The 56,425-nt window shown below is 62.2% G+C and carries 50 protein-coding genes, 1 tRNA gene and 10 pseudogenes (2 of these 61 only partly in view); 24 read left to right on the plus strand and 37 right to left on the minus strand.

Translation table 11 applies throughout. From position 1 onward, the window contains the following. Positions 1–561: the 5' portion of a LamB/YcsF family protein gene (locus tag ACZ1HK_RS20965; protein WP_472630327.1), read on the minus strand. It extends 207 nt beyond the left edge of the window; only the first 561 of its 768 coding nucleotides appear in the window; it begins with the start codon at positions 559–561; its stop codon lies off the left edge, out of view. Between the two features lie 125 nt (positions 562–686). After that, a complete protein-coding gene (locus tag ACZ1HK_RS20970; protein WP_472630328.1) occupies positions 687–1,928 on the minus strand; it encodes a urate hydroxylase PuuD in 1,242 nt (413 codons plus the stop codon). 99 nt (positions 1,929–2,027) lie between these two features. Here ACZ1HK_RS20970 and ACZ1HK_RS20975 point away from each other — a divergent pair. Next, positions 2,028–2,967 (plus strand): annotated as a pseudogene (locus tag ACZ1HK_RS20975) (LysR family transcriptional regulator). Here ACZ1HK_RS20975 and uraH read toward each other — a convergent pair. Next, entirely contained in the window at positions 2,943–3,296 is a 354-nt protein-coding gene (uraH, locus tag ACZ1HK_RS20980) for a hydroxyisourate hydrolase (RefSeq protein ID WP_472630329.1), read from the minus strand. The pseudogene ACZ1HK_RS20975 and the gene uraH overlap by 25 nt on opposite strands. Before the next feature lie 148 nt (positions 3,297–3,444). Here uraH and puuE point away from each other — a divergent pair, with 148 nt between their 5' ends. Genes puuE through ACZ1HK_RS20995 form a run of 3 tightly spaced genes read left to right on the plus strand, consistent with a single transcriptional unit; the run spans position 3,445 to position 6,832 of the window. Next, positions 3,445–4,857 (plus strand): allantoinase PuuE, encoded by a 1,413-nt coding sequence (puuE, locus tag ACZ1HK_RS20985; protein WP_472630330.1) that lies wholly within the window; start codon positions 3,445–3,447, stop codon positions 4,855–4,857. After that, the gene (locus ACZ1HK_RS20990) at positions 4,854–5,372 is read left to right on the plus strand and encodes an ureidoglycolate lyase (RefSeq protein WP_472630331.1); all 519 of its coding nucleotides are present in this window, start codon (positions 4,854–4,856) and stop codon (positions 5,370–5,372) included. Before puuE ends, ACZ1HK_RS20990 begins: the two co-directional genes overlap by 4 nt. 23 nt (positions 5,373–5,395) lie before the next feature. After that, positions 5,396–6,832, plus strand: a complete 1,437-nt coding sequence (locus tag ACZ1HK_RS20995; RefSeq protein ID WP_472630332.1) for a uracil-xanthine permease family protein — start codon at positions 5,396–5,398, stop codon at positions 6,830–6,832. Positions 6,833–6,916: 84 nt separating this feature from the next. On the opposite strand, the gene bhcD is transcribed toward ACZ1HK_RS20995, so the two are convergent. The 11 genes and pseudogenes from bhcD to ACZ1HK_RS21050 form a co-directional block, all read right to left on the minus strand. Beyond that, positions 6,917–7,882, minus strand: a complete 966-nt coding sequence (bhcD, locus tag ACZ1HK_RS21000; RefSeq protein ID WP_472630333.1) for an iminosuccinate reductase BhcD — start codon at positions 7,880–7,882, stop codon at positions 6,917–6,919. A 122-nt stretch (positions 7,883–8,004) separates the two neighbouring features. Further along, complete coding sequence (bhcC, locus tag ACZ1HK_RS21005; RefSeq protein ID WP_472630334.1) at positions 8,005–9,168, minus strand: 3-hydroxy-D-aspartate aldolase BhcC; 1,164 nt, start codon at positions 9,166–9,168, stop codon at positions 8,005–8,007. 13 nt (positions 9,169–9,181) lie between these two features. Beyond that, positions 9,182–10,132 carry a beta-hydroxyaspartate dehydratase BhcB gene (gene bhcB / locus ACZ1HK_RS21010; protein WP_472630905.1) on the minus strand — a complete coding sequence of 317 codons (951 nt, stop codon included), beginning with the start codon at positions 10,130–10,132 and terminating at the stop codon, positions 9,182–9,184. Between the two features lie 13 nt (positions 10,133–10,145). Beyond that, positions 10,146–11,335, minus strand: a pseudogene (gene bhcA, locus ACZ1HK_RS21015) (L-aspartate--glyoxylate aminotransferase BhcA). Between the two features lie 220 nt (positions 11,336–11,555). Beyond that, positions 11,556–12,392, minus strand: a complete 837-nt coding sequence (locus ACZ1HK_RS21020) for a bifunctional allantoicase/(S)-ureidoglycine aminohydrolase (RefSeq protein WP_472630335.1) — start codon at positions 12,390–12,392, stop codon at positions 11,556–11,558. A 186-nt stretch (positions 12,393–12,578) separates the two neighbouring features. Continuing rightward, positions 12,579–12,652 (minus strand) — tRNA-Glu (locus tag ACZ1HK_RS21025). Positions 12,653–12,730: 78 nt separating this feature from the next. Beyond that, positions 12,731–14,468: pseudogene (gene recJ / locus ACZ1HK_RS21030) on the minus strand (single-stranded-DNA-specific exonuclease RecJ). Continuing rightward, positions 14,465–15,022: a cysteine hydrolase family protein gene (locus tag ACZ1HK_RS21035; RefSeq protein WP_472630336.1), complete on the minus strand. Its 558-nt coding sequence runs from the start codon at positions 15,020–15,022 to the stop codon at positions 14,465–14,467. The pseudogene recJ and the gene ACZ1HK_RS21035 overlap by 4 nt, the downstream one beginning before the upstream one ends. 11 nt (positions 15,023–15,033) lie before the next feature. Further along, on the minus strand, positions 15,034–15,960 hold the full coding sequence (glpX, locus tag ACZ1HK_RS21040) for a class II fructose-bisphosphatase (protein ID WP_472630906.1): 927 nt from the start codon (positions 15,958–15,960) through the stop codon (positions 15,034–15,036). Between the two features lie 211 nt (positions 15,961–16,171). Then, on the minus strand, positions 16,172–17,539 hold the full coding sequence (locus ACZ1HK_RS21045) for an alkaline phosphatase D family protein (protein WP_472630907.1): 1,368 nt from the start codon (positions 17,537–17,539) through the stop codon (positions 16,172–16,174). 63 nt (positions 17,540–17,602) lie between these two features. Continuing rightward, a pseudogene (locus tag ACZ1HK_RS21050) lies at positions 17,603–18,888 on the minus strand (homoserine dehydrogenase). Positions 18,889–19,290: 402 nt separating this feature from the next. Between ACZ1HK_RS21050 and ACZ1HK_RS21055 the strand changes: the two are divergent. Then, positions 19,291–19,881, plus strand: coding sequence for a TetR/AcrR family transcriptional regulator (locus ACZ1HK_RS21055; RefSeq protein WP_472630337.1), 591 nt, complete (start codon positions 19,291–19,293; stop codon positions 19,879–19,881). On the opposite strand, the gene ACZ1HK_RS21060 is transcribed toward ACZ1HK_RS21055, so the two are convergent. Then, a complete protein-coding gene (locus tag ACZ1HK_RS21060; RefSeq protein WP_472630338.1) occupies positions 19,882–20,925 on the minus strand; it encodes a fatty acid desaturase in 1,044 nt (347 codons plus the stop codon). Positions 20,926–21,174: 249 nt separating this feature from the next. Here ACZ1HK_RS21060 and ACZ1HK_RS21065 point away from each other — a divergent pair, with 249 nt between their 5' ends. From ACZ1HK_RS21065 to ACZ1HK_RS21075, 3 genes are all read left to right on the plus strand, one after another. Next, positions 21,175–21,774, plus strand: coding sequence for a TetR/AcrR family transcriptional regulator (locus tag ACZ1HK_RS21065; RefSeq protein ID WP_472630339.1), 600 nt, complete (start codon positions 21,175–21,177; stop codon positions 21,772–21,774). An 82-nt stretch (positions 21,775–21,856) separates the two neighbouring features. After that, positions 21,857–22,543: a PspA/IM30 family protein gene (locus tag ACZ1HK_RS21070; protein WP_472630340.1), complete on the plus strand. Its 687-nt coding sequence runs from the start codon at positions 21,857–21,859 to the stop codon at positions 22,541–22,543. A gap of 30 nt (positions 22,544–22,573) precedes the next feature. Continuing rightward, a complete protein-coding gene (locus ACZ1HK_RS21075) occupies positions 22,574–22,849 on the plus strand; it encodes a YiaA/YiaB family inner membrane protein (protein ID WP_472630341.1) in 276 nt (91 codons plus the stop codon). Between the two features lie 113 nt (positions 22,850–22,962). On the opposite strand, the gene glyA is transcribed toward ACZ1HK_RS21075, so the two are convergent. Beyond that, on the minus strand, positions 22,963–24,258 hold the full coding sequence (glyA, locus tag ACZ1HK_RS21080; protein ID WP_472630342.1) for a serine hydroxymethyltransferase: 1,296 nt from the start codon (positions 24,256–24,258) through the stop codon (positions 22,963–22,965). A gap of 219 nt (positions 24,259–24,477) precedes the next feature. Between glyA and ACZ1HK_RS21085 the strand changes: the two are divergent. From ACZ1HK_RS21085 to ACZ1HK_RS21125, 9 genes and pseudogenes are all read left to right on the plus strand, one after another. Then, positions 24,478–25,244: pseudogene (locus ACZ1HK_RS21085) on the plus strand (NAD kinase). A gap of 85 nt (positions 25,245–25,329) precedes the next feature. After that, entirely contained in the window at positions 25,330–27,606 is a 2,277-nt protein-coding gene (locus tag ACZ1HK_RS21090; protein WP_472630343.1) for an NADP-dependent malic enzyme, read from the plus strand. A gap of 80 nt (positions 27,607–27,686) precedes the next feature. After that, positions 27,687–29,216 carry an ATP-binding protein gene (locus ACZ1HK_RS21095; protein WP_472630344.1) on the plus strand — a complete coding sequence of 510 codons (1,530 nt, stop codon included), beginning with the start codon at positions 27,687–27,689 and terminating at the stop codon, positions 29,214–29,216. A gap of 69 nt (positions 29,217–29,285) precedes the next feature. Then, positions 29,286–29,687: a cytidine deaminase gene (locus ACZ1HK_RS21100; RefSeq protein WP_472630345.1), complete on the plus strand. Its 402-nt coding sequence runs from the start codon at positions 29,286–29,288 to the stop codon at positions 29,685–29,687. Beyond that, positions 29,684–30,993, plus strand: a pseudogene (locus ACZ1HK_RS21105) (thymidine phosphorylase). Before ACZ1HK_RS21100 ends, ACZ1HK_RS21105 begins: the two are co-directional and overlap by 4 nt. Further along, complete coding sequence (locus ACZ1HK_RS21110) at positions 30,993–32,201, plus strand: phosphopentomutase (RefSeq protein WP_472630908.1); 1,209 nt, start codon at positions 30,993–30,995, stop codon at positions 32,199–32,201. The pseudogene ACZ1HK_RS21105 and the gene ACZ1HK_RS21110 overlap by 1 nt, the downstream one beginning before the upstream one ends. Then, positions 32,198–33,172 (plus strand): adenosine deaminase, encoded by a 975-nt coding sequence (locus ACZ1HK_RS21115; RefSeq protein WP_472630346.1) that lies wholly within the window; start codon positions 32,198–32,200, stop codon positions 33,170–33,172. The genes ACZ1HK_RS21110 and ACZ1HK_RS21115 overlap by 4 nt, the downstream gene beginning before the upstream one ends. Next, entirely contained in the window at positions 33,169–33,798 is a 630-nt protein-coding gene (gene upp / locus ACZ1HK_RS21120) for a uracil phosphoribosyltransferase (protein ID WP_472630347.1), read from the plus strand. Before ACZ1HK_RS21115 ends, upp begins: the two co-directional genes overlap by 4 nt. Positions 33,799–33,873: 75 nt before the next feature. Next, positions 33,874–34,677 carry a hypothetical protein gene (locus tag ACZ1HK_RS21125; protein WP_472630348.1) on the plus strand — a complete coding sequence of 268 codons (804 nt, stop codon included), beginning with the start codon at positions 33,874–33,876 and terminating at the stop codon, positions 34,675–34,677. A gap of 18 nt (positions 34,678–34,695) precedes the next feature. Here the strand turns inward: ACZ1HK_RS21125 and ACZ1HK_RS21130 are convergent, their stop codons facing one another. From ACZ1HK_RS21130 to ACZ1HK_RS21140, 3 genes are all read right to left on the minus strand, one after another. After that, a complete protein-coding gene (locus tag ACZ1HK_RS21130) occupies positions 34,696–35,490 on the minus strand; it encodes a hypothetical protein (RefSeq protein ID WP_472630349.1) in 795 nt (264 codons plus the stop codon). Then, positions 35,466–35,714, minus strand: a complete 249-nt coding sequence (locus ACZ1HK_RS21135) for a hypothetical protein (protein ID WP_472630350.1) — start codon at positions 35,712–35,714, stop codon at positions 35,466–35,468. Before ACZ1HK_RS21135 ends, ACZ1HK_RS21130 begins: the two co-directional genes overlap by 25 nt. A gap of 147 nt (positions 35,715–35,861) precedes the next feature. Further along, on the minus strand, positions 35,862–37,493 hold the full coding sequence (locus tag ACZ1HK_RS21140; protein ID WP_472630351.1) for an AMP-binding protein: 1,632 nt from the start codon (positions 37,491–37,493) through the stop codon (positions 35,862–35,864). A gap of 319 nt (positions 37,494–37,812) precedes the next feature. Here ACZ1HK_RS21140 and ACZ1HK_RS21145 point away from each other — a divergent pair, with 319 nt between their 5' ends. Further along, positions 37,813–38,379, plus strand: a complete 567-nt coding sequence (locus ACZ1HK_RS21145) for an outer membrane beta-barrel protein (RefSeq protein ID WP_472630352.1) — start codon at positions 37,813–37,815, stop codon at positions 38,377–38,379. 6 nt (positions 38,380–38,385) lie between these two features. Here the strand turns inward: ACZ1HK_RS21145 and ACZ1HK_RS21150 are convergent, their stop codons facing one another. From ACZ1HK_RS21150 to ACZ1HK_RS21215, 14 genes are all read right to left on the minus strand, one after another. Further along, positions 38,386–38,610 (minus strand): DUF2200 family protein, encoded by a 225-nt coding sequence (locus tag ACZ1HK_RS21150; protein WP_472630353.1) that lies wholly within the window; start codon positions 38,608–38,610, stop codon positions 38,386–38,388. After that, entirely contained in the window at positions 38,564–38,752 is a 189-nt protein-coding gene (locus tag ACZ1HK_RS21155; RefSeq protein WP_472630354.1) for a DUF2200 family protein, read from the minus strand. The genes ACZ1HK_RS21150 and ACZ1HK_RS21155 overlap by 47 nt, the downstream gene beginning before the upstream one ends. A gap of 100 nt (positions 38,753–38,852) precedes the next feature. Then, complete coding sequence (locus ACZ1HK_RS21160; protein WP_472630355.1) at positions 38,853–41,054, minus strand: 3-hydroxyacyl-CoA dehydrogenase NAD-binding domain-containing protein; 2,202 nt, start codon at positions 41,052–41,054, stop codon at positions 38,853–38,855. After that, the gene (locus ACZ1HK_RS21165) at positions 41,051–42,031 is read right to left on the minus strand and encodes a hypothetical protein (protein ID WP_472630356.1); all 981 of its coding nucleotides are present in this window, start codon (positions 42,029–42,031) and stop codon (positions 41,051–41,053) included. The genes ACZ1HK_RS21160 and ACZ1HK_RS21165 overlap by 4 nt, the downstream gene beginning before the upstream one ends. A 60-nt stretch (positions 42,032–42,091) precedes the next feature. After that, positions 42,092–43,303 carry an acetyl-CoA C-acetyltransferase gene (locus ACZ1HK_RS21170; protein ID WP_472630357.1) on the minus strand — a complete coding sequence of 404 codons (1,212 nt, stop codon included), beginning with the start codon at positions 43,301–43,303 and terminating at the stop codon, positions 42,092–42,094. A 123-nt stretch (positions 43,304–43,426) separates the two neighbouring features. Continuing rightward, positions 43,427–43,978, minus strand: coding sequence for a membrane protein insertion efficiency factor YidD (gene yidD / locus ACZ1HK_RS21175; protein ID WP_472630358.1), 552 nt, complete (start codon positions 43,976–43,978; stop codon positions 43,427–43,429). 76 nt (positions 43,979–44,054) lie between these two features. Continuing rightward, positions 44,055–44,681: a glutathione S-transferase family protein gene (locus tag ACZ1HK_RS21180; RefSeq protein WP_472630359.1), complete on the minus strand. Its 627-nt coding sequence runs from the start codon at positions 44,679–44,681 to the stop codon at positions 44,055–44,057. 242 nt (positions 44,682–44,923) lie between these two features. Further along, a complete protein-coding gene (locus ACZ1HK_RS21185; RefSeq protein ID WP_472630360.1) occupies positions 44,924–45,136 on the minus strand; it encodes a hypothetical protein in 213 nt (70 codons plus the stop codon). Next, positions 45,136–45,687: a hypothetical protein gene (locus ACZ1HK_RS21190; protein WP_472630361.1), complete on the minus strand. Its 552-nt coding sequence runs from the start codon at positions 45,685–45,687 to the stop codon at positions 45,136–45,138. The genes ACZ1HK_RS21185 and ACZ1HK_RS21190 overlap by 1 nt, the downstream gene beginning before the upstream one ends. 2 nt (positions 45,688–45,689) lie before the next feature. Further along, the gene (locus ACZ1HK_RS21195; RefSeq protein ID WP_472630362.1) at positions 45,690–45,902 is read right to left on the minus strand and encodes a hypothetical protein; all 213 of its coding nucleotides are present in this window, start codon (positions 45,900–45,902) and stop codon (positions 45,690–45,692) included. After that, positions 45,902–47,677 (minus strand): acyl-CoA dehydrogenase C-terminal domain-containing protein, encoded by a 1,776-nt coding sequence (locus ACZ1HK_RS21200; protein ID WP_472630363.1) that lies wholly within the window; start codon positions 47,675–47,677, stop codon positions 45,902–45,904. Before ACZ1HK_RS21200 ends, ACZ1HK_RS21195 begins: the two co-directional genes overlap by 1 nt. A 36-nt stretch (positions 47,678–47,713) precedes the next feature. Then, positions 47,714–48,103: a MerR family transcriptional regulator gene (locus tag ACZ1HK_RS21205; protein WP_472630364.1), complete on the minus strand. Its 390-nt coding sequence runs from the start codon at positions 48,101–48,103 to the stop codon at positions 47,714–47,716. Between the two features lie 184 nt (positions 48,104–48,287). Beyond that, on the minus strand, positions 48,288–48,779 hold the full coding sequence (locus ACZ1HK_RS21210; protein ID WP_472630365.1) for a hypothetical protein: 492 nt from the start codon (positions 48,777–48,779) through the stop codon (positions 48,288–48,290). Then, positions 48,776–49,144, minus strand: coding sequence for a MerR family transcriptional regulator (locus ACZ1HK_RS21215; protein ID WP_472630366.1), 369 nt, complete (start codon positions 49,142–49,144; stop codon positions 48,776–48,778). Before ACZ1HK_RS21215 ends, ACZ1HK_RS21210 begins: the two co-directional genes overlap by 4 nt. 123 nt (positions 49,145–49,267) lie before the next feature. Between ACZ1HK_RS21215 and ACZ1HK_RS21220 the strand changes: the two genes are divergently transcribed. The 3 genes and pseudogenes from ACZ1HK_RS21220 (at position 49,268) to ACZ1HK_RS21230 (ending at position 51,556) form a co-directional block, all read left to right on the plus strand. Beyond that, positions 49,268–49,711 (plus strand): PaaI family thioesterase, encoded by a 444-nt coding sequence (locus ACZ1HK_RS21220; RefSeq protein WP_472630367.1) that lies wholly within the window; start codon positions 49,268–49,270, stop codon positions 49,709–49,711. Between the two features lie 9 nt (positions 49,712–49,720). After that, the gene (locus ACZ1HK_RS21225; protein WP_472630368.1) at positions 49,721–50,224 is read left to right on the plus strand and encodes a PaaI family thioesterase; all 504 of its coding nucleotides are present in this window, start codon (positions 49,721–49,723) and stop codon (positions 50,222–50,224) included. Beyond that, positions 50,221–51,556: pseudogene (locus ACZ1HK_RS21230) on the plus strand (MATE family efflux transporter). The gene ACZ1HK_RS21225 and the pseudogene ACZ1HK_RS21230 overlap by 4 nt, the downstream one beginning before the upstream one ends. A 172-nt stretch (positions 51,557–51,728) precedes the next feature. Here ACZ1HK_RS21230 and arsC read toward each other — a convergent pair. The 3 genes and pseudogenes from arsC to ACZ1HK_RS21245 form a co-directional block, all read right to left on the minus strand. Then, on the minus strand, positions 51,729–52,070 hold the full coding sequence (arsC, locus tag ACZ1HK_RS21235; RefSeq protein ID WP_472630369.1) for an arsenate reductase (glutaredoxin): 342 nt from the start codon (positions 52,068–52,070) through the stop codon (positions 51,729–51,731). Beyond that, positions 52,061–53,118: pseudogene (locus tag ACZ1HK_RS21240) on the minus strand (quinone-dependent dihydroorotate dehydrogenase). The gene arsC and the pseudogene ACZ1HK_RS21240 overlap by 10 nt, the downstream one beginning before the upstream one ends. Beyond that, positions 53,119–53,455, minus strand: a pseudogene (locus ACZ1HK_RS21245) (DUF952 domain-containing protein). Positions 53,456–53,580: 125 nt separating this feature from the next. Between ACZ1HK_RS21245 and ACZ1HK_RS21250 the strand changes: the two are divergent. From ACZ1HK_RS21250 to ACZ1HK_RS21260, 3 genes are all read left to right on the plus strand, one after another. After that, a complete protein-coding gene (locus ACZ1HK_RS21250; RefSeq protein WP_472630370.1) occupies positions 53,581–55,167 on the plus strand; it encodes a bifunctional metallophosphatase/5'-nucleotidase in 1,587 nt (528 codons plus the stop codon). A gap of 180 nt (positions 55,168–55,347) precedes the next feature. Next, positions 55,348–55,515, plus strand: coding sequence for a hypothetical protein (locus tag ACZ1HK_RS21255; protein WP_472630371.1), 168 nt, complete (start codon positions 55,348–55,350; stop codon positions 55,513–55,515). 40 nt (positions 55,516–55,555) lie between these two features. Further along, positions 55,556–56,152 (plus strand): SOS response-associated peptidase, encoded by a 597-nt coding sequence (locus tag ACZ1HK_RS21260; protein WP_472630372.1) that lies wholly within the window; start codon positions 55,556–55,558, stop codon positions 56,150–56,152. 179 nt (positions 56,153–56,331) lie between these two features. On the opposite strand, the pseudogene ACZ1HK_RS21265 reads toward ACZ1HK_RS21260, so the two are convergent. Next, positions 56,332–56,425, minus strand: a pseudogene (locus ACZ1HK_RS21265) (cobyric acid synthase) (it continues 1,356 nt past the right edge of the window).

The raw sequence follows: 56,425 nt of genomic DNA on the forward strand, positions 1-56,425 counted from the left end.
GATCATGGCACCCGATTGACCGCGCGGGACCAATTGGCCGGAGGCGAGATAGCCCCGATCCGCGAAGATCTCGGAGAACACGCGCACGCCTGCCGCTTTCGCCTGAACCTCGACCCGGGTGCCTGAAATTGCCAGAAGCGCAAGATCGGGAAACGCGGTTTTGGTCGCCGCAACAACGGCGCGGGCGACCGCATCGTCGCGCGCGGCAAGGTTCGCCAAGGCCCCGTGGGGTTTGATGTAGGACACCGACGTTCCCGCCAGTCTGGCCATCGCCTGAAGCGCGCCGACCTGCGCCGTGATCATGCGCCCGATCTCGTCCGGCTCCATTGGAATAACCCGGCGTCCAAAGCCTTCACGATCAGTGTAGCCGGGATGCGCGCCAACGCTGACGCCGTTGGCTTGGGCTGCGACGAGGGTTTTGAACATCGTTTCCGGGTCGCTAGCATGGCCGCCGCACGCGATGTTGGCGCTTGTGACGATCGAAAGCATCGCCGCGTCATCGCCCATGGGCCAAGAGCCAAAGCCTTCGCCAAGGTCCGAGTTCAGGTCGATCTGCTTCACCGGTCCGCTCCGTTGTGATGCCTGCCGTCGCGCGAGACGGTCGATACCCCGGTGATATAAGACGTGGCTCGGTATGCAAGGAAAGCTGTCGACACAGCGCGGAAAGGCGTTCCAATCGCGCGGCGTCAGTTGGAGGTTTGCGTCACATCCCGGTACCACGCCACCAGCGTCGCGCGGCTTTCAGCATCCATGGTGGAAATTGCATTGGGCGGCGGCATCGCATGGCTGAGGCCAGCGTGATAGTAGATCTGCTCTGCATGCCGCGCGATGTCGCCATCCGTTTCCAGATAGACGCCACGCGGGGCCCATAGCAGGCCCGGCCAAACCGGGTCGCGTGCATGGCACATGGAGCAATTGCCCATCACGATGCTGGCGGCGTCGGCAAAGTGGTTGGACGCGGTGAAGCGCTCCTCATAAGGGGTGAGGGTGCGGGCATTGGCCTCCTCCCATGTCTCGGTGTCTGTGGCCGTCGAGAGCCAGGCAATTGCAATCATCAGCAGTACGGTCACACCCCAAGTCCAGTGCGGGCCTTTGCCTGTGGCATGCATCGTGTTGAAATAGTGCCGGATGGTCACGCCGGTCAGAAAGATCAGCGAGGCGATGATCCACGAATACTCGGTGGCAAAGGCCAGCGGGTAGTGGTTGGACAGCATCAGGAAGACAACCGGAAGCGTCAGGTAGTTGTTGTGGGTCGACCGGACCTTAGCAATCTTGCCATACTTGGCGTCGGGTGTGCGGCCCGCCTTCAGGTCATCCACGACGATGCGCTGGTTTGGCATGATCTGGAAGAAGACGTTGGCTGTCATGATGGTGGCCGTGAACGCACCCAGATGCAGCAGGGCCGCGCGACCAGTGAACACCTGATGATAGCCCCACGACATCACGACGAGGATCACGAATAGCAGGAGCATCAGAATCGTTGGATGGTCGGCCAGCTTTGATTTGCACATCTGATCATAGAGCAGCCAGCCGACGGTCAGCGATGCGCCTGAAATCAGGATGCCCTGAAACAGCGTCAGGTCTGCCCTTGTCGGGTCCAGCAAATACAACTCGCCGCTGACCCAATAGATGATCATCAGCAGGGCGGCCCCCGACAGCCAGGTCGCGTAACTTTGCCATTTGTGCCAGGTCAGATGCTCTGGCATCCGGGCCGGTGCGACCATGTATTTGACGGTGTGGTAAAAGCCTCCGCCGTGCACTTCCCATTCTTCGCCATGGGCGCCTTCGGGCAGGGCCTCATTGGGCTTCAGCATCAGATCGAGTGCTATGAAATAGAACGAGGCGCCGATCCACGCCATCGCCGTGACGACGTGAAGCCACCGGACCGAAAAGGCGATCCAATCCCAGATTACGAGCAAATCGAACATGCTCTTCCTCTCTATGGTCGAACGTCTGGACAGACTAGGCGAATGTGCACTTTTCCGGTATCCTGGGCAAAAGCCAAGCAGCATCAAAAAAGCAGAATAATGTCTTACCTCGACAATATCCGCACCTTCGTCCGTGTGTATGAGCTTGGCAGCATGTCCGCTGCAGGCCGTGACCTACGGATTTCGCCCGCGGTGACGTCCTCGCGGATTTCGCAGTTGGAGGAGCATCTGAGCGTCCGGTTGTTTCAGCGGACAACGCGCAGCTTGACGCCGACCGAACAGGGCAAGGCGTTCTACAATGGCGCGAAAGAGGTGCTGGAGTCGGTGGAAAACGCCGAGGCGCAGGTCGTCAATATAACCGAAAACCCCAAAGGTTCGCTTTATGTCGCTGCTCCGCTTGGGGTAGGGCGCCGCCTGATCGCACCGTTGGTGCCGGAATTCCTGAAAGCATATCCCGAAGTCAGGTTGCGTCTAAGGCTGACGGACCGGAAAGTTGATCTGACGACCGAAGGTCTGGATCTGGCTTTTTTCTGGGCCAACCCGAGGACAGCAACCTTCGCATCCGCAAGATCGCGGATGTGGAGCGTGTGCTGTGCGCGTCGCCCGATTACATTGCGACCCATGGTCATCCGACATCCGGGGATGACCTTTTGGGGGCAAGCACGAATGCCTGAACCTGCGGTTCCCGGGCGCGTCAGAATTCCAATGGCGATTGATGACACCGACCGGCGCAAAGCGGTTTCGTGTCGACGGGCGCTACGAGTCAGACGATGGCGATGTGCTGACAGACTGGGCGCTTGGCGGGCATGGGATTGCGATGAAGCCCGTCTTCGAAGTGGCCGATCACCTGAAGGCAAAGCGTCTGATCGCGGTCGCGCGGCAAACGCCGCCGGAGCCGATCCAGATGGCCTGCCTGTTCACCCACCGCCGCATGCAAGACCCCAAGACGCGCCTGTTCATGGAGTTCGTGATAGACCGTGTCAGTGCAACCATTCAGGCGGCCGAGCGGGCGGCTCAACTCCCGCGATATGTCGAATAACTGAACGGCGAAAGCAGGAGCGGCACGTGATAGTGTGCGGCTTCCGACATCCCGAAGCGGATTGGAATGACGTCTAGGAAGCGTGGAGTTTCCGGCGGTGTGCCGGAGGCATCGAGATACGCACCGGCGTGAAAGACCAGCTCATACTCGCCAATCTGGAAATCGGACGCGGGCAAGATCTGCTCACCGGTGCGGCCATCATCGTTGGTTTTCAACGTCTTGAGGAGCGTGCGCGCTTCACCTTCGATCCGGTAGAGGTCGATTTGCAGGCCCTCAGCCGGGCAGCCGCGTGCGGTATCAAGGACATGGGTTGTCAGATAGCCAGTCATCGCAGGCTCCTTTCATTGGTTGTACGTCTATAGCCGTGGTGATGGGATGGTCGCAAAGGACGATGGACAGAAGGCTGTATAAAGAATTTTTTGAAAAACAAATCCATTGCCTTGATCTATTAATCATTAACTCTGGAAGGAAACCGCCTTGAACCGTTACCCCCGTGATATGTCAGGATACGGCGCAACGCCTCCGGCTGCGAATTGGCCGAATGGGGCGAAGATCGCGGTTCAGTTCGTCCTGAACTACGAAGAAGGCGGCGAGAACTGCATTCTGCATGGCGATGCCGCGTCCGAGGCATTTTTGTCCGAGATCACCGGTGCGCAGCCCTCGCCCGGTCAACGGCATTGGAACATGGAGTCGATCTACGAATACGGCGCGCGCGCCGGGTTCTGGCGGGTGCATCGCATTCTGGGTGATGTGCCGGTCACAGTCTACGGCGTGGCCACCGCGCTCGCCCGCGCACCAGAACAGGTTGCCGCCATGAAGGCGTCAGGGTGGGAGATCGCCAGCCACGGCCTGAAATGGGTGGAGCATAAGGATATGTCCGCCGATGAAGAACGCGCGCAGATCCGCGAGGCCATCCGTCTGCACACAGACGTCACCGGCGCGCCACCACGCGGCTGGTATACGGGCCGCTGTTCGATGAATACCGTCGATCTGGCCGCGGAAGAAGGCGATCTGGCCTATATCGCCGACAGCTACGCCGATGATTTGCCCTATTGGGTGAAAGCCGGGGGCAAGGATCAGCTGATCGTGCCCTACACGATGGATTGCAATGATATGCGGTTCTCCATCCAGGCGGGATTCACGACTGGCGCCGATTTTGAGCAGATGCTGCGTGATGCCTTCGATGTGCTTTATGCCGAAGGGGAGGCAGGTGCGCCCAAGATGTTATCCATCGGCCTGCATTGTCGCCTGATCGGTCGCCCCAGTCGGGCCGCCGCGCTGCAACGCGCGCTGACTTATATGCAAAGCCGTGACGGCGTCTGGTTCGCCACCCGCGAACAGATTGCCGATCACTGGATGAAGGAACATCCAGTTGATCATGGGCTTCGCCCCTCGCAGATGGACCTCGACACATTCGTCGCCGAATTTGGCGGGATATTCGAGCACTCGCCGTGGATTGCCGAAGGCGCCCATGGCCTTGAACTGGGTCCGATGCACGACAGTGCAGCGGGCGTGCACAACGCGTTGGCGCGTGTGTTCCGCAGTGCAACTGAAGAGCAACGTTTGGGTGTGCTGACGGCGCATCCCGATCTGGCGGGCAAGCTGGCGGCCGCCGGCAAGCTGACCGCTGAATCGACCGCCGAGCAGGCAGGCGCGGGCCTTGACCTTCTGACCGATGATGAACGCGCGACGTTCCAGCGCCTTAACGCTGACTATGTCGAACGGCACGGCTTTCCGTTCATCATCGCGGTCAAGGACAACACCAAGGCGTCCATTCTTGAAGCATTCCAGAACCGGATCGCCAATGATCGCGGCACCGAATTTGCCGAGGCCTGCAAGCAAGTCGAACGAATTGCTGAGCTGCGTTTGCAGGAGAAACTGGGGCAATGACCCAGCGCCTGACCGCCATGCCCCTGACATCCGATGCGTTTTGTGCGTTCGGGGATGTATTGGAGGCGACAGGAACAGCCGACAAGATCATCAATCAAGGCCTGTGCGGGCGCTTCCATGATCGCGCGCAGCTCGATTTCGGCCCGGACGGACGCGCCGGGATCAGCGTCTTCCAAAGTGAGATCGTGACCTGGCCCATAAAGGTGGGTCTCGTGGAGCGTCACCCCGAAGGCTCCCAAGCCTTCATCTGCATGAGCGCGCATCCATTCTTGGTCTTCGTGGCCGAAGACTATAACGGCACGCCCGCGAACCCGCGCGCCTTCGTGGCAGCATCGGGGCAGGGCATCAACTTTCACCGCAACACCTGGCACGGGGTTCTCACACCCCTTCACGCGCCGGGTCTTTTTGCGGTCATCGACAGGATCGGCACCACGCCGAACCTGGAAGAACACCGGTTCGACACCCCGTATCTTGTCGAGCCGGGACAAAAATGCATCAGCGCGGGGCTGGTCTAGGGCTTTCTTGGGAGGGACAAAGAATGGCCGATACATCCATCGGAACGCCGGAGCAGCTCCGCGATCCAAATTATACACCGCCGCTTTACAAGGCGATCCCATTGGGCATCCAGCACGTGCTGGCCATGTTCGTGTCGAACGTTACACCCGCGATCATTGTGGCCGGTGCGGCAGGCTTTGGGTTTGGGTCGAACAGCCCCGATTTCCCGCAGCTTCTGTACCTCATCCAGATGTCGATGCTGTTTGCTGGCTTGGCGACGCTGCTGCAGACCGTCTCCATCGGCCCGATTGGGGCGAAACTGCCCATCGTGCAGGGCACGTCTTTTGCCTTCCTGCCGATCATGATCCCGCTGGTGGCGGGGCAGGGCGTTGATGCACTGGCGGCTTTGTTCACCGGTGTGATCGTCGGCGGCATCTTCCACGGCTTCCTGGGCCTCTTCATCGGCAAGATCCGCTTTGCGATTCCGCCGCTGGTCACGGGACTTATCGTGACGATGATCGGTTTGGCGCTTGTGAAAGTCGGCATCCAGTACGCCGCCGGCGGCGTGCCGGCCATCGGGACCGAGGAATATGGCTCGCTTGGCAATTGGATCGTCGCGCTGATCGTGGTCTTCGTGACGCTGGCGCTGAAATTCTTCGCCCGCGGCATGCTTTCGATCTCTGCCGTGCTGATCGGCCTGATGGTCGGCTACTTCTACTGCCTGTTCTTCACCGACATGCTGTCGTTTGAGGCGATTGCGACCTCCTGGGATCGGGCCGCTGCGTTCGCGCTGCCACGTCCATTCGCCTATGGGTTCGAATTCTCGGTCGCAGCGATCCTGGGCTTCTGCCTGATGTCCTTCGTCTCTGCCGTTGAAACTGTGGGTGACGTCTCGGGCATCACCAAGGGCGGGGCCGGTCGTGAAGCAACCGATGAGGAAATCCGCGGCGCGACGTTCGCTGACGGTTTCGGTACCGCGATTGCCGGCTTCTTCGGTGGCTTCCCCAACACTTCGTTCTCCCAGAACGTGGGCCTGATCGCGATGACCAGCGTGATGAGCCGCCATGTCGTGACCTGCGGGGCGATCTTCCTGATCATCTGTGGCCTGATCCCCAAAGTGGGCGGCCTGATCCGCACGATCCCGATTGAGGTTCTGGGCGGCGGCGTAATCGTCATGTTCGGCATGGTCGTGGCCGCAGGTATCTCCATGCTGTCGGACGTGAACTGGAACCGCCGCAACATGGTGATCTTTGCGGTCGCTTTGTCGGTGGGTCTCGGCCTGCAGCTAGAGCCCGGCGCTGTGCAATATCTGCCGGACTCGATCCGGGTGCTGATGGTCTCGGGCCTTCTGCCGGCTGCGTTCATCGCGATTGTACTGAACCTGGTTCTGCCGGAAGAACTGTCCGGTGAGGCGACCGAGGAAGTCTCGGGCGGGCTTGCGGGCCATGGCTCGGGCAGCTTGCCTGGCAAAGACAGCTAAGGGTCGTATTTACAAATGAAAGGGCGCGCCATGTCCTCATGCCGCGCCCCTTTTTATTGGGTCAAAGACTGGTCAGAGAGGCGGTTAGAAATCGACCTCGATTGCAACGCCCTGCTCAACAGCCAGATCGACGACGGCGGCGGCCACGGCCAGGTCTTGCAGGCCAACCCCGGTTCCGTCGAAAAGCGTGATCTCTTCTGCCGAAGACCGCCCCGGATGCGCGCCGTTGATGACTGCGCCCACCTGATGCACGTCAGCCTCGGCAATTAGACCTTCGGCCACCGCGTGTTGCGCTTCCCCGATGGAGATGGACTGCGCCACTTCATCCGTAAACACGGTCGCGCGAGCCAGCAGCGCCGCCTCAACCTCCTGCTTGCCCTTGGTGTCGGTGCCCATGCAGGCGATGTGGGTGCCGGGGCTGACATGATCGGACATCAAGGACGGTGCAAAGGCAGAGGTGATTGAGATAATGACATCGGCCTCAGCCATACCCGGCAAATCCACGGCCTCAAACGGCAAGCCTGCCTCAGCCGCTACCTTCTCGATATTCGGCAGCATTTCGGGGTGGTAATTCCAGCCGATCACCTTCTCGAACGATCGCTGTTCCAATGCGGCGCGCAACTGGAAGGTGGCTTGATGCCCTGCCCCGATCATGCCGATCACCTTGGCGTCTGCGCGCGCCAGATGCTTGATCGACACCGAAGACGCCGCCGCCGTCCGCAAGGCCGTCAACAGGTTGCCGCCCACCATGGCCTTTGCCTTGCCGGTATCGGGGTCGAACAGAAACACGGTGGACTGGTGGTTGATTAGGTTGCGTTTGTCGAGGTTGTTGGGCCAGTACCCACCGGCCTTCAGACCCAGGGTCAGGCCGGCGCGGTCAAACCCGCCCTTGAACCCGTACAGAGCGTCTTCATGGCCAATCGCCTCACGCACGACGGGGAAATTATAGGCATCGCCCGCCGCCATGGCGGCGAAGACCTTTTCGACCGCGTCAAACGCAGCCTCTCGGGTCATCAGGTTGGCGATTTCGCGCTCGGGAACGATCAGCATAACGGTCTCCGGGGCGACGGCTGCCCGTGGCCCGCTCTTTCATCTTGCCAGTAGAATTCTCAGGGGAGTGTGGGGAGCAGAATGCCCCCACACAGGATCGGATTGCAAAAGGCAATTCGAACTCAGTAGGCCTTGCCGCGGGCCGAAACGGGCCAGAGCGTTTCCACCTTGCCGCCGCGTACGCCAACATACCAATCGTGCACGTTGCAAGTCGGGTCACAATGGCCAGGCACAAGGCGCAGCTTGTCGTTCACCTTCAAAGCGCCGCCTTCGTCCATGACCACGCCATGCTCGTCCGAGCACTTCACGTACTCGACGTCATCGCGCCCGTAGATCGTGGGCAGGCCGGAATCCACGGATTGCGCCTTCAGGCCCGCATCCACGATGGCCTTGTTGGCCTTTGCGTGGGACATCACGGTGGTCAGGATGAACAGCGCGTTCTCCCACTCGCCCTCGTCAATGCGTTTGCCGTCCTTGTCGAGGATGCGCCCGTAATCGGCATCCATGAACGCGTAGGACCCACACTGAAGCTCGTTGAACACGCCCGAATTGCTCTCGAAATAGTAGGATCCGGTGCCGCCGCCGCCGACGATATCGCACTCCAGACCCACGGCCTTGAGGCCCGCAATGGCGTCTTTCACCATGTCGATGGCGATCTGGGTCTTGCCCATCCGCTCTTCATAGCTGTCGAGGTGCTGCATCGCGCCCTGATAGGCCTGGATGCCCGCAAATTTCAGCCCTTCGGCCGCGTCGATCATCTTGGCGATCTCCACGACTGCCTCGGTGGTGGTCACGCCGCACCGGCCCGCGCCACAGTCGATCTCAACCAGTGCCTCGATCTGGGTGCCGTGACGCACGGCTGCCGCCGACAAATCCGCCACGTTAGCAGGATCATCGACACAGCACAGAACGCGCGCGCCGAACTTGGGCATACGGGCGAGACGGTCGATCTTGGCCGGGTCCGTCACCTGGTTGGAGACCATGACATCCTTGATGCCGCCGCGCGCAAAGACCTCGGCCTCTGACACCTTCTGGCAACACACACCACAGGCGCCGCCAAGCTGTTCCTGCAGCTTCGCCACATCAACCGACTTGTGCATCTTGCCGTGGACCCGGTGGCGCATGCCGTGGGATCTGGCGTAGTCGCCCATCTTCTTGATGTTGCGCTCCAGCGCGTCGAGGTCCAGCACAAGGCAGGGCGTCTGGATGTCTGCCTCGTCCATGCCGGGCAGGGCGGGGACATCAAAACCAACTTCCAGCTCTTCGAAATTTACTTGCTTGTTCATTTCCGATCTCCCTTCAGAGTGTCCATGGCAGTTTGTCCAGGTCGACATTTCCGCCCGTAATGATCACGCCCACGCGCTTACCCGCGAAGCGTTCCTTGTTTTTGAGGATGGTCGCCAACGGCACTGCCGAGGACGGCTCCATCACAATGCGCAGATGTTTCCACGTCAGCTTCATCGCATCGATGATCTCTTCCTCGCTTGCGGTCAGAATGTCGGTGACGTGGTTCGACACGAAATGCCATGTCCGCTCTTTCAACGGGACCAACAGGCCGTCGGCTATGGTCTTGGGCGCATCATCTGCAATGATGTAGCCCGCCTTGAAGCTGCGCATCGCGTCATCGGCCTGTTCCGGCTCGGCCGCGATGATCTGCACTTCAGGGGCCAGCGTCGAAAGCGTCAGGCAGGTGCCCGACACCATGCCACCGCCGCCAATGGGGGCCATGGCGATATCGACTCCGTCGGTTTGCTCCATCATCTCACGCGCACAGGTGCCTTGCCCTGCGATCACGCGTGGGTCGTTATAGGGATGGACGAAATCGCCACCGGTCTTGGCCTGAACCTCGGCAAAGGTCGCCTCGCGCGAGGTGGTCGAGGGTTCACATTCCGTGATGTTGCCGCCGTAGCGCCGAACCGTGTCTTTCTTCGCCTGCGGGGCCGTTGACGGCATCACCACGTTGCACGGAATACCGCGCAGCATGGCCGCATAGCTGAGGCAGGAGGCATGGTTGCCCGAGGAATGCGTCGCGACACCCTTCTTGGCCTGCTCCTCATCCAAGCCGAAAACCGCGTTGGTGGCACCGCGCACCTTGAAGGCACCCGGTTCCTGGAAATTCTCGCACTTGAAGAACAGCTCTGCGCCCGTCAGTTCGTTCAGATAGGCCGAGGTGCGGATCGGTGTGCGGCGGATATGCGGCTTGATGCGGTCATGGGCCTCAAGCATGTCTTGATAGGTGGGGATATACATTTGTCCGTCCATATCAGGCTGCCTCTAGTGCGGAAGTTGCGGGATGCGAGCGGTAGAAATCCTGTGCCGCTGCAACGCCGGAGCCGAGTTGGATATTGAGCCCGAGATCGGCCATGACCATCTCGGCCGTGGCGATGCCCGACAGCGTCATGACGTCGGTCAGGCTGCCCAAATGGCCGATGCGGAAGACCTTTCCAGCGACTTCCCCAAGCCTACGCCGAAAGCGACGCCGTACTGACTGGCCGCATGGGTCACGATGTCGGTGGCATTGAAGCCTTCGGGCGTGCGGATTGCGCTGACGGTGTCAGAGTAGACGTCAGGGGAGGCCGCGCAAAGCTCAAGCCCCCACGCACCAACGGCCAGACGCACGCCTTCGGCAATACGGTTGTGGCGGGCAAATACGTTTTCCAGCCCCTCATCCAACAGCATGTCCGTGGCCAGTTTCAGGCCATTCATCAAACCCACCGGTGGCGTGTAGGGAAAGGCGTTCGCCGCGTAGCCAGCGTCCATATCCTTGATGTCAAAGAAGGTGCGCGGCAGCTTGGCGGTGTTCGCGGCCTCAATCGCCTTGTCAGAGAAGCCCAGGATCGCGAGCCCTGCGGGCAGCATGAACCCCTTTTGCGAGCCCGTGACGGCGACGTCCACGCCCCAGTCGTCAAACCGAAAGTCCATCGACCCGATGGAACTGACGCCATCCACGAACAACAGTGCGGGGTGGCCCGCCGCATCGAGTGCACGGCGGACGGCGGCGATGTCGGATTTCACGCCCGTGGCCGTCTCGTTGTGCGTCGCCAGAACCACCTTGATCTCGTGGGCTGTGTCCGCCGTCAGGATCTCTTCATACCGGTCGGCAGGCAGGCCCTCGCCCCAGGGCGTTTCGACAATCTCGACATCCAGGTTGTGGCGTTGGCACATGTCGATCCAGCGATGCGAGAACATCCCGTTGCGCGCCGCCAGTATCTTGTCGCCGGGCGAAAGTGTGTTGGTCAGCGCCGTTTCCCAGCCACCGGTGCCGGTCGAGGGATAGATGTAGATGTGCGCGCTGTCGGATTTGAGGATCTTGCGCACGTTCTCAAGGCACGGGTTCAGGATACCGCCAAAAAGCGGCGAGCGATGGTCAATCGTCGCCATGTCACACGCTTTGCGAATTTCTTCGGGCATGTTGGTCGGACCGGGGATGAAAACCGGATTCTGAAAGCTCATTGCCGTCTCCTTGTCTCAGGTTGCCGGCACCATATTCCGACGCGAGACAGAGTGATATATTTGCAAAAAGGGAGGGCTGCGGCGGCTAGCGGTCAAAAAGCGCTTATAAATTAGGCTGTTATATTTTTCGCACCGTGAAATCAGTTTCCATAAATTCTGGGCGCGAATCCCTTCGGATTGAATTCAACCGCCAACACGGTGCGTTTCAATCTCGCGGAATTCAAAATCCGGACGCTGCAGGCCGCAGCGTCATGTGCCGGTTTACGTCCTTGTAAAGCAGATAGCGGAACTGCCCCGGCCCGCCAGCATAACAGGCCTGCGGGCAGAAGGCGCGCAGCCACATGTAATCACCGGCCTCAACCTCAACCCAATCCTGGTTCAACCGATAGACGGCCTTTCCTTCCAGCACATAAAGCCCGTGTTCCATCACATGTGTTTCGGCAAAGGGGATAACGGCACCCGGCTCGAACGTCACAATGGTCACATGCATGTCGTGGCGCAGATCCTTGGGGTCCACGAACCGCGTGGTTGCCCATTTGCCATCCGTTTCTGGCATGGGGGTCGGTGCCACGTCCTCCTCATGCAGGATGATCGGGTCAGGAAGCGGCAGACCGTCGACCGGCTCATAAGCCTTGCGGATCCAGTGAAACCGCACCGGTGCGTTGCCGTTATTGGCAAAGGACCAGTTGGTTGCAGGTGGCAGGTAGACGTAGTGACCGGGTCGCAAATCCGTCGCCGCGCCGTCGATGGTGATCGTGCTAGTGCCGTCGACCACGAACAACGTGCCTTCGGCGGACGCATCCGTTTCCGGGCGGTCCGAGCCGCCACCGGGCGAGACCTCCATGATGTATTGCGAAAACGTTTCGGCAAATCCGCTCAGAGGGCGCGACAGGACCCAGAGCCGCGTCTCTGACCAAAACGGCAGAAAGCTGGTCACGATATCCCGCATGGTTCCGCGCGGGATCACGGCATAGGCCTCTGTGAACACCGCCCGGTCGGTCAGCAACTGCTCTTGCGGAGGGTGCCCGCCCGTCGGGGCGAAATAGCGTGCGGTCATGACGGCTCCGAGGAATGGGTTTGCTGCGATACTAAGTCAAACGCCGCGCCCTGGACCATGGCGGATTGGCGACAAGGACCTTTTGGATTTTGAAAACAATGGGCTGGATTGGGAAATGCCGAAAGACAATGCACACGAACAGTCCGGCGCGGACCATCAAGGAACCAGTGATGTGCGAAGGAGAAGTGGCAGCCCGTAGGGGATCGAACCCCTCTTTCCAGGTTGAAAACCTGGCGTCCTAACCGATAGACGAACGGGCCACGCTTGGCAGTGAAGTGGCTTCTAGAAAAAGCCAAGCGCAGGTTCAAGCGGATTCTTTGCGCGATTGGCGCGAAAATTCATTCCGCCCAGGCGGCATCTTCCAGCCGCAGCTGCACACTCGTGCGACCTTGCCAATGGTTCAGTTCAACCCGGCCCGCGACATGCGCGGGTCGGCCATTATGGGCCTGCAATTCATCGAGGCCCGAGGTCACGGCATCAAAGCAAATTGCGTCGATTGTCTTTGGGCCGCCATCGCCAAGCGTCAGTTTCAAATGGGTCTCGCCCACGGGGCGCGCGTGCCGGATACGAAGGGCAGGCAGGGCAAAGCGTGGCGCGGGTGCACCTGCCCCAAAGGGGCCAGCCGTCTCGATCTGTTCAATCAGCTCGGGCGTTGCGGCCGACGGCATCAGCGTCGCATCGAGCCGCAGGTCGGCCGGGCCGCCTTGGCCCGCCCCTGCTTCGCGAGAAGCTCGGACAATCGCGCCATTGCGGGTTCCAACTGCGCGCGCGACAGGGACAGGCCCGCTGCCATCTTGTGACCGCCGCCCTTTTCGATCAGGCCTTCCGCCGCAAGTCTCTGGATCGACGCGCCAAGATCGACCCCGGCCACCGACCGGCCCGAGCCTTTGCCGGCATCGCCATCGAATCCGATCACGACGGCAGGGCGGCGCGTGCGATCCTTCAGGCGCGAGGCGACAATGCCCACCACACCGGGATGCCAGCCATCCTCCGCCGCCCAGATCAGCGGTGCATCCAGGCCGCGACCCTCGGCCTGGGCAAGGGCGGCCTCGCGCACCCGCATCTCAATCTCACGGCGATCGGTGTTGAGCGTGTCGAGCCGCGCGGCGATTTCCTCTGCCTCGCCCATATTGTCCGTCGACAACAAGCGCGCCCCAAGATCGGCCGCGCCGATCCGCCCGCCTGCATTCACACGGGGCCCAAGCACAAAGCCAAGGTGGTAGGAAGTTGGCGAACGGTCGAGCCGCCCCACATCAGACAATGCAACGAGCCCCGGCCGGGTGCGGCGGGCCATGACCTTCAGGCCCTGACGCACCAGCGCACGGTTCACGCCAATCAGGGGGCTACGTCCGCAACGGTTGCCAGCGCCACAAGGTCAAGCATCGCCATCAGGTCTGGGCCTTTGACGCCGTCCGCGCGCAGACGGCGATTGGCTTCCACCAGCACCATGAACACGACGCCCGCGGCACAAAGGTGACCCAAGTCGCCGCTTTCGTCCTGCCGGTTCGGGTTCACGACCGCGACGCATTCGGGCAGCTCGGCACTGGCCAGGTGATGGTCCAGCACGATCACATCCGCGTCTTTCGCAGCCGCAATCGGCCCGTGGGAGAGTGTTCCGCAATCCACACAGATGATCAGATCATGGTCGCGGGCCAGCGCCGCCATCGCCTCATCATTCGGGCCATAGCCCTCATCAATGCGGTCGGGCACATAAAGCGTGGCGCTGCGGTTCAGACCGCGCAACCACCAGATCAACAGCGCGGCGGAGGAGCCTCCATCCACATCGTAATCCGCGAAAATCGCAATGCGCTCGCCCGCGCGCGCCGCGGCCACGATCCGCTTGGCGGCGGGTTCCATATCGCGCAGGACCATCGGATCGGGCAGCAGATCGCGTAGAGCAGGCGCAAGGAAGCCGGGCGCCTCCTCTGGGCTGACACCACGTTGTGCAAGGATCGCGGCAACGGCGGGGGGCAGATCAGCCCGCTGCACCAGCGCCTCGGCATGGCGCGCAAGATCATCAGACGGGCCAACCCAGCGCCGTCCGGTCAGCGAGGTTTCGACGCCCAGATAACTCATGGCCCCTCGGCCAGGATCGCGTCGGTGGTCATCGCAGTGCAAAACTCGCCGTGCAGATGGCTGATTGCCGTGTCGTGGATGGTTTGCGGGTCCAATTCGGCCAGCTCAGGCGCCCATGCGGTCGACGCATTGGACGCAAACGCTGCGCAAGCATCATGGGCTAGGCGGACGTTGAAGCCCAGATTGGCCGCCATCCGCGTGGTGGTTGAGACGCAATGGGGTGTCGTCAGGCCGCAAATCACCAGATCACCGACGCTCGAATGGGTCAGGTGGTCTTCCAGTTCCGTGCCGATGAAGGCGGAATTGACGTGCTTCTCAAAGATCGGCTCGGCGTCCAGCGGCGTGACCTCGGATTTGAAGATCGTGCCTTCCGAGACCAGCGGGCTGGCGAACTCGGTGCTGATATGGCGCACATGGCAGACAGGGGCTGCCCATTTGCGCCACTCGGCCAGCAGACGTCCCGCGTTGGCTTCGGCCTGCGGATTATTCCGTGCGCCCCAGCAGGGGTCGTTGAACCCCATTTGGATGTCGATCAGGATGAGAGCAGAGGCCATGGCGTCTGTCGTCAATGCCGGGGGTTGCGGTAGCTCATCCGCCGGACGGAGCCGGTCTTTGAGCGCATCAGGATCGTCTCGGTCGTCAGGTGGGTGGGCTCGCGCACGATGCCCGGCAGGATTGAGCCGTCGGTCACACCGGTGGCGGCAAAGATCACGTCTGCTGTGACCATGTCGTCGCGGCTGTAGATGCGGTCGAGGTCGGTGATGCCAGCCTTTGCGGCGCGCCCCTTTTCGTCATCGTTGCGGAAGGTCAGACGGCCCCACATCTGCCCGCCCATGCATTTGAGCGCGGCGGCGGCCAGCACGCCCTCGGGCGCGCCGCCAAGACCCATATACATGTCGATGCCGGTCTTGTCGGCTTCGGCGCAGTGGATGATCCCCGCTACGTCGCCGTCGGTGATGAGCCGGATTGCCGCGCCGGTGTCGCGCAGTTCCTGGATCATCGCCTCGTGGCGCGGGCGGTCGAGGACGCAGACGGTGATGTCTTTCGTTGTGCATTGCTTGGCGGCGGCCAGCAGGCGGACGCGTTCGCCGGGGGTTTGGTCGAGGCTGACGATGTTCTCGGGAAATCCTGGGCCAATCGCCAGCTTTTCCATGTAGACATCAGGCGCGTGCAGCATCGATCCGCGCGGACCCATCGCGATGACGGTCAGAGCGTTGGGCATGTCTTTGGCCGTCAGCGTGGTGCCTTCCAGCGGATCAAGCGCGATGTCGACCTCGGGGCCGGTGCCGGAGCCGACTTCCTCACCAATATAGAGCATCGGCGCTTCGTCGCGTTCGCCTTCGCCGATCACTACCACGCCTTTGATGTCGAGCTTGTTGAGCTGTTCGCGCATGGCGTTGACGGCGGCCTGGTCGGCGGCTTTCTCATCCCCGCGTCCGATCCACTCGGCGCTGGCAATCGCGGCGTGTTCGGAGACGCGGGCAAGACCCAGCGAAAGCGTGCGGTCGTTGAAGTCTTTTTGGCCATGGAAGTCCCTGCGCGATGAGTGCCTGAATTGCCAGTGCCTTAACTTGGCAGGGCGGGGGCGACAAGGCTGGGGGCGCTAACGGGGACAGGGCGGTATCACGTTGATCATTCATGGATGAATGGAAACCCGTCGGTTAACGGCCGCTGCTATTCACACATGAATAGGGTGCGCCCCCTCAGATCGCCAATGCGGGCGAGGGACCGTACGTCTCGAAATGCCAAACAGCCTGCCAATCATCGCCGTTTCGTTCCAGCACCAGTGCATTGCGGTCGGCCACATAGCGCAAGCCCTGGCCCGGAATGCGGCGGATGCGGATGGGGTGGCCCGGCAGCGGGCTTTCGCCAAGGCGCGACAAGGCGCCAAGAAATCGCGCCCATCCCTTGGGCGGCGGGCGATGGGTGATGCCGGAGGCGACAAGTTGGTGCAGGGGCTGGCCGTTGCGGGCGGCCATCTCGGCCCGCGTCGCAAGATGGATTTCGCCTGACAGGATGGTGACGTCCTGGCCGTCCGTTTCTTGCATCTGCATCATCAGCGTCAGCATCCGCCGCCACGAGTCCCGATGTGCGCGGGATTGCCATTGGTCGCGCAGATCATCCTCGTATTTTTGCATTTTCGGCACAGCCACCATCAGTGCCTCAAGGATCGAAAGACGCGGCCCAAGCAGCGGGACCGAGGACATGACCAGCGTGCGGCCCTGGAAATCGGCAGCCGCCTGTGCCTCGACCGCGTGCCAGCCACCCTCATCCATCACTTGCCGCCGCGTGCGTTCACCGCGCAGATCCGGGCCAAGCAGGCGCAGGCCCGGCGCCTCAACCTGCCAGCCCAGGTGATAGCTGTCGGGGTCGGTGAAACGCGCGGGCAAATCGCCTGCAACCGTGCCGTGCTGGAACGCGAGCGTGGCTTCCTTGGCGACCTCGAACAGGCACTGGCCTACGGGCGAATAGGTACGGGACCGCGGCAGAGACCCCCAGCCATCGCAGATGTCGTGATCGTCCCATTGCGCCAGCGCAGGCACGCGGGCGACGAGCCAGGCATAGCTTGGATGCTGAAGCTGGACGATGTAGCGCGCGGCAAAGCCTTCGCGCAGATGGGCGCGCAGGTCGTCGATGTCATGGGGCAGGGGATCGCGCGGGATCTTGTCAGGCCATTCCTCGGAGAGCGGGTGGCCGTGCGTCGCCTCATCGGCATAGACCTGATCGCCGCCGTGCAGCAGCAGGGCGAAGGGGGCGCGGCGATGCTCTTCGGCGAGGTGCGCCCACATCACGTTCCGCTCATCCTCATCGCGGTCCATGTCGCCATGTTCCTCGCCATTGCAGGAGGCATAGGCGAGGCGCAAATCGCCGGTCAGGTCGGAAGCGAGGTCGTAGGTTTCGCCGTCCCAGCTGTAGGAGGAGGGGGCATCGACCGGCACCGCGAAGCGCGCCCGAAACAACTGCGCGGCGGCGTAGCCGAGAAGGGGCTGGCACGGGATGTCCCGATCGCCAACCCGGAGCGGAGGGACGGTTTGGCCATGCGGCGCCACGAAGATCGCGGCCAGATGCATCTGGCCGTCTGCGATGTCATCCAGGATCAGAAGGGGGCCAAGGATCCGGTCAATTGGCAAAGCTCAGACATCCTCGATCCTTAGCGCCACCGGATCGGCGACCACGACACCGGTTGAGGGTAGGGCGCTGAGCGCGGCGTCAAGGTCGGGGCGGGCGGCTTTGTGCGTGATGATCAGCACCGGCGCATTGCCGCCGTCATGGTCATACTGGCGCATCCGGTCGATGGAGATGCCGTTTTCGCCGAGCGCCGTGGCGACCTTGGCCAGCGCACCGGGTTTGTCGGCCAGATCCATGCGTAGATAGAAGCAGGCGGGGCTTTCGGCGTTGGCGGGCGTTGCCTCAACCAGGCTGTCGGCGGGCTGGCCGAAGACGGGCAGGCGCAGGCCGCGCGCGATGTCGCAGATGTCGCCCATGACGGCGGAGGCGGTGGGGCCTTCGCCCGCGCCGGGGCCGCGCAGGACGATCTGTTCCACCGCGTCGCCTTCGATCACGACCATGTTGGTGCCGCCGACGAGCTGGCCAAGGGCGAGGTTGCGGGCACGAGGCAGGGGGTCATGCGCTGTTCAAGGCCGCGCCCTGTCATCTGCGCCACGCCGAGCAGTTTGATCTTGTAGCCCAGATCGCCTGCGCGACGGATATCGTCGATGGAGACGTTTCCGATCCCTTCCAAGCGCATATCGTCAAAGGCCACCTTGGTGCCAAAGGCGATGGCGGCGAGGATCGAGAGTTTGTGGCCCGCATCGATGCCGCCCACATCAAGGTTCGGGTCAGCTTCCAGATAGCCGAGGCCATCGGCCTCATCGAAAGCCTCTTGGTAGGACAGGCCCGCTTCGTCCATGCGGGTCAGGATGTAGTTGCAGGTGCCGTTCATCACGCCCATGACGCGGTCGATGCGGTTGCCGGCCAGCCCTTCGGTGAGCGATTTGATGACGGGGATGCCGCCGGCCACAGCAGCTTCATACCGCAGGGCCGCGCCCATGCTTTCGGCCAGTTCTGCCAGTGCCTGACCGTGGTGGGCAAGCATGGCCTTGTTTGCGGTGACGACATCCTTGCCCGCCTTGAGTGCGGCTTCGGTTGCGTCCTTGGCAGGGCCTTCATCGCCGCCCATCAGTTCCACGAACAGGTCAACATCGTCGCGTTTGGCGAGGTCGACGGGGTCATCTTCCCAGGCATAGTCGGTGAGGTTTACACCGCGATCCTTGTCTTTGGAGCGCGCAGAGACGGCGGAGATCGTGATTTCACGCCCCGTGCGCGAAGACAGCAGGCGCGCCTGTCGCTGCACGATCTTCACAACGCCAACACCAACGGTGCCAAGCCCGGCGATGCCAAGGCGAATGGGGTCAGTCATTGCGGAAACTCCGGGGCCGAATTGAATTGTTGGGATCGTTTAGCGGCTCAGGTGCGGGGCTGCAACGCAGGCGCGTTACAGAGGCATATTGCGCAGCCAATTGGCACGGCGGCGGAGGTCGGCCACGCGGGCCTCCAGGCTGAGGCCTTCGGTGGCCGCCACGCGGGGGCTTCCGCATCGGCGCTGGCCAGAAGAGGCTCCAACGGGACAAGTTGCGGGAAGTCTGATGCCTGCGACTCTGCCGTCAGGCGGTGGTCCAGATCGGGCATGCCGGGCCCGCAGGCGGCAGGGATCAGGCAGAGGAGGAGGGCGGCAGCACGCATGGGCGCGACGGTAGCGCGGGCTCAAGGGGCAAGTCCAGATGCCTTGAATTGAACATGCGTTCATATAGGGTCGAGGGCCATGGCACGCACTCAAGGCTCCCATGCTGGTACGACCGGCCCAAAGGTCCGCGACGCGGCGTTGCGCCTGTTTGCGCGGCATGGTTTTGCGGCGGTGTCGATGCGCCAGATCGCGCGGGAGGTGGGCGTTCAGGCGGGGGCGCTGTACCTCTACACGCCCGACAAGCAGACACTGCTGTTCGAGCTGATGCGGGACCATCTGGAGGATTTGCTGGCGGGATGGTCCGCGCCGGAGGGCGGGGCGGCGGTGCAACTCGAACACTTTGCGCGCCACCACATCGCCTATCACCTCGACCGGCCCGATCTGGTGTTCATCGCCTATATGGAGCTGCGCAATCTGAGCCCCGAGAACTTCGCCGTGATCGAGGGATTGCGGCGGGATTATGAGGATCGGTTGGAGGCCATTTTGCGGGCGGGCGTGGCGGAAGGCGTGTTTGATGTGCCCGACACGAAGCTGGCGACGATGGCCGTCATCTCGATGCTGACGGGCGTCACAACATGGTTCCGCGACGGCGGGCGGCTGTCGCGTGGGGATGTTGAAAGCATCTATTGGGACATGGTGCGCAAGGCGGTGATGTCCGGCGGGGCGTGATTACTCCGCCGGGACAACGGGCTGTGTGGCCGTCTCTTTCGGGAAGGGCACCAGACGTTCCTGATCCTCATCCCAGACTTTGAGCGTGAAGGAGCGGAACGCCTCCAGCCAACCGATGGTTTGCACATCGTATTTCTCGCGCAGGGCGAGATGGCACACACGCAAGCGGTAGGAGGGGATGTTGGCGTTGAAATGGTGGATGTCGTGGTAGGTGATGTTCGCCACGGCGAAATCAAACAGCCAGCCGAGGTTGAGCGCAGAGGAGCCCTGCAGCGCGGCGCGGGCCGGGTTGAGGTCGGGCTTCCGATCCCACCACGTATCTTCAAAATTGTGCTGCAAGTAGACGAGGAACACGCCAATGCAGCCCGCCGTGAAGACGGTGCCCGCGTAGATGATCAGGCCGGGCGTGCCCGCCAATGCCCAGATCAGGGCGACCCAGGCGATCAGGCCCGCGTTATGTGCCAGTACCTGCAAGGGCGCGATGCGGGCGGCGTTCTTGGGCCAGCGATAGGCCAGCACATAGGTAAACAGCCCGCCAACAGGGATCATCAACAGCGGGTTGCGATAGAGGCGGTATTGCAGGCGTTTCCAGAACCCGGCCTCGGTCCACTCACGCAGCGTCATCGTGAAAATCTCGGTCGTGTCCCGCTCATCGAGATTGCCGAGATGACTGTGATGCTCGTTGTGATTGAACTGCATGACGCTGAACGGTGTCAGCGTGAAGATGCTGCTGGCATGGCCTGCGAGCGTGTTCAGCCGTTTCGTTGAGAAGAATGAGTTGTGGCCCAGATCGTGCTGGATCACGTAAAGCCGCACGCCAGCAAAGGCGTTGATGATGATCAGCGGCACGACAAGCCACCAGACCGGCCAGGCCTGTACGGCCAGCCAGAGCGTCAGCACATAAGCCGCAAACGTACCAAAATAGCTGAGCGAGGCGAGTCGATTGTCCCGCTTCGTCCAGTCACGCGTAAAGCGCCGAATCTCTCGCTCGGCCTCTTTGCGGTAGTTCGGTGTGATCTCGGGAAGGGACGAAGGTGCGTGCATTGGTCCGGTCCAGGTCTTGAAAAGGTGTTCTTTCTCAGTCGGTTGCTCGATCGGTATCGTTCGTCTGGTCGTTTCAAATTTCTTATTGAGCGGATTTAGTATGCTTTTTCGGTTTCGCAATCTGACATTACGCGCTTTTTTCGACAATAAGCTTCATGCGCAATCAATCAAACCGGTGGAAAACCGCAGCCTTTCCCCACTTCACAGCCCATGTTATGCGAGCTGAACGGCGTTCAAAAGGGGTTTTCGATGGCTGGCAAAGTAGAGGCGCGAAAAGCCGCCTTGCGGGAAAAACTGATCGACCTTGCCGAAGCCCAGATCGAGGCGGAGGGCCTTATCTCCCTGCGCGCACGTGATCTGGCCAAAGAGGCAGGATGCGCGGTGGGGGCCATCTACAGCCATTTCGATGACCTGCACGCCCTGACCTTGGAGGTAAACGGGCGAACCTTTATCCGCTTGGGCGCAGTAGTCGGCGCGGCGGTTGAAGAGGCGGAGGGCAAAGCCCCGAATGAACGCCTGATCGCCATGTCGCACGCCTATCTGGGTTTTGCTGCGGAGCATCCCAAGCTGTGGCGCGCGTTGTTTGATGTACAGATGAGCAGCGATGGACCCGTGCCGGAATGGTATAGTGCTGCGATGTTGCGGCTGTTTCGCTTCATCTCGGAGCCGTTGGCCGAAATTTTCCCAGATTTTGATGCGCGCGAACTGGACCTGATGACGCGTACCTTGTTCTCAAGCGTGCATGGCATCACGCTTTTGGGCCTTGAAAACCGCATTTCCGGCGTGCCGGGGGAGCAGTTGCGCACCATGATCCGCTTGCTTCTGGAGCAGGTCGGACAAAAAAACTGAACATCGTTCAAAAACTTCTTGAACATCGTTCACGAATCTCCTACATCCAATTTGTGAACGTTGTTCAATTTTGGAGAAGACGATGTTGAGAACTTTGACCACGCTGTTTGACGGGGCCAATGCCCGCGCTGAAGAGCGTCTGCGCGATCACTTCTGCATTGAATTGATTGATCAAAAAATCCGCGAGGCCGAGGCGAGCCTGAAGGCCGCCAAGTTTTCGCTGGCCTCGCTTATTCAACGCGAGCGGGCTGAAAGCCGTCAGGTGACGGCGCTTGAAAACCGGATCACCGACCTGACGGGGCGGGCGACCCAGGCGCTGAATGACGGGCGCGAAGACCTTGCGACCGAGGCGGCTGGCGCGATTGCGCAGCTGGAAAACGAGCTGACCCTGCGTCGTGAAACGGTGCGCCGGCTGGAGACACGCATCTTGCAACTGCGCCAATCGGTTGAGGCCGCCAATCGCCGAATTATTGATTTGAAACAAGGCGCTATCGCAGCCCGTGCGGCCAAGAAAGAGGCCGATATTCAGAAGCGTCTGGGCCGACATGTGGCGCAGGACACCGCTTTTGAAGAGGCCGAGGCGATGATCCAGCGGGTGTTGAACCGCGATGATCCGTTCGAGCAGAGCCAGATCCTGAAAGAGATCGATGCGGGCCTTGATCGGACCGATATGGCCGACCGGCTTGGCGAAGCGGGCTACGGCGATCCCACCAAATCCACTGCGGCCGACGTGTTGAGCCGTCTGCGCGCACAATCTGACAGCAAATAATCAAACGACCTGAACGAGGAGACTGAACCCATGTTTGAGAAGCATCATAACACCCTGATCCTGAACGTGAATTTCCTGGGCGTTGCCCTGTCCTACACCCTGCTTGGCCTGTCCTTGTGGTTCTCCACCGACGTGCCGCTGGCGACTAAAGGTTACTGGGCGATGGGCATCTTCCTTTTGACGCTGAGCCTGATCAACGTGGTCAAGTACCGCTTTGACATGCGCCTGGATGAGGACCGGATCAAACGCATCGAGGATGCGCGGAACGAGAAGATGCTGGAAGAGGCGATCAAAGAGGCCGCCTGACGGTCGAGCAGGGGAACTCCGCTCATCTGGACGCAGATGCGTTCACTTGAGCGGGGTTTTCACAAAAAAAGCGTCCAGTTGGACGCTTTTTTCATGTGTGCGGGTGGGTCGGTTCAGAGGTCCGGATAGATCGGGAACTTGTCGCAGAGCGCTTTGACCTCGGCGCGGACCTTGGCTTCGACCGCGCCGTTTCCGTCTTCACCATTTGCGGCGAGACCATCCACGACTTCGACGATCCAATCGGCGATCTGGCGGAACTCAGCCTCAGAAAAGCCGCGGGTTGTGCCAGCGGGGGAGCCGAGGCGGATGCCCGACGTGATCATCGGCTTTTCCGTGTCGAACGGAATGCCGTTCTTGTTGCAGGTGATGTGCGCGCGACCCAGCGCCTTTTCGGTCGCGTTGCCCTTCACGCCTTTGGGGCGCAAGTCGACCAGCATCAGGTGCGTGTCGGTGCCGCCAGTGACGATGTCGAGGCCACCTTTCATCAACTGATCGGCCAGCGCCTGCGCGTTGGCGATCACTTGCGTCTGGTAGTCCTTGAAGCCGGGGCGGAGCGCCTCACCAAAGGCCACGGCCTTGCCGGCGATCACATGCATCAGGGGGCCGCCCTGAATGCCGGGGAAGATGGCGGAATTGCACTTCTTCGCGATCGCCTCGTCATCCGTCAGGATCATGCCGCCGCGTGGGCCGCGCAGGGTTTTGTGGGTGGTGGTCGTCGCGACATGGGCATGCGGGAAGGGCGAGGGGTAGTGGCCCGACGCCACGAGGCCCGCGAAGTGGGCCATGTCGACGAGGAGGTAGGCGCCGACCGAATCCGCGATCTCACGCATCTTGGCGAAATCGATGATGCGGGGAATGGCGGAGCCGCCTGCGATGATCATCTTGGGTTGGTGTTCGGTGGCGAGTTCCGCGACTTGATCATAGTCGAGCTCGAGGTCCTGCTGGCGGACGCCGTATTGGACGGCGTTGAACCACTTGCCCGACTGGTTCGGCTTGGCGCCGTGGGTGAGGTGGCCGCCTGCGTCGAGGCTCATGCCGAGGATGGTATCGCCGGGCTGGAGCAGCGCCTGGAAGACGCCCTGGTTGGCTTGGGAGCCGGAATTGGGCTGCACGTTGGCGAAACCGACGTTGAAGAGTTGCTTGGCGCGGTCAATGGCGAGGTCTTCAGCGATGTCGACGTATTGGCAGCCGCCATAGTAACGACGGCCCGGATAACCTTCGGCGTATTTGTTGGTCATCACGCCGCCTTGCGCTTCCATCACGGCGGCGGAGACGATGTTCTCGGACGCGATCAATTCGATCTCATCGCGCTGGCGGCCAAGCTCGGACCGCGTGGCGGCAAAGATCTCAGGGTCGCGGGTTGCGAGGCTTTCGGTGAAGAAACCATCGTCTTTGTGCGGGGCGTTCATGGGCGGCTCCTCCTGCCATGATGATCGGGTCGCTGAGGGGCGATGTAGGGCAATTGCGCGTTCGGGGGAAGGGCTTAAAGCGGCGCTGGGGCCTTGTTTTGCGGCACCTTTTGGCATGCAAAGGAATACAATCCGGGCATCGCGCCGCCGATCGGAACTTGTGTTTCCGATAGGTGCGCGCGATGGTCGCGGGGCAGGGACGGAAGAAGGACCAAGGCCATGCCCGCCGCGCGCAACATCGCCTTTCTGGCCTCGGACACGGACCTCGCACAGGAGGCGAAGCTGGCGCTTGAGGCGCGCTACGGCGCCCATGCCCCGGACGAGGCGGATGTAATCGTGGCGCTGGGGGGCGATGGCTTCATGCTGTCGACGCTGCACGGCACGCAGGCCTTGCCCGCGCCGGTCTACGGCATGAACCGGGGCACGGTCGGCTTTTTGATGAACGAATATTCTGCAGATGGGCTGATTGACCGGCTGGAAGGCGCGGAAGAGGCGGTGATCAACCCGCTGAAGATGCGCGCGGAATGCGTGGATGGCAGCGTGGTGGAGGCGCTTGCGATCAACGAGGTCAGCCTGCTGCGCGCGGGACCACAGGCCGCGAAGCTGCGTATTTTCGTGGATGGGCGGCTGCGGATGGATGAATTGGTGTGTGATGGCGCGCTGGTAAGCACACCTGCCGGGTCTACGGCCTACAATTACTCGGCCCATGGGCCGATCTTGCCCATTGGGGCGGATGTTCTGGCGATGACGGCGGTGGCGGCGTTTCGGCCCCGGCGATGGCGGGGGCGTTGCTGCCGAAAAAGGCCGTGGTGCGGATCGAGGTGGTGGAGGCCGCCAAGCGCCCTGTGATGGCGGATGCGGACAGCCGATCGGTGAAGGCGGTGGCCGCGGTCGAGATCCAGTCCGAGCCCGAAATCGAGCATCGGATCCTGTTCGATCCGGGCCATGGATTGGAAGAGCGGCTGCTGCGCGAGCAATTCCAGTAGCGGCGCAGCTTGTCGCAGGGTCAACCTGCGCTGTGGCTGTTAGGGGAATGTTTAACGTTAAACGATCTGCTGGGAGGGCGGGGCAATGAGCGACGACAAACAAGACGGATTGCGCGACGCGGCCCTGCATTACCATGAGTATCCCCGGCCCGGAAAACTGGAAATCCGCGCCACGAAACCTTTGGCGAATGGCCGCGATCTGGCGCGGGCCTACAGCCCCGGCGTGGCCGAGGCGAGCCTTGCCATCAAGGAAGATCCGGGCGATGCGGCGCGTTACACGGCGCGGGGGAATTTGGTGGCCGTCGTCTCGAACGGGTCGGCCGTGTTGGGGTTGGGAAATATCGGGGCGTTGGCGTCGAAGCCTGTGATGGAAGGCAAGGCGGTTCTGTTCAAGAAGTTCGCCAATATCGATTGCTTCGATATCGAGGTGAACGAGCCCGACCCCGAAAAGCTGGCCGATATTGTTTGCGCGCTGGAGCCCACGTTCGGGGCGATCAACCTGGAAGACATCAAGGCGCCGGATTGTTTTATCGTTGAACAAATCTGTCGGGAGCGGATGGGGATCCCCGTCTTTCACGATGATCAGCACGGCACGGCGATTGTTGTGGGGGCCGCTGCGACCAATGCGTTGCACGTGGCGGGCAAGCGGTTCGAGGACATCAAGGTCGTCTCGACAGGTGGCGGGGCGGCGGGGATCGCGTGCCTGAACATGCTGCTGAAGCTGGGCGTGCGGCGCGAGAATGTCTGGCTGTGCGATATTGACGGGCTGGTCTACGAGGGGCGCGGAAACTCTACCCCGCAGAAGGATGCCTATGCACAGGGGTCTGAGGCGAAGGGCCTGGACTATGTGATCGAAGGGGCCGATCTGTTTCTGGGGCTTTCGGGACCGGGGGTTCTGACGCCCCAGATGGTGGAAAAGATGGCGGCGCGGCCGATCATCTTTGCACTGGCCAATCCGACGCCGGAAATCCTGCCAGACGACGCGCGTGCGGTGGCTCCGGACGCGATCATTGCCACGGGCCGCAGCGATTTTCCCAATCAGGTCAACAACGTGCTGTGTTTTCCGTTCATCTTCCGCGGCGCGTTGGATGTGGGCGCGACCGAGATCAATGATGCGATGCAACTGGCCTGCATCGACGGCATCGCGGCCTTGGCGCGGGCCACGACCAGCGCGGAGGCAGCGGCGGCCTACAAGGGTGAGCAGCTGACCTTCGGGGCCGATTACCTGATCCCGAAGCCGTTCGACCCGCGCCTGATGGCTGTGGTGGCGGGCGCCGTGGCGGAGGCCGCGATGACCTCCGGCGTGGCGACGCGGCCGTTGGAAGATTTGGACGCCTACCGCGCGAAGCTGAACGAAAGCGTGTTCAAATCGGCGCTGATCATGCGCCCGGTCTTTGAGGCGGCCGCGACGGCCAAGCGCAAGATCGTCTTTGCCGAGGGCGAGGATGAGCGGGTTCTGCGCGCGGCGCAGGCGATGGTGCAGGAGACGACGGACGCACCGATCCTGATCGGACGCCCCGAGGTAATCGAGGCGCGGATCGAACGGGCGGGCCTTGTGATCCGGCCGGGGCAGGATTTCGAGTTGGTGAACCCCGAAAACGACCCGCGCTACCGGGATTATTGGGAGACCTATCACGGGCTGATGGCGCGCAAGGGTGTCTCGCCCGATCTGGCGCGTGCGATCATGCGGACCAACACGACTGCGATTGGGGCCGTGATGGTGCAGCGGGACGAGGCCGACAGCCTGATCTGCGGGACCTTTGGGCAGTATCTGTGGCACTTGAACTATGTCTGCCAAGTACTTGGAACAAAAGAGTATCACCCGGTTGCGGCCCTGAGCCTCGTTATTCTGGAAGATGGCCCGTTGTTCATCGCGGACAGTCAGGTGCACCCGACGCCCACGCCTGAGCAGATCGCCGAAACGGTGGTGGGCTGCGCGCGCCATATCCGCCGCTTTGGGGTGGAGCCGAAGATCGCGCTGTGCTCTGGCAGCCAGTTCGGCAACCTCGACAGTGACAGCGGGCAGCGGATGCGGGCGGCGCTGGCGCTCCTCGACAGTGAGACGCGGGACTTCATCTATGAGGGCGAGATGCACGTGGATAGTGCGCTTGATCCGGAATTGCGGGCACGGGTCTTTCCGAATTGCCGACTGGAAGGGAGCGCGAACGCGTTGGTCTTTGCCTCCACCGATGCGGCGGGGGCCACGCGCAACATCCTGAAGGCGAAGGCCAACGGGTTGGAGGTTGGTCCAATCCTGATGGGAATGGGCAACCGCGCGCATATCGTGACGCCGTCGATCACGGCGCGGGGCTTGCTGAACATCTCGGCTTTGGCGGGCACACCTGTCAGTCTGTATGGCTGAGCGGACTCAGGTTCGCTGAAAACCGCGACGGGGCCGCTTTTTCCTTAGCTGGCGTGTTGGGATAGGCCATAGTGGGCGGCATGGAACGACCACGCCAACGCCCGGACGGCCTGTTTGTGGGTGAACAGGCGGCGGATCATGCCGCCTCGCCCCGCAAGATCAGGCACCTGTCCCACGATATCCGCGCCGCCATGTCGGACGTGATCGGTGGTCTGCGTCTTGTGGATCTGGGGCGTGTGGATCCGCAAACGCAAACCCAGCTGCAGCGTGTGCAGGCCGCGGCGGACACCTTGGCCGCGCTTGTGGACGAGGCCTTGTTTGCCGCCGCGGGCGAAAGCCCGATGGCGCGTGATGTTGGGCCGGTTGAGGTCGAGGCCTGGCTCGCGAGCCTCGTGCACCGTTGGCGCGGGCAGGCCGCGGAGCAGGGACGGGCGCTGCATCTGCTGTGCAACGGAACGCTACCCGAGCGGTTGGATGTCCAGCCGGTGGCTTTGACGCGCTTGGTTGGAAATCTGGTGAGCAATGCGCTGCGCCATGTGCCGGACGGAGATGTTGAGGTGCAGGTGACGGCGGGAGCCGATCACGGGCTTTCGATCAGCGTGCAAGATGAGGGGCCGGGCTTGCCGGTGGACGTGATCGAGGGGCGCGGTGTTGCGGAAGGGAATACGCAAACCGGGTCAGGTCTTGGGTTGAAGATCGCACGGGACTTGAGCCGTTCGATTGGCGGCACGTTGCGCCTTGAGAACACCGCAAAAGGCGCGCGCGTCACCCTGTCTTTCGGCCCGGAGGCTGTGTTGCAGGTGGTCTCTGCCCCCCGCGAGCGTCCGATGCCGGATCTGAGTGCCCTGGATATTCTGGTGGCCGAAGACAACCTGACCAACCAGACCATCTTGCGCCATATGCTGGATGCGATGGGCGCGCGGACGCACTTTGTGGCCGATGGGCGCTCGGCCCTGACGGCGTTGCAACAGACGCCGTTCGACATCGCCTTGCTGGATATCGAGATGCCCGAATTGTCGGGGCTTGAGGTGATGGAAGCGGTGCGTGCCATGGCCGGACCCACAGCCGCCATGCCGTTGGTCGCGATCACCGCATATGTGCTGCGCGACAATCGCGAGGCCATCTATGCCGCAGGCGCGGACGGGATTATCGGCAAACCTGTCGCCTCGGCCGAAGATCTGGGCCATGCCATTTTGCGCCATGTCGGCAATGCAGATCTGGAGATGCTTCCCGATGTGCCAGAGCCGCACGGCGGAACGTTGCTCGACAATGACAGGATGGACCGGCTGCTGGATGCCGCCGGACCGAGCGAGAGCGCGGAATTGCTAGCCAGGTTGGAAGAGGATCTGAACGTCACGCTTGCGACGATGGTTGAGGCCTTCGCAGAAAAGAATGCGAACGAATTGCGGGCGCAAACCCACATTTTGATCGCAATCTCTGGGGCTGTTGGGGCGGACCGGCTGTGCCACAACTCCGAGGCGCTGAACATCGCGGCGAAGCGAAAGTCCTTTGACCGGTTCGAGGCCCTGTTCCAACCGATCCGGACGGACCTGACGCATCTGATCGATGAGGTGGCGCGCCTTCGCGCGGGCGCCCCGGCGCAGCCTTGATGGCTTGCGCTTTGGGGGTGTCGGCCCCAAGGTACGCCGATCATTGATCCTTGAGATGTAGGTGAAGATTTGGACGAGCCGCTTCTTTCCCAAGCCGCCGCGGTGCGTGAAAACGCCCATGCACCCTATTCCAACTTCAAGGTTGGCGCGGCCTTGCGTTCCGTCGAGGGGCGGGTGCATTTGGGATGTAACGTGGAAAATGTGGCCTACCCGGAAGGCACCTGTGCCGAGGCGGGCGCGATTGCCGCGATGATTGCGGCCGGGGACACGCGGATTGCCGAGATTGCGGTGATCGCGGACAGCCCCACGCCGGTGCCGCCCTGTGGCGGGTGCCGCCAGAAGCTGGCGGAATTCGCGGCAGGCGAGGTGAAGGTCACGATGGGCACAACGGGCGGGGCCTCCGAGACGGTGACGGTGGCGGATTTGTTGCCGGGCCAATTCACCGCCGGGCATATGTCCGGGGCGCAATGAACGACGCGCGCTCCATCCTTCTGAAATTGCGCGGTGGTGACCGGCTGACCGAGGCAGAGTTGTTCTGGTTCGCCGAAGGCTTGGCCACGGGTGCCGTCAGCGATGCGCAGGCTGGCGCCTTTGCCATGGCCGTTTGCCAGCAAGGGCTGGGGGACGCGGGCCGGGTGCAATTGACGAACGCGATGCGCGAGAGCGGGCGCAAGCTGAAATGGCGGCTGGATGGCCCGGTATTGGATAAGCATTCCACGGGGGCGTGGGCGATTGCGTGTCGCTGGTGCTGGCCCCGGCCTTGGCCGCGTGCGGGGCGTTTGTGCCGATGATCTCAGGCCGAGGGCTGGGGCATACCGGCGGCACGCTGGATAAGCTGGAGGCCATTCCGGGCTACACTGTCGATGTCTCGCCGGACGATTTGCAAGACATCGTGGCCGATGTGGGCTGCGCGATTGTGGGGGCTTCAGCGGATATCGCGCCAGCCGACAAGCGGCTTTATGCGGTGCGGGATGTGACCGGCACGGTGGCCTCGATCGACCTGATCACGGCCTCGATCCTGTCCAAGAAGCTGGCGGCGGGGTTGGAAGCGCTGATTTTGGATGTGAAGGTCGGCACTGGCGCGTTCATGGGCGGCGAGGCGGAGGCCATCGCCTTGGCGCAGGCTCTGGTTTCGACGGCGCAGGGGGCGGGATGCATGACCTCGGCCCTTGTGACGGACATGAACCAGCCGCTGGCGGACAGCGCGGGCAACGCACTTGAGATCATCAAGGTGATGGAGGTGCTGACCGGCGCAGGTGCCGAGATGGATTTGCAGCGGCTGACGGTGGCCTTGGGCGGCGAGGTTCTGGCGTTGGGCGGGCTGGCGGATGATGCCGCAGATGGCGAGGCGCGGATTGATACGGCGATTGCCAGCGGTGAGGCGGCGGATGTGTTCGGCGAGATGGTCGCGGAACTGGGCGGGCCTGCGGATTTTGTGGAGCGCTGGCCGGACAGGCTGCCTGCGTCGCGCGTGATGATGGATATTCATGCGGGCGAGGCGGGGTTCGTGGCTGGCGTGGATACGCAGGCTCTGGGTGAAGTGGTCGTGGCGTTGGGCGGCGGACGGATGCGGGACGGCGACCGGATCGATCCGGCGGTGGGCCTGAGTGACATCGCGCGGATCGGCGCCGGTGTCGATGACGCGGTGCCCTTGGCGCGCATCCACTGCGCGACGGAGGAGGACGGGCGCGCGGTGGCGGCCAAGCTGCGGGGCGCGTTCCGCTTGTCGGACCGGGCGGTCGAGGCGCCGCCGCTGATCCATGAAAGGATTGCATGATGGCGCGCGCGTTTCTGGTGGTGCTTGACTCAGTCGGGATCGGCGGTGCGCCCGATGCGGCAGAGTTTTTCAACGACGGGGTGCCGGACACGGGCGCGAACACGTTGGGCCATATCGCAAAGGCTTGTGCGGAGGGCTGCGCGGAAGAGGGACGCTCGGGCCTGTTGAAGATGCCGGTGCTGGATGGGCTGGGTTTGGGCGCGGCGCTGCGGCTGGCCTCCGGCGCGCGGGGCGAAGGGTTGGACGCGCTGCCCGAGAGGTTGTGGGGCGTGGCGGAAGAGGTCTCTCCCGGGAAGGACACGCCGACGGGGCATTGGGAATTGGCCGGGCTGCCGGTGCCGTGGGATTGGCATTACTTCACGGAGAAGACGGGGTCTTTCCCGCCGGAGGTGGTGGCCGAGGTTTGCCGCTTGGCGGGTACGGACGGCATCCACGGGAACATGCATTCCAACGGCGTTAAAGTGATCGAGGATTTCGGGGAACAGCATCAGAAGGACGGTTGGCCGATCTGCTATACCTCCGCCGATAGCGTGTTCCAGATCGCGGCCCATGAGGAGAGTTTCGGGTTGGATCGGTTGCTTGCCTTGTGCGAGGGGCTGGCGCCGATGTTGCACAAGATGAAGGTGGGCCGTGTGATTGCGCGGCCCTTTGTGGGCGAGCCCGGCGGGTATGCTCGCACGCCGAACCGGCGGGATTATGCGATTGAGCCGCCGGGGCCGACCTTGCTCGATCTCGCGCAGGCGGATGGGCGGACGACCTACACGATTGGCAAGATCCGGGATATTTTCGCAGGGCGTGGCGTGAGCCATGTGGAAAAGGGGCCGGATGCGGCCCTGATGGGCCATCTGGTCGATGCGGTGGCGGGGGCCGAGGACGGGTCGCTGACCTTTGCGAATTTCGTGGAATTCGACAGCATGTATGGCCATAGGCGCGATATTTCGGGCTATGCGCGGCATCTGGAATGGTTCGATGCGGCGATTGCGCCGGTGTTGGACGCGCTGCGGCCTGACGACCTGATGATCTTCACCGCGGACCATGGCAATGACCCGAGCTGGACCGGCACGGACCACACGCGCGAGCGTGTGCCGGTGCTTGCGGCTGGCCCGTATTCGGGGCAAATCGGCGTGAAGGGCTTTGTGGATGTGGGCGCGTCGGTTGCGGCACATCTGGGCCTGAGCGCACGGGGCGCGGGGGAGAGTTTTCTGTGAAAGAGCTGCCGAAGGTTGAGCTGCACTTGCACCATGAAGGCGCGGCGCCGCCTGCGTTTATCCGCGGGTTGGCCTCGGAAAAGGGTGTCGATCTGAGCCGGATCTTCCGCGAGGATGGCAGCTATTCCTACCGCGATTTCAATCACTTCCTGTCCGTTTATGAAGCCGCGACTTCTGTTCTTACGGGCCCAGAGGAATTCGCGCGGCTGACCCGGGCAGTGCTTGAGGAAAGCGCGTCGCACGGCGTGATCTATACTGAAAGTTTCCTGAGCCCGGATTTCTGCGGTGGCGGCGATGTGGGCGCGTGGCGCGAGTATCTGGCGGCAATCCGTGAGGTGGCCGATGAAGCTGAGAGTGATATGGGCATCACCCTGCGCGGGATCGTGACGTGCATCCGCCATTTCGGGCCGGAACAAGCGAAAACGGCAGCGACCTGCGCGGCGGAGACGGCGGGCGATTGGATCGTGGGTTTCGGCATGGGCGGTGATGAGATGGTCGGGCATCAGCGCGATTTCCTCTGGTCGTTTGAATGCGCGCGTGAGGCGGGCTTGAGCATCACAACCCATGCGGGCGAATGGGGTGGCGCGGCCTCGGTCCGCGAGGCGGTGGAAGACCTGAACCCGGCGCGGATCGGGCATGGGGTGCAGGCGATTGATGACCTGGCGCTGTGCGACGTGCTGGCCGAGCGGGAGATCGTGCTGGAGGTGTGCCCGGGCTCGAACGTGTTCTTGGGCGTCTATCCGACGCTGGCAAAGCACCCGATCCAAAAGTTGCGGGAGCGTGGTGTAAAAGTGACCGTATCCACCGACGATCCGCCGTTCTTTCACACGACCATGACCCGCGAATATGAGGGGCTGGAGAAGACGTTCGGCTGGGGTGAAGAGGATTTCGCCGAAATAGCCGAGACGGCCCTTTCCGCCGCCTTCTGCGACGACACCACCAAGGACAAAATTCGGGAGCGCCTGAAATGAGTGACCATCTGACCGTTGTTGATCACCCGCTGGTGCAGCACAAGTTGACGCTGATGCGGGACAAGGACTGCTCGACCAAATCGTTCCGGCAGCTTTTGCGTGAGATCAGTCACTTGCTGGCCTACGAGGTGACACGCAACCTGCCGATGACGACGATGACGGTCGACACGCCGCTGGAGCCGATGGAGGCGCCGACCATTGCGGGCAAGAAGCTGGCCTTGGTGTCGATCCTGCGGGCGGGCAACGGGTTGCTCGATGGTATTCTGGAGCTGATCCCGAATGCGCGGGTCGGTTTCGTGGGCCTTTACCGCGATCCGGAGACGCTTCAGCCGGTGCAGTATTACTACAAGGTGCCCGAGGCGATTGATGAGCGGCTGACGATTGTAGTGGACCCGATGCTGGCGACGGGAAATTCCTCTGCTGCGGCGATTGATTTGCTGAAAGAGGGGGCGAAGAACATCCGCTTCCTGTGCCTGCTGGCCGCCCCAGAAGGCGTGGCGCGAATGAAAGAGGCGCATCCGGATGTGCCGATTGTGACCGCCGCGCTCGACAGCCATCTGAACGATCACGGCTATATCGTGCCGGGTCTGGGCGATGCGGGCGACAGGATGTTCGGGACGAAATAGTCCTTACGCTGCCTTTACTTAACGAAACGACTCCTCCAAACTATCCACAACGCGATTTCTGTGGGGGAGTTTCGCATGGCGAAGACGCTATGTCTGCGCGCTGCTGTATTGGGCCTGTCTGTTGGGCTTGCATCGGGTGGCGCTGCAATTGCACAACAAGGATTTCCGGCGGAGATACCGCCGTCGAGCTACACGGCCGACCAATATGTCGACAGCCAGGGCTGCGTGTTTGTGCGCGTGGGCTTTGGGGCGGCGACCGAATGGGTGCCGCGCGTTGGCCGCGACCGACAGCAGGTCTGCGGGCAGCGTCCCTCCGGCGGTGGCGGCGCTGCAGCCGCTGATCCATTCTCCAACGACTCGGTGGTGGTGATCGGCGAAGGGCCGGTTGCCGCAGCGCCTGCACCGGCGCCCGCGCCGCGAGGCCCCTGCGCCTGTGATTGCAGCGGCGCCCGCGCCCGCACCTGCCCCAGCAGCCCCGCAGATCCGTGTGCAGACACCGGCCCCGGTGACGATCACGGCCCCGGCGGCCAGCGGCAATTGCGCCAACCTTCCTTCTGCGCACCGGCCGTACTTCACGGGGATGATGTGCGCTGTGGCCCGCAAGCAGTCCACCCCGGCGATGGTCGCGCGGTTGGCGATCAATCCCTTCTGGCCCCGGCCGTGACCGACGGCGTCACGGGTATTCCGCGCAGTTTCGTGCTGACCGCACCGCCGCCGGGCTACGACTTTGCGTGGGACGATGGCCGCCTTAACCCCTATCGCGGGCTCGGCACCGCCCAGGGTGAGGCGCAGATGCGCATGGTCTGGACCGACACTGTGCCGCGTCGTTTGGTGGCTGTTCCGATCAACTCAGGCCAAGTGGCGATTATTCGTCGCTGACCCGCTTGAGGCTTGCGGTCAGCCTGCGCAGATTTCCTGTAGGCTGACCCAATCGCTGTCGCTGAGCACAGGGTCGGCCTGCTGGCCGCGCATCGGGTCAGCCTCAATCAACGCCAGTACGCTTTCCCCTGAGACATCCTGCGCAAAAGCGTAGGGTTGCGAGGATATCCCAGCCTCCGTGAAATGACCCAGAAGGGCATCATCGTCGGCGCGCATCGTGTCATGGGACAGCAGGTGCGCGGCATGGGCATGGATAGGCTCGGCCGCGACTTCGCCGGTGGTCAGCAGCCGGAAGGTCACGCCAAGGCCCGCATCGCGCAGGAAAGCCTCAACCGGATCAACGGCTTGCGACCGGGTGCGTTCAGCCAGCAGATAACCTGCAAACACCTCGGGCGTCTCATGGTCTTCGGCAAGCGCTGCCGAGGCGATGACGATGTTGCCGGGAAGGGTCAGCGTGTCGGGGATCGTCGCCGGGAAGACGACGATCTGGGGGGGCATGTCCGCCCCGTAAGTTCGTGACGCCAGCCGAACCAGCGCCGTGCGCCCGCCGGACCCGCCACAGGGGCGGCCCGCAATGGCGGCGATTTCCCCCAGAAGATCATGGCCGATTTCCAGCCGCTTGGCGGGCGGCAGAAGCGAGACGGTTTGCCGGATCAGCGCATCGGGAAGCCAGAAAACCCCCAGAAGAATGCCGGCAAGGGTTGTGCCACCGGCAAGGTAAAGGCGCAGGCGCCCCGGGCGGGGGCGGGATTTGGCGATGGCAGTTCGGATGCGTTCGACGGCCTGGATCATCTCAGGATCGGACAGCTCCAATTCCTCATCGCTGTCGCGAGCAGGGAGAAGAGCGCAGGCAACTTGCCGGGATTGAGCCGTTCCACCGCCGCAAGGGACCAATGACCAACGGCTGCGCCAGAGGCGGACGACATGACAAGCGAGGCATCGCCAAGCGACACGATCACCTCACGCCGCTGATCCTCGGCGTGTTCGCGCCAGAGGCCAATGGCCTCGAGCCGCCTGTATTCCTGAAGCGCAGTCATTGCCTGTTTGCGGTGCCCGGTGTCGTCTCACGCCTTAATGGCGTGGGCTTTGTAAGGCAGATGGTACACCAGAGTGCGTGTTGCAACAACGCAGGCCGCGCAGGGGCGTTTGGGACGGCCGTGCGATTGTTCAGGACTTGGGCGCGCCTAGAGGCTTGCTGCGCGTTTGCGAAGCTCGAATTTCTGGATCTTGCCGGTGGAGGTTTTGGGAAGCTCCTCGAACACCACGCGCTTGGGCGTTTCAAACCCGGCAAGCTGTTTGCGAGCGAAGGCGATGATCTCGTCCGCGTCGCCGGTGGCGCCCTCTTTCAGCTCCACATAGGCACAGGGGACTTCGCCCCATTTGTCGTCAGCCTTGGCGACAACGGCGCAGAGTGAGACAGCCGGATGGCGCATCAGCACGCCTTCGACCTTGACGGAGCTGACATTTTCGCCGCCGGAGATGATGATGTCCTTCGCGCGGTCGGCGATCTGGATGTAGCTGTCCGGGTGCTGCACGGCGATGTCGCCGGTGTGGAAGTAGCCGCCTGCGAAGGCCTCGGCCGTCGCTTCGGGGTTCTTGTAGTACCCCTTCATGGTGGAATTGCCGCGCATCATGATCTCGCCCTGAGTGGCACCGTCGCGGGTGACAGGGGCCATGTCGTCAGGGGTCATCACGGCGATGTCGTCCATATTCGGAAGCGGCACGCCCTGGCGCGCCTTGATGGTGGCGCGGTCGTCTGGTGCCAGCGCGTTCCAATCATCGTCCTGCCAGAGGCATTCTGTGGCGTGGCCATAGGTTTCGGTCAGGCCGTAGACCTGCGTGACGTTGAAGCCCATCGTCTCAATCGCGGCGAGGGTGGCAGCGGCAGGCGGTGCGCCAGCGGTGAAGACTTCGACAGTGTGATCGAAGCTGCGGCGGTCTTCATCCTTCGCATTTACGATCATGTTCAGAACGATGGGCGCGCCGCCCATATGGCTGACGCCCTGATCTGCGATGGCGTCGTAGATCGCCTTGGCAGTGATGTCGCGGCAGCAGACAATGGTGCCGCCCACGGCGGGCATCGTCCAGGTGTGGCACCAGTTGTTGCAGTGAAAGAGCGGCACGATGGCGAGGATCGTGGGATAGAGTGTCATCCGCCAGGCAATCGGCGTGCCCATGGTGATGAGGTACGCGCCGCGATGGTGGTAGACGACGCCCTTGGGCCGCCCGGTCGTACCGGAGGTGTAGTTGAGCGCCAGGCTTTCCCATTCATCCTCGGGCATGATCCAGGGTGCGTCTGGATCGCCTTCGGCCAGCAGATCCTCGTACGTCGTGTGCCGACCGGAGGCGGGGTGGCCAGCATCGGCATCGGGGCATTCGATGATGATGGGGGCGGGGCCGTCCATCTTGGTAATGGCGTCTTCGACGAGGGGGAGGAATTGCGTGTCGGCCAGCACCATCTTCGCCTCACCATGGTCGAAGATGTAGGCGACGGTTTCCACATCCAGGCGGATATTGATGGCGTTGAGCACGGCACCCGCGGCCGGAACGCCGAAATGTGCCTCCACATGGGGGTAGGTGTTGGGCAGGACCGTTGCGACAACGTCACCGGGGGCGATGCCGCGTGCGCTGAGCGCCGAGGCGAGGCGTGAGACGCGGCCATGGTATTCGGCATAGGTTTTCCTGTGTGCGCCATCCACGACAGCGGTGCGGTTGGGGAACACGCGCGCGGCGCGTGCGAGGTGACTGAGCGGGGTCAACGGCACATAATTCGCCGCGTTCTTCCCCAGTCCGGTTTCGTCCTTCATCCACCCCATGGCCATGCCTCCCTAACGCGAAACCAAAGTGTTCCGGGTGTGATGGCGGATCATTCGGGAAAAGGGAAGGGACAAGGCGCGCCGCCCGCGGGGAAGGTGGGACAGGGCGGGCGGCGCGACGCGCGGAGGGACAGGTCCGCGCAGGGGACATATGTATATGTCACGGGGCAGGCATTTGGTTCCGTCGCGGGCGCAAGAATTTTGTTTTGCTGTGTGCAGTTTTCTGCTCACGCGCCGAAGTTATCCACAGAAACCCTTTGCACTCGGGACGCCCGATGCTGTAGCCATGCAGGCAAAACATACAAAATATGAGGCAAGCATGGACTATTCACGCGTTTTCGCGGCCTGTGCCGCGTGTATGATCGCCACCGGTGCGCAAGCACAGGATGCGGATTGGACGGGCCTTTATGGCGGCATCCAGTTGGATATGGCGACGGTTGACCTTTCGATCCCGAATGGCGGCGCCACCACCAATGACGGCAATGGCCTTATGTACGGCCTGAACGGCGGCTATCGCCGCGATCTGGGCCAGGTGGTTCTGGGCGCGGCTGCAACGCTGACCTTCGGCAATTTCGACACGCCGCCGGTGGGTGGGGGCAGCGATGCCTCGTCCTTCGGATCGCTCGCCACGGTGGGCGTTGAGGTCGGCTATGATCTGGGTGAGGTGCTGGTTTACGGTGAGTTGGGCCATACCTGGGCCACGCGCACCGATGCGGGCAATACACGCCGGTTCGACGGCGGGCTGCAATACGGCATTGGCGCCGATTTCATGCTGAATGATCAGATCATGATCGGTGGCGGGGTATCGCGCACGGAGCTGGACAGTTTTGGCGGCAGCGATGCCAGCATCACGACCTTTGGGGCGCGGGCGGCGTATCGTTTCTGATAGGGTTCAAGCGGCGCGCAGGATAGACTGCATCTTCTTTCCGCGCGCCAGTTCATCGACCAGCTTGTCGAGATAGCGGACCTTTTGGATGAGGGCGTCCTCGATCTCTTCCACGCGGATACCGCAGACGACGCCTGTGATCAGGTGTGCGTTGGGGTTGAGAGTGGCGCGGTCGAAGAGGGTCTCAAAGTCGACGTCTTCGGCGAGGAGTCTCCTGGATTGCCGCATCATCAAAGCCGGTGAGCCAGGTGATGACTTGGTCCAGTTCCGCCTGGCTATGACCCTTCTTCTCTACCTTGGTGAGGTAGCACGGGTAGATCTGCGCAAACCGCATCCGGGCGAAGGTATCGCGGGTTGCTTTGGTGGAGGCCATGGTGCGTGTCCCTTTCCGGAGGCATGGGAACAGGGTAGCGCAAAGAAAATGCCCCGGCAACTCTGGGTTGGCCGGGGCATTCTTTGGCATTTCGTAAGGGTTAGGCCGCTTTGCTGTCGACCCCGGTGCCGAAGCGTCCGTAGAAGCTTTGGCCCTTCTCTGCCATCTCCCGCAGGAGCGGCGGGCAGGCGAAGCGGTCGCCGTACTGCGCCGTAAGCTGATCGCAGCGTTCGGCGGCGTAGGCGGTGCCGAGGATATCGAGCCAGGAGAACGGGCCGCCGGACCAGGGCGCAAAGCCCCAGCCGAGGATCGCGCCGACGTCGCCTTCGCGGATGTCCATGAGGACGCCCGCTTCGAGCGCGCGGACGGCTTCGAGGACTTGGGCGAAGAGCAGGCGATGCTGGACTTCGACGAGGTCCGGTTGTTCGTCCTTGGTCGGGTAGCGGGCCGTGAGGCCATCCCACAGGCCGGTGCGCTTGCCCTTGTCGTCATAGGCGTAGAACCCGGCGGCGGCTTTGCGGCCAAGGCGGCCTTCGCCTTCCATCCAGAAGATCAGCTCATCCGTGGTGTCGTCGTAATCCGGGTCGCCCGCCTTGGTTGCGCGGGCAATCTTGGCGCCGAGATCGATGGAGGTCTCGTCGGTCAATTGCAGGGGGCCAAGCGGCATGCCGACCAGCTTGGCGGCATTCTCGATCAGTGCAGGCGCCACGCCCTCCTGCACCATGCGGACGCCTTCGTTGACGTAAGGCAGGATGCAGCGGTTGGCGTAGAAGAAGCGCTCGTCGTTGACGACGATCGGCGTCTTGCGGATCTGGCGGACGAAATCGAGGGCCTTGGCGACGGCGACATCGCCGGTTTGCTTGCCCTTGATGATCTCGACCAGCAGCATCTTGTCGACGGGTGAGAAGAAGTGGATGCCGATGAACTGCTCAGGGCGCGAGGACGCCTTGGACAACATGGTGATCGGCAGGGTGGAGGTGTTGGTGGCGAAGATGCCGTCCGCGTTCATGACGGCTTCGGCCTTGGCTGTGACTTCGGCCTTGACCTTGGGATCTTCGAACACAGCCTCAACGATCAGGTCGCAGCCCTTGAGGGCGTCGTAGTCGGTGGTTGCGGTGATGCGGCCGAGGACCTCTGCCTTCTTCTCCTCAGTGACCTTGCCGCGCTTCATGCCCTTGTCGAGCAAGCCCTCGGAATAGGCCTTGCCGCGGTCGGCGGAGTCTTGGGCCGCGTCGATCAGGACCACTTCGATCCCCGCATTGGCCGAGACATATGCAATGCCCGCGCCCATCATGCCAGCGCCGAGGATGCCGACTTTTTGGACGGTTTGATCGTCAACGGCGGGGCGGTTCGCGCCCTTTTCTAGCGCTTCCTTGTTGAGGAAGATCGACCGGATCATCGCGGAGGAGGACGGGTTCATCAGGACTTGGGTGAAGTAGCGGGCTTCGATGCGGAGGGCGGTGTCGAAATCGACCAGCGCGCCTTCGTAGACCGAGCTCAGCAGCGCCTTGGCCGCCGGGTAGACGCCCTTGGTCTTGCCGTGGATCATGGCGGAAGCGCCCACGAAGGTCATGAAACCTGCGGGGTGGTAGGGTGCGCCGCCGGGCATCTTGAAGCCCTTGGCATCCCAGGGTTTGACGATGTCGGCGGGGGTCGCGTTCAGGACCCAATCCTTGGCGGCCTGCAGAAGCTCCTCTGCGGGCACTACGTTGTCGATGAGCTGCGCGGATTTTGCTTTCTTGGGGTCGAGCATACGGCCTTCGAGCAAGACGGGGGCCGCAGCCATCGCGCCGACCATGCGAGAATAGCGGGTGGTGCCGCCCGCGCCGGGGAAGATGCCGACGAGGATTTCGGGCAGGCCGATCTTGGCCTTGGGATTGTCGGCCATCACACGGTGGTGGCAGGCGAGTGCAATCTCTGTCCCGATGCCGGCACAGGTGCCGGGCAGGGCGCAGGCGATGGGCTTGCCGCCTTTGTTTGTCTTGGGCTCCATCCCCGCGCGCTCGATTTTACGCAGGATGCGGTGGCCGTTCATGATGAAATCGAACAGGCCCTGAGCGGGGTTGTCGCCGCTTTCTTCGCGGATTGTGGCCAGCGTGTTGAGGTCCATGCCGCCGGCGAAGTCTTTCTTGCCGGAGGTGATGACGATGCCTTTGACGGCGTCGTCGGCCAGAGCCTGATCAATCAGGTCTTCGCAGGTCTGGAATGCCTCACGGTTGAGGACGTTCATCGACTTGCCGGGCACATCCCAAGTAACAACAGCGACGCCATCGGCGTCGATTTCCATCGTGAAATCGCTCATGGCTTTTTCATCCTCTTCTGAATTTCGGACATGGTCGGAAGGCGCGACGAGGCCTTGAAGCTCGCCTCAGGCGGAAGGCCGTGCTCTCCCGACAAGGAGTTTGTGACGGAACTGCATTTCCACTGCCCCTCAGCGAGGGTCAGGATCATGCGGCTTTTGACAGGGCCCATTTGCAACGTGCCACCGCCTTCAAAGGTGGTTTCGTGGTAGCCGCAAATGCGATCGGACGAGATGAAATTGGCAGACGTGATCCTGCGATTGACCGTGCCGCCCGTGTCTTCGACCAGCTTGAGCATTGCGTTGAAGAAATCGCGCATGTCGTCCGGCGTCTCGTAGACCATGTCTGATCCATCGTAGTGCGCCGTGATCGGACATTGGAATTGGTCGGCCCAACCTTTGAAGTTCGCCTCGTTCTGGTTTCTGTCCAACACGTCGAGAAACGCACGATAAAGCGGCTCGGCATTGGAATGGGACACGCGGATGTCGTTTTGCGTGTCCTGCCAGCGTTCGGCAAAGCTGCCCGGCTGCGATTTCACCGCGCCAATGGGGAAGCGGACGTTTTCCAATTCGTGCTCGGCTTCGATCACCTTCCAGATCCCGTCACCGGTGTCGCGCAGGAACATGTGGCTTTGATAGCTTGGCAGGATCGACGTGGCGTCGCGCAGAACGTAGGTTTCATGCCAGCCTTCGATCAACGTGTCCGACAATTGGCGGGCTTGTTTGACCAGACGGATATAGTTGGTCACGCCGTGCCCGTTGAGGCTTTCAGAGTGTTGGCGTGTATCGTCCAGCATGTCCTGTCGGGTCTCGATCAGCGTTTCGCCTTTGCGGGTCCGGATCAGGAGGGGCAGGGCGAAATAGTTGATGCACTCCTCGACATTGCCGACGAACAGCAGGTCAGACACGCAATCAAGGTGATCTTGATAGATGGTCGCGGCCCGGTCGAGCGCGGCACTGTTGGGCGAGGCGGCACTCATGACGCCTGCCCGGTGTGCCGGGCCCTCTGCCTGATATGATAGGGCGACCGGGCCATTGGCTCAGACGCGTTCGAGGATGGTGGCCGACCCCATTCCGGCGGCAACACACAAGGTGGCGAGGCCGATTTCCTTGTCGGCGCGCTCGATCTCATCGAGCAGCGTGCCGAGGATCATGGCACCGGTGGCCCCTAGCGGGTGGCCCATGGCAATCGCGCCGCCGTTGACGTTGACCTTGGCCGGATCGGCATCAAACGCCTGCATGAAGCGCAGCACGACCGAAGCGAAGGCCTCATTGACCTCGAAAAGGTCGATGTCGCTGAAATTCATGCCCGTCTCGGCCAGGATCTTTTCGGTCACGGGCACGGGGCCGGTGAGGTTGATCGTGGGATCGGTGCCGATCTTGGTATTGGCCTTGATGCGCGCGCGGGGTCTGAGGCCCCACTTCTCGCCAAACTCTTTGTTGCCGACGAGGATCGCGGCGGAGCCATCGACGATGCCCGAGGAGTTCCCGGCATGGTGGATGTGGTTGATCGCCTCAAGATGGGGGTATTTCATCAGGGCGATGGTGTCGAAGCCGGGCATGACCTCACCCATCTCCTTGAAGGCGGGCTTGAGGGCGCCGAGCGACTGCATGTCGGTCTGCGGGCGCATATATTCGTCGTGGTCGAGGATCGTGAGGCCGTTCTGGTCCTTCACGGTGATCACGGATTTGGAGAAGCGGTTGTCATCCCATGCGGCCTTGGCGCGGCGCTGGCTTTCAACCGCGTACTCATCGGCCTGGTCACGGTTGAAACCGTATTCGGTGGCGATGATGTCGGCGGAGATGCCTTGCGGCACGAAATAGCTGTCCATGGCCAGTTGCGGATCGACGGCCATGGCGGCCCCGTCTGAGCCCATGGCGACACGGCCCATCATTTCGACCCCGCCTGCGATATAGCCGTCACCGGCACCGCCCTTGACCTGGTTGGCGGCGAGATTCACAGCCTCCAAACCGCTCGCGCAGAAGCGGTTGATGGCGAGGCCGGGAATGCTTTCGTCCAGGTCAGACGCCAGAACGGCGGCGCGGGCCAAGCAGCCGCCCTGTTCCATGACCTGCGTGACGTTGCCCCAGATCACATCTTCGACGGCATGGCCTTCGAGGTTGTTGCGTTCCTTGAGCGTGTTCAGCGTGAAGGCCGACAGGCGCGCGGCGGTGACTTCGTGAAGGGCACCGTCCTTGCGGCCTTTGCCGCGCGGGGTCCGGATGGCGTCGTAGATATAAGCGTCGGTCATGAATGTCCTCCGAGTGTCATCGCCGCGAGGGACGCGGTGTTGATCCTAGACATGGGATGAATGGGCAGGGCCGCGCAAGCGCCTGCGCGGGCCTGTGACGTGACGTTCTGGTAAACTTGTGCGTTACCCGCAGGATGGGGCGCAGTCACACCCGCCGCATCCATCGCAGGACGGGGCCGAGCAATCGAGCCCGCCAAGGTCGCATCCACCGCCATCTGCCCCGTCTGATGGCAGCTTGTCGGGCAGGGGCGTGGGTTGTGCACCAGACCCGCCGGACGACGCGCAAAAGGCGGGCAGGGCGAGCGCTGGCAAGCAGCCGGGGGCTGCGCAGTCGCAGGCATCGCAGGCCGCATCCGTGCGGTTTTGCTTGCGGCGTTTGCGGTTCCAGGGGCCACGATTGGGGCGGCCATCTTCGCCGCCGCCATCCTCAGGGTCCCGCTCATTGCAGACCGCGCAATTGGCGCGCAGAGTGAGGGAGGCTTGCTTGCAGTCCCGCAGACGTTGCCGGATGAGGGGGATTGCAGCCCAGATGCCATGGTCGCGGATCGCGTATTTCGCGTGGCCGGAACAGCCCGTCCCGCCATGCAGGACCGAATGCGCGCAGCGCCAGCCTTTGCGTGGCGAGATCCAGCGTTGATAGCCCCAGATGGCGCCCAATGCGATTTGGCTGACCATATTGCCCGTGTCCCGTTTTCCTTACTTTGCAGGGGGATGCCAGGCGAAACCAGCAAAAATATGGTGCCCCGGCAGATCACCCCAAGGCCCGTTGCATCAGATCATAGGGATGCTTCCAACCCGGTGTCTCGCTTATGCGGGTCAGCCAGGCGTCGATAGCCGGATAATCGGCACGGTCAAAGGTGAAGGGTTCTTCGTAGAACAGGTAGCCCGCGCAGGAGATGTCGGCGCAGGTCAGCGCATCGCCCACCAGCCAATCGCGCTGGCTGAGTTCGCCTTCAAGCACGCCAAGCGCGGCCTTCAGGCGCCCCGCCATGAAGCCGTTGACGTCGGCGTTGCGCTTTTCTTCGGGCAGGAAGTTCATCATGAACCGCAGTGGGCCAGCAACGCCGGAGATTTTCTGATTGTCGAAGATGGTCCATCGCAGGATCTCGCGCCGCAGGGCAGGATGTTCGCCGCCGAGTTTGCCTGTCGTCTCCATCACCCAATCCTGGATCACGCCGGATTGGGTCAGGATGGTGCCACCGGCGTCGAGGACAGGCACTTCACCCATCGGATTGATTGCCTTGAATTCGGGGGAGCGCGCTTCACCCTTGAAGAAATCGACAAAACGCTGCGTCCAATCAACGCCGCCGAGTTCCAGAGCCAGCGCCGCCTTATAGGCATTCCCGGACTCGCCGAAGCAGTAAAGTGTGTTGGTCATTTTTCCCCCAAAGTGCCGCCTCCCGCGGCCCGTTTTTCCGGTAACCTTTTGTTAAGGTTAACGAACGATGATTGCGGCGCGGCGTCAGTTGCAGAGCTGACGACCCAAAAGGTGAAGGCGTCGCATTGGCTGTTTTCCCCCGATGGACCCCGGGGGTGGATGGTGAATGCGGCGCCGATCCGTTGGTGGTTTCGGGTCGCGCAGCGTGATCGAAAAACCGGTTCTCACGTCTCGTCTCAGCCCTAGCGCTTGCGCGCGTCGATTTCAGAATTGAACAAGCGCAGGCGGGCGATGAATTTCTCTTCGTTTATGACGCTGCCCCAGTGTTCGAACAGGAAGCTCAGGAACTCGCCTTCATCAAGGCCCGCCTCCGAGGCGAGGTTGCGCAGCTTGCGGTATCCATCTTCGGACATCGCGATATTCGGGCGGCGGGTGAGGCGCAGGCGCTTGGGCATCAGTCGAGGTTCTCCATCGAGCCGAAGGGGAAGTCGACGCTCGCGAATTCCGGATAGGCTTGGCGCAGGATGCTTGTCTGTTGGGTGCTGTCAACGCGGATCAGGTACCAGATGTCGTTCTCATGCAGCATCAGGGTCGTTGTGTTCGACTGGACACGGCCAGATCCGTGCTGGCTCATGACGGTCTGGGTCGGCACAAGCGCATAGGTCAAACCGGTTGAGGTTTCGCCCCAGGTCGCGGCCTGCAAGTCCATACCGAAGCTTTCGAATGTCATCTGAGACATCATCGCGGTCATTTGGGTTGCCAGCTGCGCCGACAGCACGTCGGCCGGAATGCCGGATTGCGTCGCGATGGTTTCCAGAATGCGCGGTGGCATGGCGGTCAGCAACGCGCCGTACTCGCGTGCATCAAAGGCCGCCTCGAACCGTTCGATGGCAAGCCGGGCGCCCGCGATGTCCTGCCCGGTCTGCGCTACGGTCGGACCGGCGCCTGACGCGGCGAGGGTAAGGGCCAGCAGGACGCCACGGATCGGAAGAAGGCGTTTGGGCATCGTCATTCCTTGCGCATGAACAACGATGCGATCATGGCGAGAAATCCGCCAGCGGCAAGGGTGAAGGGAAGCAGGTAGCTTGGAAACGGCTCATCCCCGCCGCCGGGTGCACCACTGACGGACGCGATTTCGAGGGCGAGGAGGGCCAGCATCCAGATCAGGCCGACCAGCAAGCTGGCCAGCCCGATCAAAAGGATACGACGCCGGGGCGTCATCAGAAGTTGGCGGCTTCCAGCGCCATGACGTCTTCGCCACCGGCCTGAATGCGCGCCAGATGCGTGGCCGTCATGGGCAGAGTGCGGTTCATGTAGAACCGGCCTGTCGCCAGCTTGGTGTTGTGGAAATCGGGATCAGACGTGCCGTTTGCCAGCGCGTCCAGCGAGGCTTTCGCCATCATGCCCCACATCAGACCAAGGCAGGTATGGCCGAAGAGGTGCATGAAGTCATAGCTGCCCGAGAGCGCGTTGTTGGGGTTCTTCATGCCTTCCTGCATGAAGTACATGCCCGCGGCTTGAAGATCCTTGGAGGCGCGTTTCAGCGGCTCGATGAACTCGGCCATGCCCTCAACCTCGGCATTCTCCTTGCAGAAGCCTTTGACCAGATCGAAGAACGCCATGACGTGCTTGCCGCCATCTTGCGCGAGCTTGCGGCCCACCAGATCCAGCGCCTGCACGCCGTTCGCGCCTTCGTAGATCATCGCGATGCGGGCATCGCGGGTGAACTGCGACATGCCCCATTCTTCGATATAACCGTGCCCGCCATAGACCTGCTGTGCCTGCACGGTCATGTCGTAGCCCTTGTCGGTCAGGAAGCCTTTGATGACAGGCGTGAGCAGCGACACGAGGCCATCGGCATCGGCATCCTCGTTGCGGTGCGCGCGGTCGATGAGCGTCGAGCCCCAGAGCAGGAACGCGCGGCCACCCTCTGCAAAACTCTTCTGCTCCATCAGGTTGCGGCGGATATCGGGGTGCACGATCAGCGGATCGGCAGGCCCTTCGGGGTTCTTCACGCCGGTCACATCGCGGCCCTGCAGGCGGTCCTTGGCGTATTCCAGCGCGTTCTGGAACGCGACCTCAGCCTGGGCCAGGCCCTGCATGCCAACACCCAGACGCGCTTCGTTCATCATCGTGAACATGGCGCGCATACCCTTATGCTCTTCGCCAAGCAGGTAGCCCGTGGCTTCGTCATAGTTCATGACGCAGGTGGAATTGCCGTGGATGCCCATCTTCTCTTCGATCTTTCCGCAGGACACACCGTTGCGGGGGCCAAGCGAGCCGTCTTCGTTCACGAGGAACTTGGGCACGATGAACAGCGACACACCTTTGATGCCTTCCGGCCCGCCGACGATCTTGCCGAGGACAAGGTGGACGATGTTGTCGGCCATGTCATGTTCACCGGCCGAGATGAAGATCTTCTGGCCGGAAATCTTGTAGCTGCCGTCGCCCTGCGGTTCCGCCTTGGTGCGCATCAGGCCCAGATCGGTGCCGCAATGGGGCTCCGTCAGGTTCATGGTGCCGGTCCAGTCACACGAGATCATCTTGGGCAGATAGGTGTCTTTCTGCTGATCCGTGCCGTGGGCCAGGATGGCAGAGGCCGCGCCATGGGTCAGGCCGTGATACATGGTGAACGCCTGATTGGCGGAGGAGAACATCTCACCCGTTGCCGTGTTCATCACGTAAGGAAGGCCCATGCCGCCGTACTGCTCAGGCATGTCGATGCCGGGCCAGCCGCCTTCGCGCGTCTCGTCAAAGGCCGCCTTGAAGCCTGTGGGCGTGCGCACAACGCCGTTTTCCATAGTGCAGCCTTCGGTGTCACCCACCACGTTCAGGGGTGCGAGCACCTCAGAGGCGATCTTGCCGGCCTCGCCCAGAATGGCGGTCGTGAAATCACGGTCCAAATCGCCATAGCCGGGGATGTCGGCGGCCTCGATCTTGAGAACATCGTGGAGGATGAACTCCATATCTTTGGTGGGGGCGGTGTAGCTCGGCATATTTTTATCCTCCCGAAGGGTGGTCTTTGGTGTTGATCAGGCGGCGGGTTTGTTGCTGGACAGCATGTCGCCCACCAGCGTCATTTGGTTGCGCAGCTCATCGATGGCTTCATCCAGCTCAGCGCGTTGGCGCTCCATGTCCGACAAGCGCTCCTGCGCGATGTCGAGGGTCTGGCTCAGCTGCGTTTGCTGGCTGTCATCGACATAGTAGAGGTCGAGCAGCTGGCGGATTTCCTCAAGGCTGAAGCCAAAGCGCTTGCCGCGCAGGATCAGCTTCAGACGCGCACGGTCGCGGCGCGTGAACAGACGGCGCTGGCCATCTCGGATGGGGAACAGCAATTCCTTGGACTCGTAGAAGCGCAAGGTGCGTGGGGTCACGTCAAATGCATCACACATCTGGCGGATCGTCATGGTGTCCTGGGTCATGAACAGACTTCCCGATTCATCAAACATTTCGTGTCTGGTGCCCCACTTGCGAGTCGATGCCTCACACTACAAGCGAAGATGACGTTTACGTAATTCAGACGTTGCGTCATTCCGCATCTGACGAAAGGTCATGCAAAGTGACGTAGGGGCACTTGGAATTATGCTGCCCTTCGGTGGGCTGCGCTTAGCGTCGTGACAGGCGCAAATCGGTGCTCAGATGCCAGCCCTGGCCATCGGGCGTGTCAAAGCGCCAGCCGTTGTCGGACCACATATAAGAGGTGATCCAGACATAGTTTGAAACGGTGCGCTGCATGTCATCGGGGTCGATCAACCCGCGCAACGGCACCGTCGCAATCTCTTCCCCGCCGGGTGCCTGGTACAGCCACAGGACGGTCTCATCGGGATCGCCGCTCCACCCCAGCAGGTTGCCGGTGGCGGGCGAGATCAGAACATATTGCCCATCCGGCGACGGGTGGACGGCGAACCTGCGGGCCCAGAAATTGAGCGACCAGACCGCGCCGTCCGGTGGGCCAATGAAGATGCGGGGCGGGTCAAGCGACCCGGTCACAGCAAGCTCGGGATAAGGTTCCATCGTCCAGTTTTCAGCCGGTGGAAGCGGCGTGTCCGCCTGCGCGGCCTGGGTCAGAGCCAGCGCAAGCAGCGCTGCGCGGATCATAGGTTTGCCGCCGTTTCATCCCGCAAGGTTTTCAACTCGGCAATCACCTCATCCAGTTCCACACGCCGTTTGTGCAGTTCATCCAATTGCTTGTCGGCATATTGAATCCAGATCTCTTTCTGCGCTTCCCAGCCTTCGCCTTTGTCATATATTTCAAGCCATTGCCGGATTTCTTCCAGGCTGAAGCCAAAGCGTCGTCCGCGCAGGATCAACGTCATGCGGGCGACTTCACGGGGGCCATAGAAGCGGGCGCGGCCTTCGCGCTCAGGCGCCAGCAATTCGATATATTCGTAGTGACGCAGCGTGCGGGGCGTTACGTCGAACTTTGCGCACATCTCTTTGAAATCAAGGCGTTCTTCGGGCATGGTTAGGTGTCTCTCGTCTCCCCATGGACGCCAGTATGCCGCGTGGTCGGCGGTTTGTTAAGACACTTCCCTCTTGCGCCCGGCGCGCGTGCGCCCATGATCCGCGCTGAAGGGACCCATACCATGAGCCAGACATCGCCCCCATCCGCGCCCGACAAGGCGAAGATCGCCCGGCAGTTCATCGAGGCCATTCCGTTTTCCAAGGCCCTGCAAATGAGCCTGGATGAAATCGGCGATGGATTGGCCGTGATTTCAATGCCTTATGATGAAGATCTGGTCGGCGATCCACGCACAGGCGTGATCCACGGCGGCGCGGTCTCGGCGCTGATGGATACGTGCGGCGGGGCGGCGGTGATGAGCCATCCTGAGGCTCTGGCGGCCACCGCAACCATTGATCTGCGGATCGATTATATGCGGCCCGCGACACCGGGCGACCGGATCACTGCGCGCGCTGAATGCTATCATGTCACACGCTCCGTTGCGTTCATACGGGCAGAGGCATTCGATCATGATGGGACCCGCCCCGTCGCCGCGGCAACCGGCGCGTTTACCGTGACGAGGGGCTGAGTTATTCACATGAGAAAAGCACCTGAACCCGTTCATATCATTAAAGAAAGACGTGACAAAGCGCTGGCGGCGCTGGTCGACGGCGTGCCGTACATCCGTACCCTTGGCGTCAGCTTTGACCGGCGCGGGGATGAGCTGACGGCGGTGTTGAACTATGACGACAAGCTGATCGGCAACCCGCTTCTGCCCGCGCTGCATGGCGGGGCGACGGCTTCATTTCTTGAGGTCTCCGCGATCATGGAACTGTCGTTTGCCATCCTCTGGGATGAGATCGAAAACGGACGGTTGGATGCCGATGGCCTGACGCCCGAAACGCTGCCGCGCTTGCCAAAAACCATTGATTTTACAGTGGATTACCTGCGGCCAGGCCTGCCGCGCGATGCCTATGCGCGGGCGCGTGTGAACCGGTCTGGCCGGCGCTATGCCAGCGTGCATGTCGAAGCCTGGCAGGACAATCGCGACCGGCTATTCGCGCAGGCGACGGGGCATTTTCTGATGCCGGAGCGCGGATGAGTCAGGCTGACCTCAGCGCCCCACCGAAACCTTTGACGCACAAAAGGGTCCTGAAAATCGCGGGGCCGATCGTGCTGTCAAACGCGACGGTGCCGCTTCTGGGGATCGTGGATGTTGGCGTCGTGGGCCAGATGGGCGAGGCCGCGCCAATCGGGGCCGTGGGCATCGGCGCCATCATTTTATCCAGTGTTTTCTGGATCTTCGGCTTTTTGCGCATGGGCACCGTGGGCCTTGTGGGACAGGCGGAGGGGGCGGGCGATCGGGCAGAGGTTTCGGCCATTCTGACGCGCGCGCTGATGATTGCGGGCGCGGGCGGGCTGCTTTTGATCTCGCTTTATCCGGTGATCGTTTGGGCGGCCTTTTCGTGGGATCCGACCAGCGAAGAGGTGGAGGGTCTGGCGCGGGAATACCTGTTCATCCGCATCTGGACGGCGCCGTTTGCGATTGCCGTCTACGCGCTGACGGGATGGCTGATCGCACAGGAGCGGACCGGTGCGGTGTTCTGGATTCAGCTGTTGATGAACGGGCTGAACATCGGGCTTAACTTCCTGTTTGTATTGGGTTTTGGCTGGGGCGTCGCAGGCGTGGCGCTGTCCACCGCGATTGCTGAAATCGTCGGTGCAGCAGTCGGCTTCTGGTTCTGCCGCAATGCGTTTGACCGGCCCGATTGGCGGGATTGGGGGCGTGTTTTTGACCGGGCGCGGATGATCAAGATGGCGCTATTGAATGTCGACATCCTGATCCGCTCGGCGCTGCTGGTGGCGATGTTCACCTCGTTCACGTTTCTGGGCGCGCAATTCGGGGATGTGACGCTGGCGGCGAACGAAGTTCTCATACAATTCATGTACTTAACGGCATACGCGATGGACGGATTTGCCTTCGCCGCCGAGACCCTGATCGCGCGGGCCTATGGGCGGAAAGATCCGGGCCGCGTGCGGCGGTCGGCACTGCTGACCTCGGTCTGGGGCTTAGGGATTTGTGCCTTTTTCGCGCTGCTGTTTACCCTGTTAGGTCACTGTTTTCATTGATATTTTGGCGAAAGATCATGAGGTGCAGGCGGATGCGCGCATCTACTTGCCGTGGATGATCGCGGCGCCCTTGGTGGGGTGTGCGGCCTGGATGCTGGACGGAATTTTCATTGGCGCCGCGCGGGGGCGAGACATGAGAAATATGATGATTATCAGTGCCTTGATCTATGTCGTGGCGGTCATCACGCTGATCCCGATCTTTGCAAATCATGGCGTTTGGCTGGCGCTGTTGATCAGTTTTGCGGCACGGGGGATCACATTGGGCCTGCGGTATCCGATGCTTGAGCGGGCTGCCCAACCCTGACCATTTGGTCACAGTTGCGTCCATCTGGTCGCATTTTTCGCAAAAAACCCGTCCATTTGGTCACATTTCGGCGCGCTTGCAGACGGCACGGCAAAGAGTGACCAAATGGTCAGAACTTTCCACAAAACAGCTTCGAAGAGAGCCGGAGGCTGGAGGAGGGGCCGAGCGCGGGTCAGACCAGCGTCAGAACTTGTTCGGGCGGGCGACCGATGACGGCGCGGTCGGCGGTGATCAGGACGGGCCGTTCGATCAGGATCGGGTGGGTGGCCATCGCAACGATCAGGGCGGCATCGTCGGCCTCGCTTAGCCCGAGATCCTTGTAGATCTTTTCACCCGTGCGCATCAGGGCGCGGGGGGCGATCCCGAGCCGCGCGAGCAGATCGGTGATCTCGCCCTCGGACGGGTGGTTCGTGAGATAGAGGCGGACGGATGGGGCATGGCCGCCATCTTCCAGAAGCGCCAGCGCCTGACGCGATTTGGAGCAGCGCGGGTTGTGCCACAGGGTCAGGTCCATTCCGATACTCCGGTTCCGACGGCGGACGCGACATTGGCGTGGCCGTCCCGTTCCAAAAGGGCGTCGAGGCCCTTTGCGATGTCATTGACCAGCGACAGCCCGCCGTAGACGAGGCCGGTGTAAAGCTGCACGGCGGAGGCACCTGCGCGGATTTTGGCATAGGCTTGTTCGGCTGAGGCGACGCCACCGACACCGATCAAGGGGATCGTGCCGCGCGTATGGGCGTGGAGTTGCGCCAGGACGCGGGTCGATTTCTCGAACACCGGTTGGCCTGAGAGGCCCCCTTTCTCGCCCGCATGGGGGCTTTGCAGGCCGTCGCGGTCGAGCGTTGTGTTGGTCGCGATAATGCCCGAGATGCGGCCGGGCGCGTCGAGGATGACCTCGACGATATCCTCGATGTCTTGCGGGGTCAGGTCAGGGGCGATCTTGAGGAACAGTGCCACCGGTTCAGCCTGGATCAGCCGCACGGCATCGACGCGGGTGATGATCTCGGCCAAGGCCTCTTTCCCCTGCAGATCCCGCAGTTTTTCGGTGTTGGGCGAGGAGACGTTGATTGTGGCGAAGTCGATATGGGGTGCGCAGCGGCGATAGACGGCGGCGAAATCTTCCAACCGGTCGGCGCTGTCTTTGTTGGCGCCGAGATTGAGGCCGATGGGAATTTCGCGCGGGGTCTTTTCGAGCCGCTCGGCGATGGCATCCATCCCGTCATTGTTGAAGCCGAACCGGTTGATGGCGGCTTGATCCTCCGTCAGGCGGAAGAGGCGCGGTTTGGGGTTGCCGGGCTGAGGTTTGGGGGTGGCGGCGCCGACTTCGATGAACCCGAAGCCCGCGCGTTGCAGGGGGCGGCGGCCTCGGCATTCTTGTCGAAGCCCGCGGCGAGGCCTACGGGGTTGAGCAGGTCGAGGCCTGCGACGCGCGTTTTCAGGCGGTCGGTGGTGTAGGGGCCGGTGAGCGGGCCCAGGCCCATACGCAGCGCGAGGAGAGCCGCGCCATGGGCGCGCTCCGGGTCAATCGAACGCAGGAGTTTCAGGCCGAGATTTTCCAGCATCTACATGTCTTTCGGAAAGATATGGGTGCCGTTTTCCAAGGGCAGGGGGCCGTGCCAGATCACATCGGCCAGCCGCAGGGGGCCGTAGAGATGGGGAAATTTGTCGCCGCCGCGCGAGACCTCCCACTTCAGCGCGTCACCAAGGCTGTCGGCCTCAAGTGCTGCGAGGATCAGGCCCTGTTTCGCCCGCAAAGTGCTTGGCGGCGGTTTCCTGTGCCTGCCCAGCCGTCGAGAAATGGACAAAGCCGTCCGCCACGTCGATGGGCGCGCCCGGGGTTTCCCCCTTGGCTTGCAGGTCGGCCCATTCCGAGGCCCGAAGGATCTTGTAGATGCGCATGGGGGGCGTTTGGCCCGAGGCTCCCGTGGCGTCAAGTGTCACGGGGGTGTGACTTGGGCGCTTTACTTGCGGCAGGGGTGACGCCAAGCTGGCGGAAGTCCAACAAAAAACCTGGGAGTATTTCAATGATCGCACGCATTTTGGGATCAACCGCGATTCTGGCGGGGCTTGGCCTGGCCGCGCCTGCCGCCGCTGACACGACGCTGAACATTCTGCACTTCAACGACTTCCACAGCCGTATCCAGCCGATCAACCGCTTTGACAGCACCTGTAGCGCCGAGGATGACGCGGCGGGCGAGTGCTTTGGCGGCATTGCGCGTCTGGCGACCGCTATCGAACAGATCCGGTCCGAGGAAGAGAATGTCGTCACGGTTGTCGGCGGGGATCTGTTTCAGGGCAGCCTGATGTACACGACCTTCAAGGGTGATGTGGAAATCGAGATGATGAACCGCATCGGTCTGGACGTGCTTGCCCTGGGCAATCACGAATTCGACGATGGTCCATCGAACCTGGCCCGCACGCTGGCCGAGGCCGACTTCCCCACGCTTCAGGGCAACCTCGACATCTCGCAATCCGGCGACCTGCCGGGCGAGTTGCTGAACGACACAGTCGTGCTTGAGGTGGGTGGTGTGCAGGTGGGCTTTGTCGGCTCGACCACGACCGACACCGTGGACATCGCATCGCCCGGTCCCGATATCATCTTCCAGGACGAGATCGACGCCATGCAGGCCGATGTGGACATGCTGCGCGAGCAGGGCGTCGACATCATCATCGCGGTGACGCATGTCGGCTATCTGCTGGATCAGCAGTTGGCGGCGGAAGTCTCGGGCCTTGATGCGGTCGTGGGCGGGCATTCGAACACCTATCTCAGCGCCTCAGACCCGGATCGGGATGGCGCTTACCCGACCATGGTGACCGGCCCGGACGGTGATTTCGTTCCGGTGGTCCAGGCCTATGCCTATGGCCGCTATCTCGGGAACCTCGAACTGACCTTCGATGACGCGGGCGATCTGATTTACGCAAGCGGCGACACGATGCTGCTGGATGCCTCTGTCGCGCCGGATGCCGAAATTGCGGAGCGGGTCGCGGAATTGACTGGCCCCATCGAGGAGGTCATGGCCGAAGTGGTCGGAGAAACCTCCGACCCGATCGAGGGCTCGCGCGAGGTGTGCCGGGCGATGGAATGCCCGATGGGCAATCTTGTCGCCGACGCGATGCTGGACCGCGTGGCAGGCCAGGGGATCGACGTGGCGATCCAGAATGGCGGCGGTTTGCGCGCGTCCATAGATGCGGGTGAAGTGACGATGGGCGAAGTGCTGACCGTGCTGCCGTTCCAGAACACGCTGGCGACGTTCGAGCTGACCGGTGCGGGCATCGTGGAAGCGCTGGAGAATGGCGTGAGTGCCGTAGAAGAAGGCGCGGGTCGTTTCCCGCAGGTCGCGGGCATGTCCTACACCTTTGACCTGAGCCAGGAGCCGGGCAGCCGGATTTCGGACGTGATGGTCGGCGGTGAGCCGATTGATCTGGAAGCCACCTATGGCGTTGTGTCCAACAACTACATGCGCGGGGGCGGCGACGGCTATTCCAGCTTCACCACCGCCGAAAACGCCTATGATTTCGGCCCCGGTCTGGAAGAGGTTGTGGCCACCTATCTGGGCGAGAATTCGCCCTACGCGCCCTACACCGACGGTCGCATCACGCAGGCGGAGTAATTCGCTAACCGCCTGAATTTTAGGCGAATTGAGCCGGCTCCATGCTAATGGGGCCGGTTTTTTGCTGCCATGCAGAAACTGCAAGGCGGGTTTCGAAAAAGGACGGCTGGTGGTTTGCGTTAGCGCTCACATATTGGGGTCACGTGAGACGAAACCAATCGAAGCAAAAGGAGCTGTACCATGGCCTCGATCCTCAACACGATCCGCACTGCCGCCCAAAAGCGTGCAGCCTATAACCGCACTGTCGCCGAGATCTCCGCCATGCCGGTGGACCTGGCAGTCGAAGACCTGGGGATCTTCCCCGGTGATGCGCACAAGATCGCTTACGCCACCGTTTACGGGCGCTAAGCCAAGGGGTTAGGGTCGGCCCATGTGTGGCCGTATGACGATGACCCATCCCACAGACGCGATGGCGCAGCTGTTCGAGGCTGCGCCAGCCAATGATCTACCTCAGCCGCCCACGTATAACTTGTGCCCGACACAGAGCGTGGGCGTTGTCGTATCTGGGGATCAAAGGCGCTCATATCGTCCGATGCGGTGGGGGTTCCTGCCGCATTGGTACAAGGCGATGAATGGCGGGCCGCTTTTGATCAACGCGCGGGCCGAGACGATTGCCGAAAAGCCCGCCTTCAAGGCCGCGGTGCGCGAGCGGAGGTGTTTGATTGCCGCCACAGGTTTCTATGAATGGACGAAGGATGCGGACGGCAATCGCCTGCCCTGGTACTTCTCGCGGCCTGGTGCCGAGCCGATGGTGTTTGCGGGCATCTGGCAGATGTGGGGCAAGGATGATCCGGTGCCGACCTGTGCGATCGTGACCACGGGCGCCAGCGAGTGGATGGCGGAGACCCATCACCGGGAGCCGGTCGTTTTGGCAGAGGGTGTTTGGGCCACCTGGCTGGGGGAGACAGGCGAGAAGGCCGCGCCGCTGATGCGGTCTGCGGCTGGACGGGTTACTATCAGCGTTGGCGGGTGGACCGGGCGGTGAATTCGAACCGGGCGAGTGGGCCGGAGTTGATTGAACCGATTTGAGTCTTTGATGCGCGCCTGATGGCGCGGTGGGGGCGCTGCCCCCGTCCTTCGGACTCCCCGAGGTATATTTGAAACAAGGAAGACAGGGTAGGTGCGAGACGATCCAGGCGCGCGGCATCCGGGAAGGCGCGCAGGTTAGCGGGCCGTGGCGAAGAGGGTGTCGGTGTTGAGGTGCAGGCGCAGGTAATCTGCGAGGGCGTCGAGCGTGGTCTCCACCGTGTGGTCGTAG

The sequence above is a fragment of the Gymnodinialimonas sp. JB5-7 genome, assembly GCF_055693405.1.

Coding starts and splice junctions, on each gene's coding strand:
- ACZ1HK_RS21185 (WP_472630360.1), bottom strand. CDS start 45,136: ATGCCCAAGCGCCTGCGCCTCACCCGCCGCCCGAATATCGCGATGTCC.
- ACZ1HK_RS21255 (WP_472630371.1), top strand. CDS start 55,348: ATGGCCTCGATCCTCAACACGATCCGCACTGCCGCCCAAAAGCGTGCA.
- upp (WP_472630347.1), top strand. CDS start 33,169: ATGAGTGACCATCTGACCGTTGTTGATCACCCGCTGGTGCAGCACAAG.
- ACZ1HK_RS21250 (WP_472630370.1), top strand. CDS start 53,581: ATGATCGCACGCATTTTGGGATCAACCGCGATTCTGGCGGGGCTTGGC.
- ACZ1HK_RS20990 (WP_472630331.1), top strand. CDS start 4,854: ATGACCCAGCGCCTGACCGCCATGCCCCTGACATCCGATGCGTTTTGT.
- glyA (WP_472630342.1), bottom strand. CDS start 24,258: ATGAACGCCCCGCACAAAGACGATGGTTTCTTCACCGAAAGCCTCGCA.
- ACZ1HK_RS21160 (WP_472630355.1), bottom strand. CDS start 41,054: ATGAGCGATTTCACGATGGAAATCGACGCCGATGGCGTCGCTGTTGTT.
- ACZ1HK_RS21215 (WP_472630366.1), bottom strand. CDS start 49,144: ATGCCCGAAGAACGCCTTGATTTCAAAGAGATGTGCGCAAAGTTCGAC.
- ACZ1HK_RS21205 (WP_472630364.1), bottom strand. CDS start 48,103: ATGACCCAGGACACCATGACGATCCGCCAGATGTGTGATGCATTTGAC.
- ACZ1HK_RS21090 (WP_472630343.1), top strand. CDS start 25,330: ATGAGCGACGACAAACAAGACGGATTGCGCGACGCGGCCCTGCATTAC.
- ACZ1HK_RS21145 (WP_472630352.1), top strand. CDS start 37,813: ATGGACTATTCACGCGTTTTCGCGGCCTGTGCCGCGTGTATGATCGCC.
- ACZ1HK_RS20995 (WP_472630332.1), top strand. CDS start 5,396: ATGGCCGATACATCCATCGGAACGCCGGAGCAGCTCCGCGATCCAAAT.
- ACZ1HK_RS21060 (WP_472630338.1), bottom strand. CDS start 20,925: ATGCACGCACCTTCGTCCCTTCCCGAGATCACACCGAACTACCGCAAA.
- uraH (WP_472630329.1), bottom strand. CDS start 3,296: ATGACTGGCTATCTGACAACCCATGTCCTTGATACCGCACGCGGCTGC.
- ACZ1HK_RS21075 (WP_472630341.1), top strand. CDS start 22,574: ATGTTTGAGAAGCATCATAACACCCTGATCCTGAACGTGAATTTCCTG.
- ACZ1HK_RS21135 (WP_472630350.1), bottom strand. CDS start 35,714: ATGACTGCGCTTCAGGAATACAGGCGGCTCGAGGCCATTGGCCTCTGG.
- ACZ1HK_RS21020 (WP_472630335.1), bottom strand. CDS start 12,392: ATGACCGCACGCTATTTCGCCCCGACGGGCGGGCACCCTCCGCAAGAG.
- bhcB (WP_472630905.1), bottom strand. CDS start 10,132: ATGTATATCCCCACCTATCAAGACATGCTTGAGGCCCATGACCGCATC.
- ACZ1HK_RS21055 (WP_472630337.1), top strand. CDS start 19,291: ATGGCACGCACTCAAGGCTCCCATGCTGGTACGACCGGCCCAAAGGTC.
- ACZ1HK_RS21200 (WP_472630363.1), bottom strand. CDS start 47,677: ATGCCGAGCTACACCGCCCCCACCAAAGATATGGAGTTCATCCTCCAC.
- ACZ1HK_RS21220 (WP_472630367.1), top strand. CDS start 49,268: ATGAGCCAGACATCGCCCCCATCCGCGCCCGACAAGGCGAAGATCGCC.
- ACZ1HK_RS20970 (WP_472630328.1), bottom strand. CDS start 1,928: ATGTTCGATTTGCTCGTAATCTGGGATTGGATCGCCTTTTCGGTCCGG.
- ACZ1HK_RS21045 (WP_472630907.1), bottom strand. CDS start 17,539: ATGCATCTGGCCGCGATCTTCGTGGCGCCGCATGGCCAAACCGTCCCT.
- ACZ1HK_RS21180 (WP_472630359.1), bottom strand. CDS start 44,681: ATGACCAACACACTTTACTGCTTCGGCGAGTCCGGGAATGCCTATAAG.
- ACZ1HK_RS21155 (WP_472630354.1), bottom strand. CDS start 38,752: ATGGCCTCCACCAAAGCAACCCGCGATACCTTCGCCCGGATGCGGTTT.
- yidD (WP_472630358.1), bottom strand. CDS start 43,978: ATGGTCAGCCAAATCGCATTGGGCGCCATCTGGGGCTATCAACGCTGG.
- ACZ1HK_RS21165 (WP_472630356.1), bottom strand. CDS start 42,031: ATGAGTGCCGCCTCGCCCAACAGTGCCGCGCTCGACCGGGCCGCGACC.
- ACZ1HK_RS21140 (WP_472630351.1), bottom strand. CDS start 37,493: ATGGGGTGGATGAAGGACGAAACCGGACTGGGGAAGAACGCGGCGAAT.
- ACZ1HK_RS21070 (WP_472630340.1), top strand. CDS start 21,857: ATGTTGAGAACTTTGACCACGCTGTTTGACGGGGCCAATGCCCGCGCT.
- ACZ1HK_RS21210 (WP_472630365.1), bottom strand. CDS start 48,779: ATGATCCGCGCAGCGCTGCTTGCGCTGGCTCTGACCCAGGCCGCGCAG.
- ACZ1HK_RS21170 (WP_472630357.1), bottom strand. CDS start 43,303: ATGACCGACGCTTATATCTACGACGCCATCCGGACCCCGCGCGGCAAA.
- bhcC (WP_472630334.1), bottom strand. CDS start 9,168: ATGAACAAGCAAGTAAATTTCGAAGAGCTGGAAGTTGGTTTTGATGTC.
- ACZ1HK_RS21110 (WP_472630908.1), top strand. CDS start 30,993: ATGGCGCGCGCGTTTCTGGTGGTGCTTGACTCAGTCGGGATCGGCGGT.
- ACZ1HK_RS21065 (WP_472630339.1), top strand. CDS start 21,175: ATGGCTGGCAAAGTAGAGGCGCGAAAAGCCGCCTTGCGGGAAAAACTG.
- ACZ1HK_RS21195 (WP_472630362.1), bottom strand. CDS start 45,902: ATGACGCCCCGGCGTCGTATCCTTTTGATCGGGCTGGCCAGCTTGCTG.
- ACZ1HK_RS21125 (WP_472630348.1), top strand. CDS start 33,874: ATGGCGAAGACGCTATGTCTGCGCGCTGCTGTATTGGGCCTGTCTGTT.
- ACZ1HK_RS21190 (WP_472630361.1), bottom strand. CDS start 45,687: ATGCCCAAACGCCTTCTTCCGATCCGTGGCGTCCTGCTGGCCCTTACC.
- ACZ1HK_RS21225 (WP_472630368.1), top strand. CDS start 49,721: ATGAGAAAAGCACCTGAACCCGTTCATATCATTAAAGAAAGACGTGAC.
- arsC (WP_472630369.1), bottom strand. CDS start 52,070: ATGGACCTGACCCTGTGGCACAACCCGCGCTGCTCCAAATCGCGTCAG.
- ACZ1HK_RS21260 (WP_472630372.1), top strand. CDS start 55,556: ATGACCCATCCCACAGACGCGATGGCGCAGCTGTTCGAGGCTGCGCCA.
- ACZ1HK_RS21095 (WP_472630344.1), top strand. CDS start 27,687: ATGGAACGACCACGCCAACGCCCGGACGGCCTGTTTGTGGGTGAACAG.
- bhcD (WP_472630333.1), bottom strand. CDS start 7,882: ATGCTGATCGTTCCCGAGCGCGAAATCGCCAACCTGATGACCCGAGAG.
- ACZ1HK_RS21035 (WP_472630336.1), bottom strand. CDS start 15,022: ATGGCCTCTGCTCTCATCCTGATCGACATCCAAATGGGGTTCAACGAC.
- ACZ1HK_RS21150 (WP_472630353.1), bottom strand. CDS start 38,610: ATGATGCGGCAATCCAGGAGACTCCTCGCCGAAGACGTCGACTTTGAG.